The sequence below is a fragment of the Sinorhizobium sp. P24N7 genome (assembly GCF_042436655.1).
Lineage (GTDB): Bacteria > Pseudomonadota > Alphaproteobacteria > Rhizobiales > Rhizobiaceae > Sinorhizobium > Sinorhizobium meliloti_A.
Genome location: NZ_JBHMIW010000028.1, coordinates 1 through 57047 on the forward strand (window position 1 = coordinate 1; position 57047 = coordinate 57047).

General features: G+C 60.1%; 50 protein-coding genes and 9 pseudogenes (1 of these 59 running past the window's edge). 37 read left to right on the plus strand and 22 right to left on the minus strand.

What is annotated here, in order from left to right:
• A pseudogene (locus ACFHWW_RS32370) lies at positions 1-104 on the plus strand (IS5/IS1182 family transposase); the annotation flags it as partial.
• Between the two features lie 553 nt (positions 105-657).
• Positions 658-879 (plus strand): annotated as a pseudogene (locus ACFHWW_RS32375) (type II toxin-antitoxin system VapC family toxin); the annotation flags it as partial.
• 33 nt (positions 880-912) lie between these two features.
• Here ACFHWW_RS32375 and ACFHWW_RS32380 read toward each other — a convergent pair.
• The 4 genes and pseudogenes from ACFHWW_RS32380 to ACFHWW_RS32395 all read right to left on the minus strand — a co-directional run.
• Positions 913-1064, minus strand: a pseudogene (locus ACFHWW_RS32380) (integrase); the annotation flags it as partial.
• 215 nt (positions 1065-1279) lie between these two features.
• Positions 1280-2155, minus strand: coding sequence for a LysR family transcriptional regulator (locus tag ACFHWW_RS32385; RefSeq protein ID WP_379943370.1), 876 nt, complete (start codon positions 2153-2155; stop codon positions 1280-1282).
• Between the two features lie 1015 nt (positions 2156-3170).
• Positions 3171-3545: a hypothetical protein gene (locus tag ACFHWW_RS32390; protein WP_379943372.1), complete on the minus strand. Its 375-nt coding sequence runs from the start codon at positions 3543-3545 to the stop codon at positions 3171-3173.
• An 11-nt stretch (positions 3546-3556) separates the two neighbouring features.
• Positions 3557-4648 carry an alpha/beta fold hydrolase gene (locus ACFHWW_RS32395; protein WP_379943374.1) on the minus strand — a complete coding sequence of 364 codons (1092 nt, stop codon included), beginning with the start codon at positions 4646-4648 and terminating at the stop codon, positions 3557-3559.
• Between the two features lie 95 nt (positions 4649-4743).
• Here ACFHWW_RS32395 and ACFHWW_RS32400 point away from each other — a divergent pair, with 95 nt between their 5' ends.
• Positions 4744-5646, plus strand: a complete 903-nt coding sequence (locus ACFHWW_RS32400; protein WP_379943376.1) for a LysR family transcriptional regulator — start codon at positions 4744-4746, stop codon at positions 5644-5646.
• 84 nt (positions 5647-5730) lie between these two features.
• On the opposite strand, the gene ACFHWW_RS32405 is transcribed toward ACFHWW_RS32400, so the two are convergent.
• The gene (locus ACFHWW_RS32405; protein ID WP_379943378.1) at positions 5731-6471 is read right to left on the minus strand and encodes a DUF2938 domain-containing protein; all 741 of its coding nucleotides are present in this window, start codon (positions 6469-6471) and stop codon (positions 5731-5733) included.
• Between the two features lie 306 nt (positions 6472-6777).
• Between ACFHWW_RS32405 and ACFHWW_RS32410 the strand changes: the two genes are divergently transcribed.
• A complete protein-coding gene (locus ACFHWW_RS32410; RefSeq protein ID WP_379943380.1) occupies positions 6778-6933 on the plus strand; it encodes an adenylate/guanylate cyclase domain-containing protein in 156 nt (51 codons plus the stop codon).
• Between the two features lie 449 nt (positions 6934-7382).
• On the opposite strand, the gene ACFHWW_RS32415 is transcribed toward ACFHWW_RS32410, so the two are convergent.
• Both ACFHWW_RS32415 and ACFHWW_RS32420 read right to left on the minus strand, forming a co-directional pair.
• Positions 7383-8375: a Bug family tripartite tricarboxylate transporter substrate binding protein gene (locus tag ACFHWW_RS32415; protein WP_379943382.1), complete on the minus strand. Its 993-nt coding sequence runs from the start codon at positions 8373-8375 to the stop codon at positions 7383-7385.
• Between the two features lie 408 nt (positions 8376-8783).
• Positions 8784-10238: a TrkH family potassium uptake protein gene (locus ACFHWW_RS32420; protein ID WP_379943384.1), complete on the minus strand. Its 1455-nt coding sequence runs from the start codon at positions 10236-10238 to the stop codon at positions 8784-8786.
• Between the two features lie 338 nt (positions 10239-10576).
• Between ACFHWW_RS32420 and ACFHWW_RS32425 the strand changes: the two are divergent.
• The 6 genes and pseudogenes from ACFHWW_RS32425 to ACFHWW_RS32450 all read left to right on the plus strand — a co-directional run.
• Positions 10577-10751: pseudogene (locus ACFHWW_RS32425) on the plus strand (low temperature requirement protein A); the annotation flags it as partial.
• A 56-nt stretch (positions 10752-10807) separates the two neighbouring features.
• Positions 10808-11290 carry a hypothetical protein gene (locus tag ACFHWW_RS32430; protein ID WP_379943386.1) on the plus strand — a complete coding sequence of 161 codons (483 nt, stop codon included), beginning with the start codon at positions 10808-10810 and terminating at the stop codon, positions 11288-11290.
• A 156-nt stretch (positions 11291-11446) separates the two neighbouring features.
• On the plus strand, positions 11447-12037 hold the full coding sequence (locus ACFHWW_RS32435; protein ID WP_379943388.1) for a helix-turn-helix domain-containing protein: 591 nt from the start codon (positions 11447-11449) through the stop codon (positions 12035-12037).
• Positions 12030-13259, plus strand: a complete 1230-nt coding sequence (locus tag ACFHWW_RS32440; RefSeq protein WP_379943390.1) for a type II toxin-antitoxin system HipA family toxin — start codon at positions 12030-12032, stop codon at positions 13257-13259. The genes ACFHWW_RS32435 and ACFHWW_RS32440 overlap by 8 nt, the downstream gene beginning before the upstream one ends.
• 371 nt (positions 13260-13630) lie before the next feature.
• A pseudogene (locus tag ACFHWW_RS32445) lies at positions 13631-13793 on the plus strand (ATP-dependent DNA ligase); the annotation flags it as partial.
• A gap of 37 nt (positions 13794-13830) precedes the next feature.
• A complete protein-coding gene (locus tag ACFHWW_RS32450) occupies positions 13831-14214 on the plus strand; it encodes a DUF4112 domain-containing protein (protein ID WP_122102871.1) in 384 nt (127 codons plus the stop codon).
• Positions 14215-14441: 227 nt separating this feature from the next.
• Here ACFHWW_RS32450 and ACFHWW_RS32455 read toward each other — a convergent pair whose 3' ends face one another.
• The 3 genes from ACFHWW_RS32455 to tnpA form a co-directional block, all read right to left on the minus strand.
• On the minus strand, positions 14442-14729 hold the full coding sequence (locus ACFHWW_RS32455; protein ID WP_338283403.1) for a hypothetical protein: 288 nt from the start codon (positions 14727-14729) through the stop codon (positions 14442-14444).
• Between the two features lie 68 nt (positions 14730-14797).
• The gene (gene tnpB / locus ACFHWW_RS32460) at positions 14798-15139 is read right to left on the minus strand and encodes an IS66 family insertion sequence element accessory protein TnpB (RefSeq protein ID WP_379943393.1); all 342 of its coding nucleotides are present in this window, start codon (positions 15137-15139) and stop codon (positions 14798-14800) included.
• On the minus strand, positions 15120-15506 hold the full coding sequence (gene tnpA, locus ACFHWW_RS32465) for an IS66-like element accessory protein TnpA (protein WP_338283404.1): 387 nt from the start codon (positions 15504-15506) through the stop codon (positions 15120-15122). The genes tnpB (ACFHWW_RS32460) and tnpA overlap by 20 nt, the downstream gene beginning before the upstream one ends.
• A 104-nt stretch (positions 15507-15610) precedes the next feature.
• On the opposite strand from tnpA, the pseudogene ACFHWW_RS32470 reads away from it, so the two are divergent.
• The 14 genes and pseudogenes from ACFHWW_RS32470 to ACFHWW_RS32535 all read left to right on the plus strand — a co-directional run.
• Positions 15611-15790: pseudogene (locus tag ACFHWW_RS32470) on the plus strand (ISL3 family transposase); the annotation flags it as partial.
• A gap of 146 nt (positions 15791-15936) precedes the next feature.
• The gene (locus tag ACFHWW_RS32475; RefSeq protein WP_379943395.1) at positions 15937-17454 is read left to right on the plus strand and encodes an FAD-dependent oxidoreductase; all 1518 of its coding nucleotides are present in this window, start codon (positions 15937-15939) and stop codon (positions 17452-17454) included.
• Between the two features lie 581 nt (positions 17455-18035).
• Positions 18036-18731 carry a GntR family transcriptional regulator gene (locus ACFHWW_RS32480; RefSeq protein ID WP_379943397.1) on the plus strand — a complete coding sequence of 232 codons (696 nt, stop codon included), beginning with the start codon at positions 18036-18038 and terminating at the stop codon, positions 18729-18731.
• Between the two features lie 413 nt (positions 18732-19144).
• Positions 19145-19747: an amino acid synthesis family protein gene (locus ACFHWW_RS32485; protein WP_102764161.1), complete on the plus strand. Its 603-nt coding sequence runs from the start codon at positions 19145-19147 to the stop codon at positions 19745-19747.
• Positions 19748-19762: 15 nt separating this feature from the next.
• Complete coding sequence (locus ACFHWW_RS32490) at positions 19763-20596, plus strand: alpha/beta fold hydrolase (protein WP_379943399.1); 834 nt, start codon at positions 19763-19765, stop codon at positions 20594-20596.
• Complete coding sequence (locus ACFHWW_RS32495) at positions 20593-21522, plus strand: flavin reductase family protein (RefSeq protein ID WP_379943401.1); 930 nt, start codon at positions 20593-20595, stop codon at positions 21520-21522. The genes ACFHWW_RS32490 and ACFHWW_RS32495 overlap by 4 nt, the downstream gene beginning before the upstream one ends.
• A complete protein-coding gene (locus ACFHWW_RS32500) occupies positions 21519-22559 on the plus strand; it encodes an LLM class flavin-dependent oxidoreductase (protein WP_379943403.1) in 1041 nt (346 codons plus the stop codon). The genes ACFHWW_RS32495 and ACFHWW_RS32500 overlap by 4 nt, the downstream gene beginning before the upstream one ends.
• Positions 22560-22564: 5 nt before the next feature.
• Positions 22565-24028 carry an aldehyde dehydrogenase gene (locus tag ACFHWW_RS32505; RefSeq protein ID WP_379943405.1) on the plus strand — a complete coding sequence of 488 codons (1464 nt, stop codon included), beginning with the start codon at positions 22565-22567 and terminating at the stop codon, positions 24026-24028.
• 5 nt (positions 24029-24033) lie between these two features.
• On the plus strand, positions 24034-24375 hold the full coding sequence (locus ACFHWW_RS32510) for an NIPSNAP family protein (RefSeq protein WP_379943407.1): 342 nt from the start codon (positions 24034-24036) through the stop codon (positions 24373-24375).
• A 26-nt stretch (positions 24376-24401) separates the two neighbouring features.
• The gene (locus ACFHWW_RS32515; RefSeq protein ID WP_379943409.1) at positions 24402-25412 is read left to right on the plus strand and encodes a polyamine ABC transporter substrate-binding protein; all 1011 of its coding nucleotides are present in this window, start codon (positions 24402-24404) and stop codon (positions 25410-25412) included.
• Between the two features lie 115 nt (positions 25413-25527).
• The gene (locus ACFHWW_RS32520) at positions 25528-26403 is read left to right on the plus strand and encodes an ABC transporter permease (RefSeq protein ID WP_338283416.1); all 876 of its coding nucleotides are present in this window, start codon (positions 25528-25530) and stop codon (positions 26401-26403) included.
• 1 nt (position 26404) lies between these two features.
• Positions 26405-27205, plus strand: a complete 801-nt coding sequence (locus tag ACFHWW_RS32525; RefSeq protein WP_379943411.1) for an ABC transporter permease — start codon at positions 26405-26407, stop codon at positions 27203-27205.
• Positions 27202-28281, plus strand: coding sequence for an ABC transporter ATP-binding protein (locus tag ACFHWW_RS32530; RefSeq protein ID WP_379943413.1), 1080 nt, complete (start codon positions 27202-27204; stop codon positions 28279-28281). The genes ACFHWW_RS32525 and ACFHWW_RS32530 overlap by 4 nt, the downstream gene beginning before the upstream one ends.
• A gap of 93 nt (positions 28282-28374) precedes the next feature.
• Complete coding sequence (locus ACFHWW_RS32535; RefSeq protein ID WP_379943415.1) at positions 28375-29847, plus strand: NAD-dependent succinate-semialdehyde dehydrogenase; 1473 nt, start codon at positions 28375-28377, stop codon at positions 29845-29847.
• Between the two features lie 517 nt (positions 29848-30364).
• On the opposite strand, the gene ACFHWW_RS32540 is transcribed toward ACFHWW_RS32535, so the two are convergent.
• Positions 30365-30967, minus strand: a complete 603-nt coding sequence (locus ACFHWW_RS32540; protein ID WP_379943417.1) for an amino acid synthesis family protein — start codon at positions 30965-30967, stop codon at positions 30365-30367.
• A 166-nt stretch (positions 30968-31133) separates the two neighbouring features.
• Between ACFHWW_RS32540 and ACFHWW_RS32545 the strand changes: the two genes are divergently transcribed.
• The 9 genes from ACFHWW_RS32545 to ACFHWW_RS32585 all read left to right on the plus strand — a co-directional run bounded on the left by ACFHWW_RS32545 (position 31134) and on the right by ACFHWW_RS32585 (position 40673).
• A complete protein-coding gene (locus ACFHWW_RS32545) occupies positions 31134-32936 on the plus strand; it encodes a helix-turn-helix domain-containing protein (RefSeq protein WP_379943419.1) in 1803 nt (600 codons plus the stop codon).
• Between the two features lie 164 nt (positions 32937-33100).
• Positions 33101-34099 carry a flavin reductase gene (locus tag ACFHWW_RS32550; protein WP_379943421.1) on the plus strand — a complete coding sequence of 333 codons (999 nt, stop codon included), beginning with the start codon at positions 33101-33103 and terminating at the stop codon, positions 34097-34099.
• Positions 34096-35610, plus strand: a complete 1515-nt coding sequence (locus tag ACFHWW_RS32555) for an aldehyde dehydrogenase (protein ID WP_379943423.1) — start codon at positions 34096-34098, stop codon at positions 35608-35610. Before ACFHWW_RS32550 ends, ACFHWW_RS32555 begins: the two co-directional genes overlap by 4 nt.
• Before the next feature lie 40 nt (positions 35611-35650).
• The gene (locus tag ACFHWW_RS32560) at positions 35651-36727 is read left to right on the plus strand and encodes an LLM class flavin-dependent oxidoreductase (protein ID WP_379943425.1); all 1077 of its coding nucleotides are present in this window, start codon (positions 35651-35653) and stop codon (positions 36725-36727) included.
• Position 36728: 1 nt separating this feature from the next.
• On the plus strand, positions 36729-37538 hold the full coding sequence (locus tag ACFHWW_RS32565) for an alpha/beta fold hydrolase (protein ID WP_379943427.1): 810 nt from the start codon (positions 36729-36731) through the stop codon (positions 37536-37538).
• Positions 37531-37920, plus strand: coding sequence for a carboxymuconolactone decarboxylase family protein (locus ACFHWW_RS32570; RefSeq protein WP_379943429.1), 390 nt, complete (start codon positions 37531-37533; stop codon positions 37918-37920). The genes ACFHWW_RS32565 and ACFHWW_RS32570 overlap by 8 nt, the downstream gene beginning before the upstream one ends.
• 147 nt (positions 37921-38067) lie before the next feature.
• Complete coding sequence (locus tag ACFHWW_RS32575) at positions 38068-38901, plus strand: transporter substrate-binding domain-containing protein (RefSeq protein WP_379943431.1); 834 nt, start codon at positions 38068-38070, stop codon at positions 38899-38901.
• 57 nt (positions 38902-38958) lie between these two features.
• Positions 38959-39933, plus strand: coding sequence for an amino acid ABC transporter permease (locus ACFHWW_RS32580; protein ID WP_379943433.1), 975 nt, complete (start codon positions 38959-38961; stop codon positions 39931-39933).
• A complete protein-coding gene (locus ACFHWW_RS32585; protein WP_379943435.1) occupies positions 39930-40673 on the plus strand; it encodes an amino acid ABC transporter ATP-binding protein in 744 nt (247 codons plus the stop codon). Before ACFHWW_RS32580 ends, ACFHWW_RS32585 begins: the two co-directional genes overlap by 4 nt.
• A gap of 38 nt (positions 40674-40711) precedes the next feature.
• Here ACFHWW_RS32585 and ACFHWW_RS32590 read toward each other — a convergent pair.
• Positions 40712-40900 (minus strand): annotated as a pseudogene (locus ACFHWW_RS32590) (beta-propeller fold lactonase family protein); the annotation flags it as partial.
• 33 nt (positions 40901-40933) lie between these two features.
• Positions 40934-43021, minus strand: coding sequence for a PBP1A family penicillin-binding protein (locus tag ACFHWW_RS32595; protein ID WP_379943437.1), 2088 nt, complete (start codon positions 43019-43021; stop codon positions 40934-40936).
• 588 nt (positions 43022-43609) lie between these two features.
• Between ACFHWW_RS32595 and ACFHWW_RS32600 the strand changes: the two genes are divergently transcribed.
• Positions 43610-44095 carry a BA14K family protein gene (locus ACFHWW_RS32600; protein ID WP_379943439.1) on the plus strand — a complete coding sequence of 162 codons (486 nt, stop codon included), beginning with the start codon at positions 43610-43612 and terminating at the stop codon, positions 44093-44095.
• Positions 44096-44551: 456 nt separating this feature from the next.
• On the opposite strand, the gene ACFHWW_RS32605 is transcribed toward ACFHWW_RS32600, so the two are convergent.
• Positions 44552-45466 (minus strand): DUF6929 family protein, encoded by a 915-nt coding sequence (locus ACFHWW_RS32605; RefSeq protein WP_379943441.1) that lies wholly within the window; start codon positions 45464-45466, stop codon positions 44552-44554.
• 707 nt (positions 45467-46173) lie between these two features.
• Between ACFHWW_RS32605 and tnpB (ACFHWW_RS32610) the strand changes: the two genes are divergently transcribed.
• Positions 46174-46557: an IS66 family insertion sequence element accessory protein TnpB gene (gene tnpB, locus ACFHWW_RS32610; RefSeq protein WP_379943443.1), complete on the plus strand. Its 384-nt coding sequence runs from the start codon at positions 46174-46176 to the stop codon at positions 46555-46557.
• 85 nt (positions 46558-46642) lie between these two features.
• Positions 46643-46966: a transposase gene (locus ACFHWW_RS32615; protein ID WP_379943445.1), complete on the plus strand. Its 324-nt coding sequence runs from the start codon at positions 46643-46645 to the stop codon at positions 46964-46966.
• 27 nt (positions 46967-46993) lie between these two features.
• Here the strand turns inward: ACFHWW_RS32615 and ACFHWW_RS32620 are convergent, their stop codons facing one another.
• From ACFHWW_RS32620 to ACFHWW_RS32640, 5 genes are all read right to left on the minus strand, one after another.
• The gene (locus tag ACFHWW_RS32620; RefSeq protein WP_379943447.1) at positions 46994-48880 is read right to left on the minus strand and encodes an HAD-IIIC family phosphatase; all 1887 of its coding nucleotides are present in this window, start codon (positions 48878-48880) and stop codon (positions 46994-46996) included.
• A gap of 35 nt (positions 48881-48915) precedes the next feature.
• Complete coding sequence (locus ACFHWW_RS32625) at positions 48916-49167, minus strand: acyl carrier protein (protein ID WP_003533148.1); 252 nt, start codon at positions 49165-49167, stop codon at positions 48916-48918.
• Positions 49168-49225: 58 nt separating this feature from the next.
• Entirely contained in the window at positions 49226-50455 is a 1230-nt protein-coding gene (locus tag ACFHWW_RS32630) for a TonB-dependent receptor (protein ID WP_379943450.1), read from the minus strand.
• A 3-nt stretch (positions 50456-50458) separates the two neighbouring features.
• Positions 50459-52027: an MBOAT family O-acyltransferase gene (locus tag ACFHWW_RS32635; RefSeq protein ID WP_379943452.1), complete on the minus strand. Its 1569-nt coding sequence runs from the start codon at positions 52025-52027 to the stop codon at positions 50459-50461.
• A 378-nt stretch (positions 52028-52405) separates the two neighbouring features.
• The gene (locus ACFHWW_RS32640; protein WP_379943454.1) at positions 52406-52873 is read right to left on the minus strand and encodes a VOC family protein; all 468 of its coding nucleotides are present in this window, start codon (positions 52871-52873) and stop codon (positions 52406-52408) included.
• Positions 52874-53090: 217 nt separating this feature from the next.
• Here ACFHWW_RS32640 and ACFHWW_RS32645 point away from each other — a divergent pair.
• Positions 53091-53188, plus strand: a pseudogene (locus tag ACFHWW_RS32645) (type II toxin-antitoxin system ParD family antitoxin); the annotation flags it as partial.
• A gap of 437 nt (positions 53189-53625) precedes the next feature.
• Here ACFHWW_RS32645 and ACFHWW_RS32650 read toward each other — a convergent pair.
• From ACFHWW_RS32650 to ACFHWW_RS32660, 3 genes and pseudogenes are all read right to left on the minus strand, one after another.
• A pseudogene (locus ACFHWW_RS32650) lies at positions 53626-54652 on the minus strand (IS110 family transposase).
• Positions 54653-55002: 350 nt separating this feature from the next.
• Complete coding sequence (locus tag ACFHWW_RS32655; protein ID WP_379943456.1) at positions 55003-56193, minus strand: calcium-binding protein; 1191 nt, start codon at positions 56191-56193, stop codon at positions 55003-55005.
• A 709-nt stretch (positions 56194-56902) separates the two neighbouring features.
• Positions 56903-57047: the 3' portion of a hypothetical protein gene (locus ACFHWW_RS32660; RefSeq protein WP_018099480.1), read on the minus strand. 71 nt of this gene lie beyond the right edge of the window; 145 of the gene's 216 nt are visible here — the last part of the coding sequence; its start codon lies off the right edge, out of view — the gene reads right to left on this strand; the stop codon is at positions 56903-56905.

Below are 57047 nucleotides of genomic sequence, written 5' to 3' on the forward strand. Positions count from 1 at the left end.
TGGCCAAGGATTGGGAGAAAACGATCGCCTCCGCCGAGGCCTGGATCACAATCGCCCACATCCGCATGCTCACGCGGCGGCTTGCAAAATACAGATATTGCTGAGGTCTTTTTGAGTCAGCCTCTCATCGCCAACTCCGCGATCCAGGCGCTTTCAGGTGCGATACTGCTCGTGGTAGCCGTCTGGGAGTATGTCGCGCTGAAGCACTTGCGGCGCAGCGCCGCCTGATTGCCACGGCTTCCGTTTCTGCTGAAAACTGGGACGGTAATCTCGCAAGTAGTCTATGGCCTCCCATCGACGGCGGCGTCGCTGTACGACCATGTCGTTCCCTCGGCGAGCTTTCGCTTGGTCCGATGTGATGGCGCTGCTCAGGACAAATGATGGGAGAGCGGAGGGCGTTATGACTCAGCATTCATCTGCAAGATCCGTTGCTCGCCAATTCCGCAGTGGCTCCGGGGGGGGGGGGGCGAAACGACGACGCGGTCACTGCTTCTAGGAACGACTACGATGTAGTGGCGTTCCGCCGGTCATAGCTCATGACCCCTGTCCAAAACCGGTGGGATTCCCAGCTATCCTTGAAATCGCCTGCACAAAGTAATACCTGCCGTGTATCTGGCATTACCGAGGAACGCAGATGACAACGACAGTTACAGCTAGGAGGTTGGACTGGAGATGACGCCAATTCCTCGAGCCGCGCTTTTCCTCGCAGGAAAGGTGTTCACGCAATATCGGCGGGCAGGAGGATCAAGGACTGGCGTCCTACCCGACTTTTTCATTGGCGCGCATGCTGCAGTTAGCCAGCTTCCGCTTCTGACCCGCAATATCGGACGGTATCGCACCTACTTTCCGACGCTGTCGCTGATCACGCCACACCCATAGCGTCTCTGAATCGGTGTGCCCGTTCCGCACGCCTTAGACAATCAGCCGCGCCGCTCGTCCGTTCTTCCGTTCCGCGGTGTGTATTAACTCGCCGCCTGGCTCACCGACTTATGCAGTGACTGCTGCATCGCTTCGGGCAGGGGAATGCCGCGATTTGCCGCCTCGGTTAGATACCCTGATCTCAACTTCGTATCGGCAGTCCAAGCGCGAAATTCGACTTCGGCAAAAGCAGCGGCTCGGTGAATATCGCGTTGTTCCGCTTCAGTTAACAGTGGGTTTCTTCGCGACGATCGCCTCGAGCAGCTTGCGTAACTCCGTCGACATCCGTCGCGAAAAGGCCGTACCGACTTCGCCGACATAGACGAGCTCACCCCCTTGCGTGCTGCCATCCTGGTTCGGTTCAAAGGGGATCGCGCCCATTCGACCCCAAAAAAAGAGAAGCATTTGCAGCGAGCAGCGCCGAAAGCCGGTCTGCGACCGTGCGCACGGCTTCCCGGCCGCGTTCGTCGTCATGCAGGACCATCCAGAGATCATGGCCGAGCTCATCGATCACCCGCCCCGCCCGGACGAAGCCCGGATCGCTATCACCGATGAAACATGGCATCACGCTGATGCCCGCTCCCGCCTTCACTAGATCGAACATCATCCGCGGTGAGTTTACCCAGTTCGTGATGTGTCGGCCCGGCTGTTCGAATGCCCACCGCTTCCACGGCTGGTTGGCGACGTCCGTACCCAGCGAAACCCAGTTGCAATGGCGCCGGTGGTCAAAACCTTGGGCGCAGTAGGGCGCATAGGCGACGGCGACGGAACGCCGGACCGCGACATTGCCCAACTGCGGCCGCTCCGCGGCGAGTCCAATGTCCACGTCGCGGTGTGTCAGGTCGATCGCGGCCTCAGTTGTCTTGAAACAAACGCGAAAAGTATCGTGCGGTGTCCAAAGGTGCCGAAGGCTTGTTGCCGTGAAGCACGACATCGTGTTGTCGGAAATAAGCCGTACGATCGGCATCGAATGCACCGTCTCTTGCCAATCGACGATGTCCTGCGCTGCCTCCTGCATCGCCCTCACGCGGTCCAGCAATATCTGCCCGTCCGGTGCGAGCTCGTATCCCGTCCGCGCCCTGACGAACAGCGCTCGTCCCGTGGCACGCTCCAGCGCCAGCATCCGTCGCCCAATGGTCGGCGCGCTGATCCCCGTCTTCTCAGCGGCACCCGCAAGCCCACCTTGCTCGGCGACGTGCAAAAAGAGACGAAGATCTTCCCAGTTTTCGACTTTCATCCGGTTCGTCTTTCATCCATGAAAGATGGCTTTCGTTCGTGCCTCTACAGTTGCATGGCCTCTCGAACCATCTTCCGGGTAACGCCAGATGCCCGGAGAAACGAGATGCTACTTGAATGGACGATCCTATATAGGGAGCTGGTAAGCCAACAGCGCAAAAAACGCTGCGACGCGTTCGCCGATCCACTCGACGGCGCCGAATGGGAAGGATTCGGCTGGCTCGTGAAATGGATCGCGAGGTCTGCGGCGCGCGGTTCGCAAGCCGGTGACCACGGAGGGAAGGGCACGCTCGATGAGACGTGCCGTGCGCAACCGTCCGCGGCGCCCTTGGGCTTGCCTGCGCCTAGCCCGCACGGCTCTCGCTGCGCACTGGAGTGAGCCCGTCCTCCTGCCGCGCTCTTACTCGATCGATGCGAACAAGCATCCAAGCAGCAAAAGTTTCCCCGGATCATCTGACATTGGGGACGCTGCAATTATCGCTGCTGTCAGAAGGGTGAGCGCAAGCAATGGCCGCGATCCACACGATTACTTCGGCGCGTTTGAAAGGATGCACAGCTTCTCCTCCCACCGGAAAACGTTGATCTTCACGATCCGGCATATTCCTCGTCTCGAGGAGCTGGAGTCGATGTTCCTGGGGCGCTGAAGGAAATTAGGCGCGTGTTGCGAAAGGACGGGACGCTCTTCATTTCGATCGTTCACCCGCTGGCGGATTTGGAGCTCCTCGCCGTGTCCGGGCCTGGTGCGCCGTCGGAAACTCCCGCGACGTACTTCGATCGGCGCCGTTTCGAGACAAAGGTGGAGAGTAGGGGCTGACAATGCATTTCGCCGGCTGGGCACAGCCGCTCGAAGGCTATGTTAGCGCTCTGGAATCCAGCGGCTTTGCAATCACGTCGCTTCGCGAGCCCACTGCGGACCTAAGACAAGGGCGGGGTCATTTGATACGTTGGAGCAGGTTTCCCTTGTTTCTATGGTTAAAGCTCGACCGCGCCCTAGCCAGGGCGGGAACTCGTTCGCCCTAGAATCGGTGCGAACGCCGCGCGGTCGCATGCAGCAGCGTGATGTTGATGCCCGCCAGCAGGATGAGGCCGAGCTTCCACGGCAGGTAAGGTTCGCGGCATACGCGCGCGCGTTCACGGCGAACATCAGCGGCCCCGCTCCGATTGCGAAGCAGAGGCCGATGGCAGCAATGGGCAGGACGAGGTTGGCGAGGCCGGCGACGGGTAGCTTTTGCAGCGACGCCCAGGAGACGGAGGTCGAGCACCGCTATGCCGCCGAACAGAAGCGCGATCCCTAGCACATGGATGAGGTTGATGATGGGAAAAGGCCATACTCCGGAGCGCATCCACGCGCTGGAAGATAGGCTCTCCAGATAGACGAATACGGCCTCCACGATGGGCGTCCTCAGTGAGCCGCTCGGGTCTTCGGGGGGTGCTCGAGCGTGCGGATTACCTCAGCGACAAAGCTGCGGCGCCCCCGCTCCGGCCTGTCGAGATGAACATAGTGCGTCGCCTCGGGTATTGTGACCATGCGAACGCTTGCCGCCTTTCTCAAATCCTGCGCCAGCGTGGTCACGTCCTCGGGCCGGCTCCAGAAATCATTGGCCGATCGGATGACCAGCACATGCGCGGCGATCGGACCGGCATCCCATAGCTTGTGCCCCGAAGCGAGTTCGAAGGAATCTGCCATCGCTCCCGAAGGCGCTCGGAATGAAGGCGGGTTGCGACTGCGCGAGGACGGATCAGAGGCAAGCGCCGCGGCTTGATAGGCCTCCGCCACCTTCGGGTCGCGCCAGGCAACCTTGTCCTCGATCGGAATCGAGCGGTCCCACGATGGCAGGAGGGAGGCAGCAGTGTTCAACCGATAAGCCCCAAAGCGCTGGATGTTGAACTGGTCGGGGTTGCTTGGGTCCGCCATATCCGAACCAGGTCCCAGGGTCTTGTGACCGGCGTGCACGCCGTAGAGGCTATTATATAGCACGAGATGGCTCACCTCGCTGGGTTTCTGGCTAGCATACATGCCCGCCCAGTGGCCGCCGGTGGCCCAGCCCAGCAGGGCAACTTGCGAGACGCCTGTCCTTGCCTGAACGGCATCGACCACGGCGCCGACGTCACGAACAACCATGTCGGAGCGGACGAGGGGCTGGCCATCCTGGCTGCCGTCCTGCCCGTGCCGACTTGAGCCACCGTAACCGCGCGCATCCATGATGAAGACCCGGTGTCCCGCACGAACCAGGTCCACCGCGAGAGAGCCGCCTTCAACCGGAAGATCAAAGGTGGCAACGCCCGGGACGCGCGCGCCGTGAAGAAGCACGATGGGAGGCTTTCCGGACGGACCCTCGGTATCACTCACCTCCCGGACCGCAAGCTTAACGCCCGGGTCGCTGATGACAGTGAAGTCTCGGCGGGCGATTTCCGCTTGAGCGGCGCCACCCAGAAGAGTGGCCCCAATGAGGACCGGTCCGGTCAGACGTGGAATCATGGACTGCGAACGCATAAGAAACTCCCGCTTTGCTATTCTCGCCTCTTGACTTGGCACCTGCGTTCGATGTCTTCCAATATCAATTGCCGCTTTATTGAGATGATTGCGATATGAGCGTTGATCTGCACCACTTGCGCCACTTCGTGGCAGTCGCCGAGGAACTGCATTTCGGGAGGGCGGCCGCCCGTCTCCACATGGCCCAGCCGCCGCTCTCGCAGTCGATCAGGCGCCTTGAGGAAGCGCTCGGCTTTCCGCTCTTCGTGCGCACACAACGCCGCGTCGAGCTGACCCCTGCAGGCCAAGTGTTTCTAACGGAGGCTCGACGCACGCTGCAGCAAATGGACGAAGGCGTGCGGATGGCGCGACGCGCCGCATCGGAGGATCTGGCCGAGATTTCGATTACCTTCACGAGCGCCGCGCTCTACCGTGTATTGCCCGCTGCGCTCCGCGCCTACCGCGAACGTTTTCCGATGGTTGACGTTCGGCTGGATGAACGGTCGACCGACGCGCAACTCGCAGGATTGCAGGACGGCTCGATCGACGTGGGTTTCGTCACGCCACCGTTGAAGGGAATGTCGGGACTAGAGGTCGAGATGATCGATCGCGACCGTTTCTGCCTCGCAGTTCCGGCATCGAGTTCGCTTTGCAACCAGAGCCCGATCGGCTTGGCCGAACTCTCGGACGAGTCGTTCGTGCTCTTTCCATATGCGCAAGGACCTTCGCTCCACGGTCGGCTGATGAGCGCCTGCCGGCAGGCCGGCTTCGTGCCTCGCGTGCGTCAGGAGGCGCGGCAGATGCACACGATCCTGAGCTTGGTAGCGGCCGGTATGGGCGTAGCTTTCGTGCCCGAGGGAGCGCGTTCGATGCGGGTGGACGGTGTCGCAATGGTTCCGCTGGTGGGGATGCCCGACGACCTCACCTGGGATCTCGCGATGGTATGGAAGCCACGCAGCGCCCGTCGGTCGATCATCGAGTTTCTGCGGACGGTCAGATCCCTATCGCCGTGCGAGTGACCTCTTCGTCGCGCGGCGGGTTCGCCGGCGAGGGGACGGAAGGACGTATTCAAGTCGCTCCTTCCACTTAGACCCCTTCAGCACTTACCCCGGCAGCACGCTGGCGGAGATCAGCGCCGAAGCGTATAAGCCGATGCCGAATGAAATGTGAGCGATAAGGCTCCGCAAACGCGAGACGTTGGGTCGTGGTGTTCTCCTCGCCGCGATCCCCGCACCCATCCCAGGCTGCAGGAGCAGGAACGGCGCGGCGATCGTTGCAACGCCGACAAGCAGCGCCGGACCTGGCGTGGGATCGTGGGCCCACTCTATGCCCCACACCGCCAGCAGAACCGCGGCAAAGACTACCCCGGCCGCATAGTGGGCGAACCAGCCGAGCGCCGCTTCTTCTCGGATTGGCCGCGCAGCGGTAATGTTGTCATGGGTGAACCGGCCCAGGCGGAGATGGCCCATCCAGCGACCAAGAAGTGCGTAGTTCAGCGGCGGCACTCCGAAAAGGTGCTTCTGCACTGCAGCCCACATATCCATGAGAAGAGTGGCTCCGCCTCCGATCAGAAGCGCGGTCAGGGCAAAGGTCAGCACGACGCTCATCGTCTTTCTCCTGTGGCTTGTCGCTGGGGAGGGTGTCCGGCCCCAATGTTGGGGGGCATTGCCGTGTCTATGTCGCCAGATCGCGACCAACAGGGCCGCCACGGCGGCCACGCCCTGGGCTCCAGCCGCCGTTGCGAACGCTCTGGCATAGCTGTCGGTGGTGTCGGCGCCGGTCGCTGCCACCGCCATCAGGAGCGCAAATCCCACCGTCGGACCGACTTCCATTGCGGTGTTCATCACGCCGCCCGCAAGGCACATTTGCCCTTGCGAGACATTGTCCGCAGCCAACACGGCGGCGCCCGAGAAGACGAGGGCGATGCCGCACGAGAAGACGAGGGCGATGCCGCACGAGAACCGTGAGATACGCGATCCATGGCAATAGACCGGCGCTGGCCGCGAGCCCGAGGACGGATACGGCGACCGGAAGGACGAGAGCCCAAGGCCAATTGACGAAGCTCGCCACCATACCGGACAAGATGATACCCAGCGCCGTGACGATTCATCGGCATAGCCAGTGGTCCGGTCGTCGCACTCGGCATAGGAGTGAAGAAGTTCTTCTATGATGTCTGGGGCGATGCGGTGAATGTGGCATCGCGGATGGAAACAACAGGCGTGCCCGGCCGCATTCAAGTTTCTCCTGAGATCTATGCGCAGTTGATCGATCAATTCGAGTTCGAATGTCGGGGACTGTCAATGTGAAGGGCAAAGGCAGATTAACGACATGGCTCCTGGCCCGCCCAAAGACCGGGTGTTCAAACGGTTAGCTGATTTTGCGAGAGAGATTCGCCTTCTGTTAACGCGCCCCCTGGGGCGCGAAGTAGAGAAATGTTCCTGTTTGTGCTTTTAAGATCGGATAATGTATCGAGTTGAATGGCATCGTGAGTGAGCCGCTTGAGATAGTATAAGCCCCACAATAGCCGCGGCAACCAACGCCGCTCTCGGCCACCACGCGGTGAGCGGTTGCCGCTCGACTGCTCGGCGTCAGCGGACATTGTTATGACTGTTCATTCCGTTCCCCCAGGGGGAACAGCTAGAACCTTGTTTCAGCTTTACTGGCCGGACCGAATGGTCGATCTGCAGAAAGCTCGCACTAGCTCGTTTCACGGATCATTGAAACCGTAAGTGGCGGTAGGCGCGACAGCTGCAGATCAATCCATTTGGATGTTGGCGTCGCGGACGACAGGGGTCCATTTGGCAAGCTCGGCTTTGACGTGGGCGGCGAGCTCCTCGGGCGTCGAACCCACGATCTTGGCGCTGAATTCCTCCATGCGTTTCTGCACCGCCGGATCGGCCATGGCCTTCTTCGCAGCTTCGTTGAGGCGGGCGATCACCGGTTGTGGCGTGTTGGCTGGAGCGAAGAGCGCGTTCCAGGTGTAGGTCTCGTAACCGGGAATGCCCGACTCTGCGATGGTCGGAATGTCGGGGAAGGACGATGCGCGTTCTGCCGTCGTGACAGCAAGCGCGCGGAGGGTGCCAGCTTTGATATGACCGGATGAAGAGGGGAGATTGTCGAACATGATTGGCACCTGATTGCCGATCACGTCGTTCAGTGCCGGGCCGGAGCCCTTGTAGGGAATATGCTGCATCTCGACGCCGGCCATCTTTTTGAAGAGCTCGCCGGAGAGATGAAGCGGTGTTCCGTTGCCGGAGGAGGCGTAGGCGTACGTCTCGGGGTCAGCTTTCAAGAGTGCCAGCAATTCCTGAACCGTCTTGGCCGGCAGTTCCGGATTGACCACCAGGACGTTCGGAACCACGACCAGAAGCGAGATCGGTGCGAAATCCTTTTCGGGATCGTAGGGTTTGGTTTTCAGGATGAGCGGGTTCAGCGCATGGGTCGCTACTGTCGCCATCAGGATCGTATAGCCGTCGGGATCGGCGCGGGCAACGTTTGCGGCGCCGAGATTACCGCCAGCGCCAGCAACGTTCTGGACGATCACCTGCTGGCCGAGATCGTCGGACATTTTCTGGGCGATGATCCGCGCAACCACGTCGGTCGAACCTCCGGCAGCAAAGGGAACGACGAGCGTTACCGTCCGATCCGGAAACTCTTGCGCTTGCGCCGCCGAGCCAAGCGCGAGCGCCGAACAGAAAGCAAACCCGGCCGCCATAGCGGCGCGACGGGTCAAGCTTAAAAATGCCATGCGGAAATCCTCCCGATCTTATGGACGATGGATGCAGGCTGAGGCCGGCTGTCCTAACAATACGGCGGAGTTCCGGTGACGCAATGGCCGTCGATACGATTGTCTGTGAATGGCGCAAATATCGCATCCTCACTGTTCTCCGGCCACGACAAACGGCCGGCATAGGCACTCGGTACTCGTGCGGGGGGCAGGCCAGGTGCTTTGCGCCACGCCGCGAGTGCCGCCATTACAGGAAAGGCCGCACCAGCGGCCATGCAACCAATGCGTAGGCGACAACGCTGAGGATGGTCCCTATGAGTCGGCCGACGAGTTCGTATGGATCTCGCTGATGGGCGGTCATCTGGTTCTCCAATAAAACAGTGGTTATCTGCCGTGGTAGCATGCAACCGCTTGCCGGTCACTAATTTGTCACTGCTTCCAGAACACTGGTGTCAGGATGACAAGCACGGTCAGCACCTCAAGTCGGCCCATCATCATCATGAGTGAAAGCAGATAGAGTTCCGGATCTTCCAGCGTCGAGAAGTTTCCGGCTGGGCCAACGATGCTGCCGAGCCCGGGACCGACATTGGAAAGGCAGGTGATGACCGAGGACACGGCGGTGAGAAAGTCGTAGCCCAAGGCAGCCATCGCAAGGCTGCCGAAAATCCAGAGGAGGATATAGGTGACAAAAAACAGGAGGATCGCCCGCAAGGTGTCCAGATCAAGGGAATTTCGGCCGTAGCGGACAGGGTAAACTGCCGCCGGATAAATGAGTTTGCGCAAGCCAGAGTGGATGGCGCTGAAGAGAACGATAAAGCGGTAGGCCTTGATGCCGCCGGCGGTGGATCCGGAACACCCGCCCATGAAGGTCGCGATGAATGCGGCCATCACGACGAATGGTCCCCAAAGCTGGTAGTCCTCGCTCATGTAACCCGCAGTCGAGAGAATCGAGCTGAAGTTGAAGAATGAGTGGGCCAATGCGATGTGAAACTCGACGCCATTCGTCAAACGGTGATAAATCGCCACCGAAAGAGCGAAGACCGTCAGATAGGCGAGAAAAACGAAGATCTGAGGATCACGCAAGGCGTCGAGCCGACCGCGTGCAACGAACACGATGAGGATCGAAAAGGGCAGGCTGCACAAGGTCATGAAGAACGTTGCCGTCCACAGGAGCGGAATGCTGCCGAAATAGGCGAATGATGCATCGTGAGTCGAAAAACCGCCGGTGGCAACCGTCGACATGGCGTGATTGATCGCATCGAACCGGTTCATCCCGGTCAGGTTGTAGCCGATTGCACAAAGGAGCGTAATGCCAACGTAGACGGTGAAAAACGCCCGGCTGAAGGTGGCGAGGCGGGCAAATGGCTTTTCGTTTGTGTCGGAGGATTCCATCTTGAAGAAGGACATTCCCCCGACCCGCAGGTACGGGATGATGAACAATCCCAGGACGACAATTCCGACGCCTCCAAGCCAGCAGATGAGCGATCGCCAGATCAGGATGCCGGGCGGGGCATCGTCCAGTCCGACAATCACCGTCGATCCGGTCGTGGTAATCGCTGACACGGACTCGAAAAGCGCCTGCGCGAAGTCGAGATCGAGTGAGGACAGCCACAGCGGCAAGGCACCGATCAACGCGAAAGCCGACCATAGAACGTTGACGAGGAGAAAGCCGAATTTCTTCGAGAACGGAGGCGGCCCAGCACGGGTTGCCATGAAAGTCGCAGCAGAAAGGCCGCTGGTAACGAAAGCACCGGCCGCGAAGACCTGCCAATCCGGATGGCCATAATAGAGGTCTAGCATCGCTGGAATCAGCATCGCGGCCGAAAGGTAGAGGCCGAGAATTGCGGCAATGTGGATGGCGTGCCGGATCAGGGAAGCGTTCAATCTCGTGGCCTCCCGTAGTTGGCGATGGTGATCAGTTGGCTACGATCCAGAGTTCGGCCAATGGATAGCCAAAGTCAAATGGGAGCGCCGATTTGAAATCAACATTTACACAGAACTTATCGAGCCTCAGCCAGTATGTGGGCAGGGCCAGTTCCTATGATACCGATAGACATAGATTACTCCTTGCTGTGGCTGCGTAGAACAGGTGATGAAGCTGCCATCGCCACGATGTCAGCGCCGAGGGTCTCCATCGGTTATCCCAAGCCAACCCTCGTGCGTTTCTTATTCACGTGCTGAGCGCCCTATATTTCGCTGATTCTCATCCTTACGGGGGTTCCATGGCTCAAAACCACCGCACTGGCTCAGGAAAGAAAATACGGATCAGACGAAGGCGAGCTTTCCTGAACTCTTTTTCGATCTCGTTTTTGTTTTGCCCTGATTCAGCTTTCCGAGAGCCTTTCGGAAGATTTCGGCCTTGGCATCGCCGCTGAAGCAGTGCTCTTCATCTTCGCAGGCGGCGCCGTTGGAAGCTGGCGCCTGCAGGGTTTGCAGTAAATGAAGAAACCCGCATGCGCGACAATCTCGCGATCCGGCTGACGGATTGCCGTATCAGAGCGCGCGATGCTGTCCGGTCTTATCGGCTGCATGGTGATGTGGTGCGCGTCTTCCATGACGTCGGCATTGTCATCCTTGAGCCCCTGCGGATCGCGTCCTGCCTGTTCGGACATCTGGACGGGATGAACGACACCGGTACGCTCTGCGAAGTGGCGCCTGAGCTACCGACCGAGGATCGTGCCTTTGTCACTGCCATTGGCCGGTTGGTGGACCAGCTGCGCACGCTATGGGGCACTCGGGGGAAATGGGAAAGCTACAATGCGCTGGCCGATGTCGGGGCGGTAGGCTTCCGGCTTTTCGAGGAATTCGGCCTGCATGCGCGGCCGCAACCGGACGGGCGAGCCTACATCAATGTCCCCTTTACAGCAGACACTATACCGGCAGGGTCTGCGCAGGTTGATCTGCTGCGCGCACTGATGGGTGGCTATAGGAGCTGATGGATATCTGTGAGTCCCAAGACTGCAATCTGATATATATAATTCTATATATGTCAGCATTTTTGATACGGTTTTGTATATCGAAATTGCGTCGCTCTGAGAATCCTCTTATATATTATCCTGTATGTTTCGCATCGTGCGATACAGGATAATGATATGGCATATAAAACGGAGCATATAAGGCAGCAGCTGCGCGCTGCGCGCGAAGCGCAGAAAATGAGCCAGCGCGAGCTGAGCGCACGATCGGGCCTGACGCAAAGCCATATTTCTCAGATAGAACGGGGCACCATGGAGCCCGGACTTGGCAGCCTAGTGGATGTGGCGCGCGCGCTCGACCTCGAGATCGTCCTTGTCCCGAAAAAACTGATGCCGGCAATGCGCAATATCCTCGATAGTGCATCGGCATCGAGTGATGTCGTGACATCCGACCAGCGCAAACTGGTGGGGCGCCTTGAGCGGTGGTTTGCGCAGCACCGGGGCGGGTTCGGTAGTGCTTCCGAGGCAGATACATTCAAAGATAGCCTCGCGCTCTTACGGCATCTTCCTCTGTCGGCCGAGGAGATGGACACATTCAACGAGGCGACTGCACGCCTCGACCGGTGGCAGGCTGATCCTCCGTCCCGTCAGGAGCTGAGCAGGATCGCACATGTCGTAAGACACCTACGCAATGGCGCGGTGCACCGCGAGCGTGACGACGCGGTCCCTCGCTCGGCCTATGCGCTGGATGAGGACGACGATCATGCCTAAGGTCAGGGTACTCGATGTCAGGCTGTATGGGGAACCGGTTGCGACCCTGATGAATCTGCAGGACGGGCGCACCATCTTCGCGTTCAACGATGCTTATATCGAAGACGAAAAGCGGCCGACGCTTAGCCTGTCCCTGAAAGACCCGTTCGGGGCGCTCATCACGAAGTTCAGGCCGTACAACATGGTAGTCCCGCCCTTCTTCTCGAACCTACTGCCGGAAGGACCGCTGCGCAAATACCTCGCTGATCGTGCGGGTGTGAAGCCGTCGCGGGAATTCATCCTGCTCTGGATGCTCGGCCGCGACCTGCCTGGGGCTGTGACGGTGCATCCCTCCGAAGCGGATGACGCGCCTCTGGATGACGGGCAGGCTATCGTCGAAGCGCGGCCGAACGCGCTGCGCTTTTCGCTGGCGGGTGTGCAGCTGAAGTTCTCGGCCTTTAAGAACGACAAAAAGGGCGGCGGCTTGACCATTCCGGCCGAGGGCACAGGTGGCTCGTGGATCGTGAAGCTGCCGTCTCAGCAATATAGCGGCGTGCCCGAGAATGAGTTCGCGATGATGACCATCGCCCGCATGATGGGTATGGACGTGCCTGAGCTCCAGCTGGTTGATCTCGACGCTGTAAGCGGTCTTCCGCAGGGGGTGGGTGAACTGCACGGGCAGGCGCTGGCGATCAAGCGTTTTGACCGCACGCCGGAGGGAGCGGTGCATATCGAGGACTTTGCGCAAGTCTTCGGCGTCTTTCCCGACCACAAATACGATAAGGGCAATTACCGGGTGATCGGCCGCGTGCTGGGGATCGAAACCAGCACGGCCGACGTGGCGGAGTTCATCCGGCGTCTAGTCTTCAGCACGCTAATCGGCAATGGCGACATGCACCTGAAGAACTGGTCGCTCATCTATCCTGATCGCCGCACCCCTGCGCTCTCGCCAGCGTATGACTTGTTGTCGACTATCCCTTACATCGAGGGGGAAGATACGGCGGCGCTCAATTTCTCCCGCACAAAAAAGATGGCAGCGCTGTCGAAGGACGAGCTGGCGCATCTGGCTGCGAAAGCGGAGCTTTCCGAAAAGCTGGTGATCGACACGGCGCGCGAGACGGTTGAACGTTTTAGGGCGGCATGGGATGCGGAAAAGAAAAACCTGCCGATGGCCGCCAAGGTCGCCGACACGATCGATACGCACGCACCGACGGTCGAGCTGTATCGTGAGTTCGCGAAGTAGTGCCTTGCCGCTTGGCATCAACTTACGAGCCTTGCTGTATATTCAAGGCTTTAGCCCATCCAAACAGGATGACCGTTGGTTCGAATCCCCTCACGTCAGGATTTTTGTCAACGGTCCATTCAGGTGTCATCGAGTTCTTCTTTGTAGCCGGATCCACGGTCTGAGCCCATAGCAACTGCCGGCCCGTCCTCGGTCCTATACAACTCACATCAGGTCGCCGTTCTCAGCGACTGCACTATTCTCCCGCTTTCGGGGCCCGGGCTCAGGAGAACGGGGCCAAACTCAAGATCGGCGGCGCCAACGCGGCGTATTGCCTTCTGACTGCTGCGACCTCGCGCATCAGGACTAAATGCACGTTCTATCGACACCGCACCTGGACGCAGCTCAAAATCCAACCTCGATCCGAAGCGCTTCATCATCCGCACGGTCCCCGCGCTTTTGGCAAAGACGATCGCTTGGGAGGATTACTGCGATGGGCGGCGTCCGCTTGAGCAGGCGATCAAGCGGCTCGGCAAGCAGAAGTCGGCCGCATGACATTTGAACGGCGGCGTGTTGGGACCACATAAGAAGAATGAAAAAGCAGACGATACCGATTGAGCAACTCGCACGCCTCCGGCGTATACGGGGCCTGGCCCGGCTTATGGACACGGCGCTCCGAATTCCCGGCACCCGCGTCTCGCTCGGCGCGGACTCCGTGCTCGGCTTGATCCCCGGCATCGGCGATTTCGGCGCTGCGGCGGTCAGCCTCTTCATCGTCAACGAGGCGCGCCGTCTCGGCGTGCCGAACGACAAGCTTCTCAAGATGCTGGTCAATGTAGGATTCGACACGGTCGCGGGAAGCGTCCCGGTGGTCGGCGACGTCTTCGACGTCTATTTCAAGTCCAACCGCCGCAATCTCCAACTCGTGCTCGACCACTTCGGACTCGATCACGCTGATCTTGATCGATCGCGATGATCAACGGCCGCCGGCCGGAACGGCCATATCGAACACCGCGGCATTGTCCTGAACTTCGCGCAGGCCGTCGCAGGAGGCGTGGCGCTTCTCCACGCAGCAAAAGCCTTTTTCTTCGTTCTATGCAGATCGATGCGGACCAAAGCTGGAGCTGCTCAGCGCATGGAGGCGAGCGAAACCATTAGCAAGTCGGCAGATGATGTTGGCCGTAGCTACTGGGCTTCGGACCGTTACTGTTGTTCTGGCAACTCGTCTGGACGGATCACGGGCGTTCTTCCGACGTCAGGAGCAGGCTCGACCATTTCGGTGTCGCCGACTGTTGGAGGCTTCAGAACTCCGTCGCAATCATCAAGTTTTTCTGTGAGCGTCCCCCGATTGGCGCCCGCACCCGGAGCGACGCGGCAACGCTCATTCTGCGCGCCAGTTCCGGGGTCATTGGAGAGTGCTGACGTTGTGAACAGGGCGGCGATTGCAAGCAATGGGGCGGCGACGAAATCTCTGGTCAGTTTGTACCTCATAGGACTCGTCCTTCAGTTTAGGCGCCGCGGAGTTGCAGCCCTTCCGTGGCGATAGGAAGTTGGGATCTCTAGAAAACCCGAGCTCGCGAGCAATAGTTCCGGTGAGTAGCTGCCAAGCGAACGCCAGTCACAGACAGCCCGTAATGGGTGGAGCGGCCTATCGGAGGAACCATTCGGCGATCGCCATTCGCGACGCGTTGCTGACGCCTTCGCTTAAGGTGGGCCTTCGCACCCTGGCCATCGTGCCAAATCACCATGATCAAGCCGCCGCTCCAGCCCCGGAAGACGAAGAGAGGGCCGCTTATCGGATCGCGCTTCAAGGTCTCCTGTACCATTAGGACAGGCGTATAGCCCGTCGCCAACCAGACCCCACACCGCTCGGGACCGGGATCATCGCCGCTCCAGCACATCAGAAACCCGGCCGAGCGCTTCGGGGTCGACGTCACTCTCGACCCGCAGGCGACGGCCTCGGCCAAGCTCGATCGTGACGATACTTGCCCTTTTGCGCGGCTGGGAGACCGGCGGCTCCGCTGGCGACGACGGCGGCGGCTCGACGATCTCTACCGGAATGAGCTGCGGGACGGACGGCGCGGATATCTGACAGAGTTCCTTGCGCCAGCGAAAAAGCTGGCTCACATGGATACCGGCCGTTCGCGCGATCTCGGAAACGCGCGCCTCCGGCATGAATGTCGCGGCGACGCGCCGTTCCTTCTCCTCGCGAGACCAGCGCCGACGCCGCTCGACCGACGTGATCACCTCAATCTGATGCTTCGTCATAGGACTACTCTTAAATGGGGTATTCAGCTTGCGCTGCATCTGTGGTGGGTGAAGAGAGGTGCTGCGCTTCGAGCTGATGATAAAACGTGGTCTGCGAGACCTTCCTGCACCGCGATCTTGACGCCGTCTACAACGCCATCGAACTGCCGTGGAGCAACGGCCAGGCGGAGGGCCAAATCAACCGCCTGAAGACAATCAAGCGTGCGATGTATGGCAGAGCTGGCCCGGAGCTGCTCAGGGCACGCATGCTGCCGCTCGACCAAAATCGCCACCACACAAAGTGAGGAAGACCCTAATTAAAGGCCAAGCGACACCTTGATCCGCCTCGCCGATGATTGCGGAACCCGAGAGGACGCCGGCTGGGCAGCGTCTCCGCGGAACTTTTGCGCTCGTTTTAAATTGAGCCAATGCTCGTTCCGAAAGGCCCATCATGAACGTAAGCGACGAAAGAACCGTCTCGCTGTGGGCGACGGTCAAAGCTGCGCCTGACGCGGTTCCACTCATGGAAAACGATCAGGCCGACGTCATCGTCATCGGCGCCGGAATTGCCGGTTTGTCGGTAGCCTACGAGTTCGCCGTGTGTGGGCAGAAAGTCGCTGTTATCGATCGCGGCGAAATCGGCAGCGGGATGACCGCGCGGACAACCGCCCACCTTTCATCGATATGCGATGACTATTTCTCCCAGCTGATCGAGCTGCGGGGGCGCGAGCTGGCCCGGCATTTTTATCAAAGTCAGTCAGCCGCAATTGACCGTATCGAAGCGATCCAAAAGAGCGAGGGCATAGCCTGCGACTTCAGACGTGTCGACGGCTTTTTATTTCCGTCATCCGGAGCGGAGGATGCCAGTCTCGAGCGCGAGCTCGCCGCAGCACTCCAAATCGGGGTCGCGGTAGAAAAAATCGTTGGTTTGCCGTTTGTTGAGTTTTCAGCGGCGCCAGCCCTCCGCTATGGCCGTCAGGCGACGTTCCACCCGCTCAAGTATCTACGTGGGCTGGCTACCAGCATTTGCGCGCGTGGCGGCAGGTTATGCTGTGATACAGTTGTCGAAAAGGTCGAGGAAGCCGAAGACGGCGCCCGCGTGTCAACGAGCTCTGGGCTCAGCCTCACCGGAAGATGGGCCGTTGTCGCAACTAATTCGCCGATCAATGACCGTGTCGCCATCCACACCAAACAAGCGCCATATCGGACCTACGCGATGTCGTTCGAAATCGACCCTGGAGCCGTTCCGGATGGGCTCTACTGGGACATGGAAGATCCGTATCACTATGTCCGCCTGCAACCCGGTGAGGGCGCGAGCGACTTTCTCCTGGTAGGCGGCGAGGACCACAAAACGGGTGCGGTTGACGATGCTGAACGGCGGTTCGCCGCTTTGACGGCCTGGATCAAGCGCCTGGTGCCCAATCTCGGCGCTGAAACCCATCGCTGGTCCGGCCAAGTAATGGAAGCCATCGACTACACTGGTTTCATTGGCCGCAATCCGGGGAACGAGCGTGTGTTTGTGATCACCGGCGACTCCGGCGAAGGCATGACGCATGGAGTTGTCGCTTCGCTATTGATCCGGGACCTGATCCTTAAAGGCAGCAGTCCGTGGCGGGACCTTTACGAGCCGTCTCGCAAAACCACGGGAGCGATTGTGGACTATCTCGTGGAGAACGCGACGGCGGTTAAGAATTTCGCAGAGTATGTTGCGCCTGGCGAGGTCGACTCCGTCGATAAGCTCCAGCCAGGACAGGGTGCCATCGTCCGCGAGGGCTTGACCAAGGTTGCCGCCTTCCGCGCCGAGGACGGGACGTTATACAAACGATCCGCGTCCTGCACGCATATTGGCTGCCACGTGCATTGGAATTCCCTTGAACGTTGCTGGGACTGTCCTTGCCACGGCTCGCATTTCGCGGTCGACGGCACGGCCCTGAATGGGCCCGCCGTCTCGCCTTTGGCTGACCTCTGATAGCTACGAGCATTGAAGTCTTGGCCGCAAATTCTACAGGTGAGTAGTTCATCTTGTGACGCCAAGTCGCCCATTTCACAACCTCGATATTTAATCTCTGAATTGCTGTCCGCGACAGTCGCCGGTTATCGTCCCACAAGTCAGTTCGAGCGCCGCTAATGTCCGTGGCGAGTGGTAGGAACCCTCATCCTCTCAATCGATAGGGCAGGGCAGGCGTTGGCACATTCGATGCCGTTCGGGGCCGTCCACCCCAACAGAAGCGGTGCGATCAGAGCTTTAAATGGTCGTTTAGTGCCTCGGCGTTAGGGGTTGACTCTCCCTGATGTTGCGCACTGAGCCAGGCTCGGGAACCTTATCGCCGGGGCGCAAACTAATGCGAATGTTTGCTGCCCGTGTTGTCCTCACGCGCTCAGTCTTGTCGTTGAAGTGATCTCGGAGCCGGGTGGCCCCGCCAGATCTTACGCGCAGGCGGCTGGAGATATCGCTCGGTTGATCGCCATTGAAGAATTTAGGCATACGAGTATTATGGTACACCGTAATATCACTAGCATCGGCAGACGAACCGATATTAAGGTAAGAGGATGAACGCTGATTCGCGGGAGACCGACATCCGAGTAGAGCGTCCGGCCAAGACATTGAGGGAATTAGCACTCGAAAAGGTCCGGGATGCGATTGTAGACGGCTATTTCAAACCTGGCGAACGTCTCGTCGAGCGTGATCTCTGCGGTCAATTGGGCGTGAGCCGCACGGTCGTCCGTGAGGTGCTACGTCATCTCGAATCCGAGGGGCTCGTGGCGAGCTTACCGAACAAGGGACCGATCGTCGCGCTCCTCGACTTGGATGAGGCAAAGCAGATTTATGAAATCCGTGGTGCCCTCGAAGGAATGGCTGCGCGGCTGTGCGCGGAACGACGCGACCCGGCCATCGCGGAGGCTCTTGAAGCGTCGTTGAAGGGCATCCGCGAGAGCTATGCCGCCAAGGACATGCATGGCGTTCTCAACCAGACGTCCGCTTTCTATCAAACATTGTTCACCCGGGTTGATCGGCACGTCGCCTGGGGCGTCGTGAATCTTCTGACCGTCCGGATCAACCATCTGCGCTCCATGACGATCAAGACCAAGAATCGCGACGTCGAAGGACCTGCGCAAATGGAAAAAATCGTGAACGCGATCAGAAGGGGCGACGGCGAAGCGGCCTGCAGAGCCGCCCTTGACCATGTCGCCCGCGCCGCTGCCATCGCGGAAACGCTCATCGCCGCTCAGCAGACGGGCGAGTGAATAGTTACGGTGGAAGGCAGAATGGCCCTGCCTTCCCTGAGACGATGCTGTCGACCTGGCCCAGCCCCGGTTATCCAGGAGTTGGTCACCGATCGCTTCTCCAAAGGCGACGGCATTGTAACTGAGCCCGCGGCACCTCCTTTTCCTGAAATAGCGCCCCACACACATCGGACGCCTGTGCAGCGGCCGCCGGCGACCAGTTTGGCGTTCGCCCTGGGTCCATCTGACAGGCTTCGCGCACCCGCGCCGCGACAGGAGGCTGGCTTCTCTCCCGCCAGTCGCCGACGCAAGGCGATTTTCTTCAATGCCCATCCGTTGCTCCCGACGCTTCTGGTTCGGATTCCAGGGGCGCTTGACACTGCAATATTATGGTATACCATAAGACGTAATAGATATGTTGGGAAGGATTTCCAATGCCCGTTCAGATCCGCAAAACGCTGCTCCAAATCGAAACGACCTTGATCGAAGGAGGCAAGGCCACCCCGCAGCCGTTGAAGCTGTTTTCGGCGCTGGCGGTGGTGAAAAATCCGTGGGCGGGGCGGGGCTTCGTGGAGGACCTCAAGCCGGAGATCCATGCGGCAGCACCTGTGCTTGGGGAGCTCCTGACAAGAATGATTATCGACGCCGTGGGCTCAGGCGAAGCGGTCGAAGGCTACGGCAAGGCCGCCGTTGTGGGGCTTGACGGTGAGATCGAGCATGCCTCGGCACTCATCCATACGCTGCGCTTCGGCAATCACTATCGCCAAGCGGTCGGCGCCAAGTCGTATCTCGCCTTCTGCAATACGCGCGGCCCCGCCAACGCCACCGTCATGATCCCACTGATGGACAAGAACGATGAGGGTCGCCGTTCTCACTACCTGACGATTCAGACGGCGATGCCCGATGCGCCGGCCGCCGATGAAATCGTCGTGGCTCTTGGCGCATCGGTTGGCGGACGCCCGCACCATCGGATCGGCGACCGCTATCAGGATCTGAAGGACCTCGGCCAGGACGTCGCCAACCCGGCCGGCGTGTAAACGGCAGGCACTTCGATGCAGACGGTCACATCAAATACGTCCGGGGAGGGCGGCACGGCGCTGCCGCGCAAGACGACTGTGCGCGGAGCCGCCTACCTCGAAGCCGGTGAGGGCGAGCCGTTGATCCTCATTCACGGCGTCGGCATGCGCCTCGAGGCCTGGGCGCCGCAGATCGAAGCCTTCGCCAAGACCCATCGCGTCATCGCGGTGGACATGCCCGGGCATGGCGGCAGCGAGAAAATCGCGGCGGGCAGCACGGTGCGCGACTTTGTCAACTGGTTCGGCCGCTTTCTGGACGATATCGGTATCGACCGTGCGAATCTCGCGGGGCACTCGATGGGTGCGCTGATTTCCGGCGGCGCGGCGGCAACCTTCGCCAACCGCATCACGCGAGTCGCTTATCTCAACGGCGTTTACCGCCGCGATCCCGCGGCAAAGGCGGCCGTTCTGGCCCGCGCAGCGGCGATCCGAACAACCGGCGTGGACACGGCGGGACCGTTGCTGCGATGGTTCGGCGATGATCCGCAGAGCCAGCGAGCACGGGAATTGACCCGCACGTGGTTAGAGGCGGTCGATCCGGAAGGATACGCGATCGCCTATACCGCCTTTGCAAACGGCGACGAGGCCTATGCCGATTGCTGGCCTTCCGTCACTTGCCCCGCCCTTTTCCTCACGGGTTCGGGAGACCCGAATTCGACGCCGGAAATGGCTGAGCAGATGGCGTCCCTGACGCCGAACGGATGGGCCCGCGTCGTCGATGGTCACAGACATATGGTCAATCTGACCGCGCCGGAAAGTGTCAATGCGCTGATGGCGGAGTGGCTGAATTACCGGGAGGAGCCGGCATGAGTGTGGAAGATCCAAGAGCTTTGCGCGACGCCTTTGGCGCCTTTGCGACCGGAGTGACGGTGGTGACAGCGAACAATCCGGCGGGCCAGCCAATCGGTTTTACAGCCAATTCCTTTACGTCCGTCTCGTTGGATCCGCCCCTGCTGCTCGTGTGTATTGCCAAGACCTCGCGCAATTATGAGACGATGACCGGAGCGGAGCGTTTCGCCGTCAACGTCCTGTCCGAAACACAACAAGACATCTCCAACACCTTCGCCCGGCCGGTGGAGGATCGGTTCGCGTCCGTCGACTGGAGGAAAGGGCCGAATGGTTGCCCGATCTTTTCCCAGGTCGCGGCCTGGTTCGAGTGTTCGAAGCAGAACCTCATCGAGGCTGGCGATCATGTGATAATGGTCGGGCGCGTAACGGCCTTCGAGAACAGCGGACTAAATGGCCTCGGCTATGCCCGCGGCGGCTATTTCACGCCTAGGCTGGCGGGCAAGGCCGTTTCCGCGGCCGTCGGGGGCGAAATTCGTCTCGGCGCAGTGCTCGAGCAGCAGGGCTCAGTATATCTCGTGGGCGATGAAACGCTGTCGATCCCGAGTTGCACCGTCGAAGGCGATGACCCCGCCCGGACCCTGGCGGCGCATCTCGAGCAATTGACCGGACTGAACGTCACCATCGGCTTTCTCTATTCGGTCTATGAAGACAAGAGCGATGGACGGCAGCACATCGTCTATCACGCACTGGCCAGCGACGGTGCCCCGCAAAGAGGCCAGTTCCTGAGGCCGGAGGACGCCGCCCAGGCGAAATTCAGCAGCACCGCGACCGCCGACATCATCAATCGTTTCGTGCTCGAAAGCTCCATCGGCAATTTCGGTATGTACTTCGGCGACGAGACCGGCGGCACGGTTCACCCGATCGCGAAGAAGGACGCACGCTCATGAAATTCTCGCTTTTCGTTCACATGGAGCGCCTGGATGCCTGCCAGGACCACAAGACGCTGTACGAAGAATTCGTCACACTTTGCGAAATCGCCGACCAAGGCGGCATGCACGCGATCTGGACCGGTGAACATCACGGAATGGAGTTCACCATTGCACCGAACCCCTTCGTGACAATTGCCGACCTTGCCCGCCGCACCAGAACCGCGCGGCTTGGAACCGGCACGGTGATCGCCCCGTTCTGGCATCCGATCAAGCTCGCGGGCGAAGCCGCGATGACGGACCTGATCTGCGATGGCCGGCTCGATATCGGGATTGCCCGCGGCGCCTATTCCTTTGAATACGAGCGGCTGTTGCCGGGCCTCGATGCCTGGAGCGCCGGGCAGCGCATGCGCGAGCTCATTCCGGCGGTGAAGGGTATTTGGGCGGGTGACTACAGCCACAATGGCGAGTTCTTCAAGTTTCCTGCCACGACCTCGTCGCCGAAGCCGCTGCAGAAACCCCATCCGCCGATATGGGTTGCTGCGCGCGATCCGAACTCGCACGAATTTGCCGTCGCGAACGGCTGCAATGTGCAGGTGACGCCGCTCTGGCAAGACGACGACGAGGTGCGGAGCCTGATGGGACGGTTCAACGACGCCTGCGCGAAAAGCCCTGAGGTCGAGCGGCCGAAGATCATGCTGCTGCGCCACACCTATGTCGGCTCCGACGAGGTGGACATCGCACAGGCCGCGCATGAGATGAGCGTCTACTACAACTACTTCTTCGCCTGGTTCAAGAACGAGAGGCCGATCACACAGGGCCTCATCGAGCGGATTCCGGATGAGGAGATTGCCGCCAACGCCATGCTCTCGGCCGAGGCGATGCGACGCAACAACGTCGTTGGTGCAGCCGACGAGGTCATCGCTCGCATCAAGAGCTACGAGGCGATGGGTTATGACGAATATTCCTTCTGGATCGACACGGGCATGACCTTCGAGCGCAAGAAGGCGTCGCTAGAACGCTTCATCGCCGAGGTCATGCCGGCATTTGCGGAGTAGGGCACATGCAGCGCTTCCAGTGTTACATCAACGGTGAATTCACGGACGGCGAAGTCCGGTTCGAAAGCATCGACCCTGCCACCGGCCGTGCCTGGGCGGAGATGCCGGAGGCGCGAGAAGCGGACGTCGATCGTGCCGTCGAGGCTGCATGCAAGGCCCTTCATGACGGGCCGTGGCACAAATTTTCCGCCACGCAGAGAGGCAAGCTCCTCTACAAGCTTGCCGATCTCGTTGCAGAAAATGCCGGCAAGCTCGCCGAACTCGAAACGCGCGACACAGGCAAGATCATCCGCGAGACCTCGGCGCAGATCGCCTATGTCGCGGATTATTACCGCTATTACGCCGGGATCGCCGACAAGATCGAGGGCTCCTATCTGCCGATCGACAAGCCGGATATGGATGTCTGGTTGCGGCGCGAACCGATCGGCGTCGTCGCCATGGTCGTGCCCTGGAACAGCCAGCTTTTCCTCTCGGCGGTGAAGATCGGTCCGGCGCTTGCGGCCGGCTGCACCATGGTGGTGAAGGCTTCGGAGGATGGACCGGCACCGCTCCTCGAATTCGCGCGGCTGGTGCATGAGGCGGGCTTTCCCGCCGGCGTCGTCAACATCATCACCGGCTTCGGCCCCTCCTGCGGCGCGGCGCTCAGCCGACATCCTCAAGTGGACCACATCGCCTTCACCGGTGGGCCGGAGACCGCGCGCCATGTGGTGCGGAATTCGGCGGAGAATCTCGCCTCGACCTCGCTTGAGCTCGGTGGCAAGTCGCCCTTCATCGTCTTCGCCGACGCCGACCTCGAAAGCGCTGCCAATGCGCAGGTCGCCGGGATCTTTGCCGCGACGGGACAGAGCTGCGTCGCGGGTTCGCGGCTGATCGTCGAAAGAAGCGTCAAGGATCGCTTCCTGCGGATCCTCAAGGCCAAGGCGGAGGCGATCCGGATCGGAAGCCCTCTCGATATGGCGACGGAGGTCGGCCCGCTCGCGACTGAGCGCCAGCGCGACCATGTACAAGCACTGGTCGCCCGCTCGCTCAGCGCCGGCGCCGGGCTCGTGACCGGCGGCACCGCGCCTGAAGGTGCTGGCTTCTATTTTCGCCCGACCATTCTCGATTGCGACGGTAGCGCCTCGCCGTCGCTCGATAACGAGTTCTTCGGTCCCGTACTCTCGGTCCTGTCCTTCGAAACCGAGGCCGAAGCTCTGCGTCTCGCCAACGACACGCGCTACGGGCTTGCGGCCGGTGTCTTTACGCAGAACCTCACGCGGGCGCACCGGTTGATGAAGGGGATCCGCGCTGGGATCGTCTGGGTCAACACCTACCGGGCGGTGTCCCCGATCGCGCCCTTCGGCGGTTTCGGGCTCTCCGGCCATGGGCGCGAGGGCGGCCTCGAAGCCGCGCTCGACTACACGCGGACGAAGACCGTCTGGCTCAGGACGTCGGACGATCCGATCCCAGACCCGTTCGTGATGCGGTGACGGCGATGTTCTACGAGATCCGCACCTATCGACTGAAGAACGGCGCCATCCCGGCCTACCTGCAGGTGGTGGAGGACGAGGGGATCGCCATCCAGAGGAAGCATCTTGGCGAACTCGTCGCCTATTTCTTCTCCGAGATCGGTCCGATCAACGAGATCGTCCACATTTGGGCCTATGCGAGCCTCGACGACCGTGAGCGGCGCAGGGCGGCACTGATGGACGACCCCGACTGGCGGGCATTCCTCCCCAAGATACGCGACCTCATCGAAGTCGCGGAGAACAAGATCATGAAGGCTACGCGCTTTTCGCCCACCGGCGGCGCATCACCAGAACAACCAATCAAGTAAAACCGGGAACAACGGAGCAAGGGAACATGAAGAGGATATTCGCTTTAACGATCGTCGCCGCCGCCATGGCAACATCCGCGCCGGCATCCGCCGCCGATCTCGTTTTTTCAAGCTGGGGCGGCACGACACAGGACGCGCAGAAGGCTGCCTGGGCTGACAAGTTCGCGGAGAAGACCGGCAGCAACGTGCTGCAGGACGGGCCGACCGACTACGGCAAGCTCAAGGCCATGGTCGAGGCGAATGCCGTCACCTGGGACGTAGTCGACGTCGAGGGCGACTACGCCGCGCAGGCCGGCAAGAAAGGTCTGCTCGAAAAGCTCGACTTCTCAGTTATCGACAAATCGAAACTCGACCCGCGTTTCGTCACCGACTACTCGGTCGGCAGCTTCTATTATTCCTTCGTCATTGGTTGCAACAAGGACGTGGTCGATGCCTGCCCAAAGACGTGGGCGGACCTTTTCGATACGGAAAAGTTCCCCGGCAAGCGCACCTTCTACAAGTGGTCGGCGCCTGGCGTCATTGAAGCAGCGCTTCTGGCGGACGGCGTGCCGGCTGACAAACTCTATCCGCTCGATCTCGACCGCGCCTTCAAAAAGCTCGACACTATCAAGGGCGACATCATCTGGTGGTCCGGCGGCGCACAGTCGCAGCAGCTCCTTGCCTCTGCTGAGGCACCCTTCGGCAGCCTCTGGAACGGTCGCATGACCGCGCTAGCCCAAAGTGGCATCAATACCGAAACCTCCTGGGAGCAGAACATCACGGCCGCCGATTCACTCGTCGTGCCGAAGGGAGCGAAGAATAAGGAAGCGGCGATGAAGTTCATTGCACTTGCAACATCGGCCGAGGCCCAAGCTGAACTCGCCAGTTTAACCGGCTACGCGCCCATCAATTTGGATTCCCCAAAAATGATGGACCCGGAAGTGGCAAAAACGCTGCCGGACGCGCAGACGGCGAGCCAGGTTAACGCAGACATGAACTACTGGGCAGAAAACCGCGATGCGATTGGTGAGCGCTGGTACGCCTGGCAGGCGAAATAACCACCGGGAACCACTGGGAGGACGGCTGTGGCGTTCTTCCGGTGCTCCGGCGGTCAGAGGGCTGCGTGCTGTCCCCTGACGGCGCATTGCCCTCTTGATGGGAGGAAAGACGACGATGGTTACGCAGACCGAAACCGAGAGCGGGAGACCGTTTGCGCCCGTACGCGCCCGGCGGCCGACCGACTTTGATCTGACTTTGCCGGCGCTCGGCCTGCTGATCCTGTTCTTCGTGCTGCCGGTTGCCATCCTGCTGATGCGCAGCGTCACGGAACCAATGCCGGGCCTCGGCAACTACGCCGAACTGCTGGGCTCTTCGACCTATTTGCGCATATTTGTAAACACCTTCATCGTATCCGGCCTGGTCACATTTGTCTCGTTGCTGATCGGTTTTCCGGTCGCCTGGGCGCTTGCCATCCTGCCCACCCGCGTTGCTTCGGTGGTATTCGCCATTCTGCTCCTGTCCATGTGGACCAATCTGCTGGCACGCACCTATGCCTGGATGGTGCTGCTGCAGCGCACCGGTGTCATCAACAAGCTGCTGATCGGGATGGGGCTCATCGACAAGCCGCTTCCGCTCGTCAACAATCTGACCGGTGTGACGATCGGCATGACCTACATCATGCTGCCCTTCATCATCCTGCCGCTCTATGGCGTCATTCGGAAGATCGACCCGGCCATCCTGCAGGCGGCCGCACTTTGTGGCGCCAACCGCTGGCAATCGCTCGTCCGCGTGCTCTTGCCGCTGGCGATGCCGGGCATGGCGGCGGGCGCGCTCATGGTCTTCGTCATGTCGCTCGGCTACTTCGTCACGCCGGCGCTGCTCGGCGGTACCGCGAACATGATGCTCGCCGAACTCATTGCGCAGTTCGTCCAGTCTCTCGTCAATTGGGGCATGGGTGGTGCCGCAGCCCTTGTGCTGCTGGTCGTCACACTGGCGCTCTACGCCGTCCAGCTCCGCTTCTTCGGCACCGATCGGATGGGAGGGCGCTGAGATGCTTTTGAACTTCGATCGCCTCGGCTGGTGGAAGCTCGTTCTCCTCGGCATCACGCTGCTGACGACGGCATTTCTGCTTCTGCCGATCCTGTTCATCGCGGCGCTGTCCTTCGGATCGTCGCAATGGCTGATCTTTCCGCCGCCCGGCTGGACGCTCAAATGGTATCAGGAGCTTCTCGCCGATCCGCGTTGGCTCGAGTCCGCCTGGACGAGCTTCCAGATCGCGATCATTGTCACTGTCCTCTCGGTTCTGCTAGGGCTCGTGACCTCGTTCGGCCTAACCCGCGGGCGTTTCCCGCTCCGAGAAGCGTTGAAGGCGCTGTTCCTGACGCCGATGATCTTGCCGGTCGTGGTACTTGCGGTCGCGCTCTACGCATTTTTCCTGCAGATCGGACTCAACGGGACCCTAACTGGCTTCGTCATCTCGCATCTGGTGCTGGCGCTTCCCTTCTCGATCCTATCGATCACCAATGCGCTCGAAGGCTTCGACAAATCGATCGAGGATGCCGCCGTGTTGTGCGGCGCGTCTCCGCTCGAAGCCAAGCTCCGGGTGACGCTGCCGGCGATCAGCCACGGCATCTTCTCTGCAGCGATCTTTTCCTTTCTCACCTCCTGGGACGAAGTGGTCGTTGCAATCTTCATGTCGAGCCCGACGCTCCAGACGCTCCCCGTGAAAATTTGGGCGACGCTGCGGCAGGATCTGACACCGGTCGTCGCTGCAGCTTCCACGCTTCTCATTCTCTTGACCGTGCTCTTGATGGTGTTCGTCGCCATCATTCGCAAAGGACTGAAATCATGAGCAAACCTTTCCTGCAAATCCGGGGTATTCGCAAAGAGTACGGGCCGGTGACCGCCGTGCAAGACGTCAATCTCGATGTCGCGCAGGGCGAGTTCCTGACATTTCTCGGCCCCTCGGGATCGGGCAAGAGCACTACGCTCTATATTCTCGCCGGCTTTGAGAACCCGACGCGCGGCGACATCCTGCTCAACGGCGAAACGCTGCTCATGACGCCATCGCACAAGCGCAACATCGGTATGGTATTCCAGCGCTATACGTTGTTCCCTCATCTTTCCGTCGGCGAGAACATCGCCTTTCCGTTGACGGTCCGCCGGCGGCCGAAGCCGGAAATTGATGCCAAGGTGCGCCAGATGCTGAAGCTTGTGCGGCTCGAAGGCTTCGAGGACCGCAAGCCCGCGCAGATGTCCGGTGGGCAGCAGCAGCGTGTCGCATTGGCGCGCGCCCTCGCATATGACCCACCTGTGTTGTTGATGGACGAGCCCCTCTCGGCACTCGACAAGAAGCTACGCGAAGAAATCCAGCACGAAATCCGCCGGATTCACCAGCAGACGGAAGTGACCATCCTCTATGTCACGCATGACCAGGAGGAAGCGCTTCGCCTTTCCGATCGGATCGCCGTTTTCTCGAAGGGCGTGATCGACCAGATCGGCACCGGGCCGGAGCTCTATGCCAATCCCGCGACCCGGTTCGTCGCCGAGTTTATCGGCGACAGCGATTTCCTGCCCTGCAATGTCGTCTCTGCGGCGAATGGCCGGGCTGAGATCGCGATCGGCGATAGCATGACCGTTTCCGACGTGCCCCTTCATGGGGCGGCATCCTCCGGCAGCAAGGCGGCGCTGATGCTAAGGCCGGAGCGACTGCTCCTGTCCAAGACACGCTCCGATGCTGGGTTGCCAGTCACGGTCAGCGACATCACCTTCCTCGGCAACAACGTCCACGTCGCCACGAAAACCAGCAAGGGCAACGACCTGTCGGTCCGCCTGCCGTTCGGCCACGAGGCGATCTCCGGGCTCAATCGCGGCGATGCCGTGTGGCTGAGATTCGATGCCGGCTCGGCGCATGTCTTCGGTCAGTGAAAATCACCGCCGTGCCGCGGGCGGCGCGCCCGGCAACGGAATTCTAGCCGCCGGGATACAATCCGATGCGCGGCCGCACGAGGAGCTCTGCGAATGACGATTTCGGAAACACTGCTCGCCAGGCTGCAGGATCCCAGCCTGGCGATCGACAAGGGATTGCTCGGGACGGAGTGGGTCGCGAGTAGCGACAGCGGGAAGAGGTTCGACGTCATCAATCCGGCGACGGGCGAGGTCGTCGCCACCTTGCCCGACATGGGCCGGGCCGAAACCGCGCGTGCCATCGATGCGGCCCACGCAGCGCAAAAGACGTGGGCGAGGAAGACCGGCAAGGAACGCGCCGCGGTGCTGCGCAACCTCTACGACCTCATCGTCGCCAACGCCGATGACCTCGCCACCATCCTGACCATGGAAATGGGCAAGCCGCTCGCGGAGGCGAGGGGCGAGATCTTTTACGGCGCGTCCTACGTCGAATGGTTCGGCGAGGAGGCCAAGCGTGTCTATGGCGATACCATTCCTGGTCACCGGTCGGACAAGCGCATTATCGTTCTCAAGCAGCCGATCGGGGTCGTGGCGGCGATCACGCCATGGAACTTCCCGAATGCAATGCTTGCGCGCAAAATGGCGCCTGCGGTTGCAGCCGGCTGCGCAATGGTCGCGAAGCCTGCGGCGGAGACGCCGCTGTCGGCGCTTGCAATCGCGGTTTTGGCGGAGCGCGCCGGCCTGCCGGCGGGACTCTTCAACGTCGTCCTGTCGACCGACTCGGCCAGTGTCGGCAAGGAAATGTGTGCGAACGACAAGGTGCGCAAGCTGACCTTCACCGGTTCTACCAATGTCGGCAAAATCCTGATGCGCCAGGGCGCCGACCAGATCATGAAGCTGGGTCTGGAACTCGGCGGCAATGCCCCCTTTATCGTCTTCGATGACGCCGATCTCGACGCGGCGGTCGAAGGGGCCATTATCTCCAAATACCGCAATAACGGCCAGACCTGCGTCTGCGCCAATCGGCTGTTCGTGCATGCCGGGGTCTATGACGCCTTTGCCACGAAACTCGCGGCCAAGGTGCGGGAGATGAAGATCGGCGACGGGCTTGAGCCGGGCATCGACGCCGGTCCACTGATCTCGGAAAAGGCGCTCGCCAAGGTCGAGGAACATATAGGCGACGCGGTGGCAAAGGGCGCGGCAGTGGTTCTCGGCGGCAATGCCCGAGGCGGCCTTTTTTTCGAGCCAACCGTGCTGACGGGTGTCACTATCGACATGAAGATCGCTCGCGAGGAAACCTTTGGACCTGTTGCGCCGCTCTTCAAATTCGAGACGGAGGAGGAGGTCATTGAAACGGCCAACAATACCGAGTTTGGCCTGGCGTCCTACTTCTACTCGAAGGATATGAGCAAGATCTTCCGCGTAGCGGAAGCGCTGGAATACGGCATGGTCGGCATCAACACCGGCCTGATCTCCACCGAAGCGGCCCCGTTCGGCGGCATCAAGCAGTCCGGCCAGGGCCGCGAAGGTTCCAAGTATGGCATTGAAGACTATGTGGAGATTAAATACCTCTGCCTAAGCATCTGACCGTAGCGCAGGTTTCGCGCTGACCAATGCAACGGGGGCAAATCTCGACACGGAGTGTGCGCGAAGCTTCGCACTTGGATGGTGAGCCGAAGCGCGAGACAGGAACACGCGCCTCTAGCATAATTTAGCGATCCCGCGCGAGTGGGCTCGCGTGCTGCCCTCGAAAGGTGCCCCGTACGGTTTGTCGGGAAGATGTTCGCATCCTGTGTCGACGGCAACCACTATCCGTGCTCTCCGGAGAGTACGTTGTGAGCTGCCGCCGGAGAAACCGGGGAGATCTTAGATGGTCTCCAGGTGTCGGCGCACTGCTCCCGAGTCCCGATCACATGCCGATCGGCAGAAGCGGTTCGGCTTCTCCAACTTGCGCAGCCGCATCGAGCGGGGCGCGGGAGAAACTCAATCTTTCCGGCGAGCGCTAGTGGATGTCCCTATCTTGCTGGAGGGCGTCAAAAGCGCGCCGATCGTTTGCATTAGATTGTAATAGTAAAATCCGCTATGCAGGCGTGTTCGCCACTCGTTACGCCTCGTGAAGCGATGCCGCCCATTCCGCTTCCATCTCGGCAATATCCTGGAAGCGGTCGGCGATACGGGCATGCGGCCGGCCGCCATCGGCAGCGCCGATCGCCACGACGATCTCGCCCGGTCCGGGCGCATCGGCAATCAGGAAATTGGCGGTCAGGAAGTGCGAGCGCTTGCCGCTTTCGCTCTTGTGCATCATCGGCAGCGACAGAAGCGCGCCGGGGCCGTTGCGGGTATTGGCGAATTCCAGGTAGTTCGTACCGCCGATCGCTTCGCGGAACGGATTACCGAAGCGCAGCGTGTGGATCATCGCCGACGCATGTTCGATTTCGCCGTTAATGCCGACCGCCGCCGCCTTGCCACAAGCTTCGATCTTTTCGGCATCCATCTGGCGCAGCAGGCGCGTCGTCATCTCATGGCTGAGGTCGCCGGCGATGCGGATGATCTCCGGCCGCAGGTTCTCGACGAAGCCGTGCCCGGCCCAGGGATTCTGGATCACTGCCGCCACGACGACCATGGTCACCGGCCGAGGCGCTGCCTTGCCGCCTTCGACATGTGTTTCTTCGAGGAAGGTAGAAATCTTTCTGATGCCGAGTGTCATGCCCTGCGCCCACACGAAATGCTAAAACTCGCTGAAGCCTAGCGGCTAAACGGCGAACGTCTTCCTTCGATCGGCGGAAGAGGGCGGCTCCAGCTTCCATCGAAACGGAGTAGATTTCCATCGAATGCGCGCGCATGATGCGCCCGCTGAAAGGTAGCGAGGCAGTTTGGATCAGAAGTCTCAGATATTGGCGCTCCGCGACGTTGCAAGCCAGATCAACAGCGGCGGCGATCTGCAGACCGTGCTGCAGCATCTGATTGCGGCGGCGTGCCGTCATGCCCATTGGTCGCTCGGCTCGATCATGGGGATCGATGCGGCACATGGCTATGCCTATGTCATCGTCCGCTATGACCCGACGCTGATCGAGCGGCAGCTGCCCGACAGATGGGAGCTGGCGACCAGCCCCTCGCTGATCGCCCTACAGCGCAATGAGCCCGTCTATATCCGCGACGCCCGCGAGTCCGTCGAATTTCCCGGCTACCGCAAGGAAGCTTTCGAGCGCGATTACCGCACCGTTCTCGTCATGCCGATGAACTGCAAGGACGCCGAGGGCCGGCCGATGGTGCTGAGCGTCATCTCGCGCCAGATCACCGAGGTCTCCGAGGACGATCTCGCCTTTCTCGGTGCCATCATTCACATGGGCGCCATTGCCGTCGAGCGCGAACACCGGCTGGAAGCCGAGAAGCGTGCGGCGCAGCGGCTCGAGCGGGCACTGCGGGCGCATACCTCGCTGCTCGAACATGTCCTGAGCGACGGTGCGGTCGCGCCCCTTTCTGCCATGGTCGGCATGATGCTGCCCAATCCGACCGTCGTCGTCGATTTCACCGCCAATCAAGTCATCGCTGGGCGTGCGCCGAACGGGCTCTATGACGAGGCCTCCTGGCAGGAGGCGGCGGCCACCACGGTCGCCCGGCCACTGATGAAGGCGGCGCGTGAGGCGATCGACCGCGGCACGACCGATGCCGCCTACCTGTTCCTCGATGACGGCGCGCAACGCTTCAAGATCTCCGCGCGTATCGAGCCGCTGACGGTCGATGGACAGCTGGTTGGCGCATTGATCATCTTTCCGACCTTGCGTGAGTTCAGCGATCTCGATCTCCTGATGCTCGACAGCGCCAAGTTCGCGCTTAGCGTCCAGATGATGCGCAGCTTCATCCGCTTCCGCTTCGAAACCCGCACCCAGACCGAGCTGTTCTTCGAGATCGTTGAGGCTCGCTGGCGCAATGCCGGCGATGTCGCTCAGCGCGCCCAGCGGCTGGGGCTGAATTTCTCGGTGCCGCAGCAGATGATCGTCGTCGACTTCCCCGACAAGACAAAAGCCTTCGGCGGGGCCTCCGTCGATGTGGAACACACGCTTGCCCGCATCATGCTGCAGGCCTCGCTGCAGGCAAACCTGATCGCCATCGATGGTGGCGTCGTCTGCCTCGTGCCCTATGATGCCAGTAAAAGGCAGGAGCGGACGGTCAAGCTGACGCGCCGTATCGCCGAGGAGCTCGGCCGCTATTTCGACGAGCCGCCTGTTGTCGTTGCGGGAACGCGCTGCGCGGCGCTGTCCGACTATCCGGCTGTCTGGGAACGCTGCAAGCGGATGATCCGCATCGGCCGCTCTTTTGGTTTGACGGGAGCGGTATCGGCGCAAGACTTCGGGCCGCTGCCGATGCTGGTGGCCGCGTCCGAAGCCGGCGAGGTGCGCAGCTTCGTGCAGGAAAGCGTGGGCGCCATTGCCGAGCATGACCGCGAAAACGGCACGCCCTATCTGAAAACGCTCTCCACCTATCTTCAGGAAGCCTGCCGCAGCCAGGCCTGCGCCGATACGATGGGCCTGCATGTGACGACGCTGCGCTACCGCCTGTCGCGCATCCAGGAGCTTTTCGGCGTCGATGTCGAGACGCCTGAGAAGCGCTTCGCCGTCGAGTTGGCAATCCGCCTGCATAGCGTTATCGACAATCGCGTCAGCGCCGAAAAGTAGTCTCTCACAGCCGGCACCCGCGGTTTCGCGGCGCATCCTGCCGGCCGCTTTTTGTCTCCTACCGATCGCAGCAGAAGTTTTCTGCTCACTCCGTCGAAGCCAAGGAAGAACCGCCGGACGGGCAGCGATAGCCTCCTCTCAACAAACGGAGGAGGCACGAACGCATGGCGGAGACAGCGGAAAAGGCGGATGCGCCGATCGACCCGATCGCCCTGCGCCGGGCTTTTGGAACTTTCGTGACGGGCGTCACCGTCATCACCACCCGCGACGAAAACGGAACACCGCGCGGCATGACGGCGAACTCGTTCACATCCGTCTCGCTCGATCCGCCTCTGCTTCTGGTCTGCATCGCAAAATCGGCGTGCAGCTATCAGGCCTTCACTGGTGCCGGGTGCTTCGCCGTGAATATCCTGCACGAGGGACAGGTCGGGGTATCCGCGACCTTCGCCTCCAAGTCGCCGGACAAGTTTCAGTCCGTCACCCACGATCGTATTCATACCGGCGCGCCGGTGCTGACCGACAGCCTCACCTGGTTCGACTGCACGACCTACAACACCGTCGATGCCGGCGACCATGCTGTGTTGATCGGCGAGGTGCGCGCTTTCGGCACCAGCCCGACGGCGCCGCTCGGCTTTTGCCGCGGCCGTTATGCCAACGTCAAGGATCCGCTGCCGGCAGGTTGGCTGGCCTCGCATGGCATGATCATCGGCTATCTCATCGAGGCCGGTGACGGCCTGTTGTTGCGCTCGGACGGCAAGGGCGGGTGGGTGCTTCCCTCGGCGCGCCGCCGCAAGGCTGACAGCCAGCTCGTTGTCGAAGGCGGCGATGCGTTGAGCCTCGTGCCGGAAGAAACCTTTCTCTACTCGGTCTTCGACGTGGCCGACAGCGATCCCGGCTATCTCGTCTATCGCGCTCGGATGGCGGGTGAGGGTGCGGGCATCAATGTGCCTGCGGATCTCCGTTTCTTCGCCATTGACGATCTGCCCTACGAGGCGATCGCCACCCACGAACTGCGTTCCATGCTGCGCCGCTACGTGCGCGAACGGCAGGCCGGCCGGTTCGGTATCTACATGGATTCAGACGACGGCGGCCGAGTCGCAATGATCGACGGCGAAGCCCGCGCCTGGGTCCAAGCCTCCCAAGACCAAGGGCAAATAATATGAAGAGGACCGTTAGCTCAATCGAGGGTTCGCGCCAGGGCCTGTTCATCAACGGCGAATTCGTGGCGCCGAAGAGCGGGAACTATATGGCGAGCTACGATCCGACCACGGGCACGCCCTGGTACGAATTCGCGGAAGCCGATGCCGACGATGTTGCGGCTGCCGTCGCTGCTGCAAATGCCGCCTTCCGCAATCCCACCTGGCGGCGCATGACGCAGACCGATCGCGGCGCACTGGTGCGCAAGCTCGCCGAACTCGTCCGTGCCAATGCTGATACGCTCGCCGAAATCGAGACGCGCGACAACGGTAAGCTGCTCAAGGAAACCCGGGCGCAGATGCGCTCGATGCCGGATAGCTACCACTATTTCGCCGGCATGGCCGACAAGCTGCAGGGCGATACGATCCCGATCAACCGAATGGATACGCTGAACCTCAACCTGCGCGAACCGCTCGGCGCCGTCGGCATGATCACGCCCTGGAATTCGCCGCTGATGCTTCTGACTGGAACGCTGGCGCCCTGTCTGGCGATCGGCAATACCGTCGTCATCAAGCCGTCGGAACACGCCAGCGCCTCGACGCTGGCGCTCGCCGAACTTATCCATGAAGCGGGCTTCCCGGCTGGCGTCGTCAACGTCGTCACCGGCACTGGCAAGAGCGCCGGCGAGGCGCTGACCTGCCATCCCGGCGTCTCCAAATTCGTCTTCACGGGCAGCACCGCGACGGGTCGCCGCATCGCCGGAAACGCCGCGCAGAATCTCGTGCCCTGCTCGATGGAGCTCGGCGGAAAGTCGCCGCATGTCGTCTTTGGCGATGTCGAGATCGAGCATGCCGTCAACGGCGTCGTGTCCGGCGTCTTTGCCGCTGCCGGACAGACCTGCGTTGCCGGATCACGCTGCTTCGTCGAGGCCAGCATCTACGACAAGTTCATCGACGCGCTGATTGCGCGCACCGCCCGCATCCGCGTCGGTCTGCCCACGGTCGACGACACCGATATCGGTCCGTTGGCGCTCGCCGACCAGCTGTCCAAGGTCGAGGGTTATGTCGCTTCGGGCGTCAAGGAGGGCGCCAAGCTCGCGGCCGGTGGCCGCCGTCCGCAGAAGGAGGGCCTCTCGAGCGGCGGCTGGTACTACGAGCCAACAGTGATGGTCGATGCGCAGAACGACATGGGCTTCATGCGCGACGAGATCTTTGGCCCTGTTGTCGGCGTCATGCCTTTCCGGGATGAGGCCGAGATGATCGCACTCGCCAATGACAGCTATTACGGCCTCGCCTCCGGCATCTGGACCAAGGATATCGATCGCGCCCTGCGCTTCGCCAACCAGATCGAAGCCGGCACCGTCTGGGTCAATACCTACCGCTCCGCCTCCTTCATGTCCGCCAATGGCGGCTTCAAGGAGAGCGGCTACGGACGGCGCGGCGGCTTCGAAGTGATGCATGAATTCTCGCGGCTAAAGAACGTCATCATCGATTATTCCGGCGCCATGCAGGACCCCTTCGTCATCCGTCTGAAGTGACGGCACGCACAAAAACTGAACTCGCAAGGGAGGCAAGCAGATGAAATTCGCAGTATCGCTGACCATGGAGCGCTTCTCACCCGACGTTCCGATGTCGAGGGTCAAGAGCAACCTGCTGGAACTGGCCCGCATGGCCGACGAGGGCGGCTTCGAGGCGCTCTGGACGGCGGAGCATCACACGATCGAGTGCACGATCTCTCCCAATCCGTTCCAAACGCTCGTCTGGCTCGCGCAGCATACGCAGCAGATCCGCTTGGGTACCTCGACGCTGGTCGCGCCTTACTGGAGCCCGATCCGTCTCGCCGGCGAATCCGCGCTCTGCGATCACCTGACCAATGGCCGCCTGGAATTCGGCATCGCCCGTGGCTCCTACCAGTACGAGTTCGACCGGATGGCCGGCGGCATGCCGCAGCAGGAAGGTGTCGCCTACATGAAGGAGATCGTCCCGGCGGTGAAGAAGCTCTGGGCCGGTGACTATGCCCATGAAGGGCGCTACTGGAAATTCCCTGTCGCGACGTCGGTGCCGAAGACGCTGCAGCAGCCGCATCCGCCGATCTGGGTCGCGGCTCGCGATCCCGGCTCCTTCGACTGGGCGATCGCGAACGGCGCCAGCATCCTCTCCACGCCGCTTTCGCAGCCGGCAGCCGAGATCCAGGTCCTGGCCGACAAGTTCAACAAGGCCGTTGCCGATCATCCCGAAGTACCGCGCCCGCGCTTCATGATGCAGCGCCGCACCTGCGTCTACGACAAGGCGGATGGCTGGGAACTCGCGGTCAAGCACAGCATGGATTATGGCCGCGCCTTCGAAAACCTGATGCAGAACATCGGCACGGTCCGCGAAGGGTTTCCGGAGGCCGTGCCCTATGGAGCGGTCAAGGGCAAGGACAACTACAATCCAGACAACATCCGCAAGAACCTAATGTTCGGCACACCTGATGAGGCGATCGAAAAGCTCCTGGTTTATGAAGAGGCCGGTGTCGATCAGTACTGCCTCGGCCTGACCTTCAACCTGCCCTTCGAGCTGCAGAAACGGACGATCGAGCTGTTCGTCAAGGAAATCATGCCCTTCTTCGCGCAGCGCGAAAAGGACAAGCAGCGAAAGGCGGCGGCAGGCTGACATGGCAGAGGCACAGCGCCATACCGTCGGAGACGTGACGCTCAACTACCGAATCGACGGCAGCGGCGAACCGCTGGTCTGCATCCACGGCGTCGGCTCCTATCTCGAAGCCTGGTCAGGCGTCGTCGAGCGCCTGAAAGACAGCTTCACGGTCCTAACCTTCGATCTGCGCGGCCACGGGCACTCGAGCCGGGTCAAGGGCCGCTACGAGATCGACGATTTCGTCAACGAGGCGCTGGCGCTCGCTGACAAGGCAGGCTTCTCAACCTTCAATCTCGCCGGCTTCTCGCTCGGTGGGTTGATCGCTCAGCGGTTGGCGCTCACGTGTCTCGGGCGGCTGCGCAAGCTGGTGCTGCTCTCGACGGTAGCCGGGCGGACGCCGGACGAGCGCACACGGGTTCTCGAACGGCTCGCGGCGCTGCGGGCGGGAACACCCGCCGACCACCACAACGCCTCGCTGTCGCGTTGGCTCACGGAAGATTTCCAGGCGCAGAACCCCGCCGTGATCAACCGGCTGCGGCAGCGCGATGCCGAGAATGATCCGGAGTGCTATGCGGCCGCCTATCGCGTGCTGGCGGAAACCGACTTTGGCGGCTTCCTCGACCAGATTCGTTGCCCGACGCTGATTGCGACGGGAGAAGACGATGCCGGATCCAACCCGCGCATGGCCCGCTACATGCACGAGCGCATCCCCGGCTCGACGCTGTCAATCCTGCCGGGCCTGCGCCACTCCATCCTGATCGAGGCGCCGCAGACGGTGGCCGATCTCATGCGCGGTTTCCTGACCAAGGAGGAGGCGAACAATGGATGAAGCGCTCAGAAGGAGCGGCGAGGCCGTTCGCCGCAAGGTGCTGGGTGACGATTATGTCAACTGCGCCATGGACGGCGCCGACAGTTTCTCAGCTCCGTTTCAGGATGTGCTCAACGAATATTGCTGGGGCACCGCCTGGGCCGATGGCGGCCTGGACCTCAAGCAGCGCAGTCTCCTGAACCTTGGCATGCTGGCGGCGCTGAACCGCATGCATGAATTCGGCATCCACTTCCGGGGCGCGATCCGGAACGGTCTGACCGAGGATGAACTGCGCGCCGCCCTCGTCCAGATCGCCGTCTATTGCGGCATTCCGGCCGGTGTCGAAGCCTTCCGCGTTGCCCGCTCCGTGCGTGACGAGATGCGGCAGACAGGGGAGCTCTAACTTCCACCGAACCGAGGAATGGCGCGGCCCGCCGCTGCTTCGCATTGCCGGAAGACTGAGAGGGCTCTCCACTCCCAAGATCGCTTCAGGGTTCAGGAATAATTCTGCACCCGGAATACCAAGAATGACAATAAAGGGAACCATCGTATGAACAGACTGAGAAAGATTTCCGCAGCTGCAGCATCGCTTGCCGTTGCGTTCGCCGCCCTCCCGGCCAATGCAGGGGCCGTCCTCGACCGCGTCATGGCGGCTAAGGACCTGAAGGTCGCGACCGACGCCAACTGGGCGCCACAATCCTTCATGAACGAGAAGAACGAACTCGACGGTTTCGACGTCGATGTCGCCAAGGATATTGGCAAGCGTCTCGGCGTGAAGGTCGAGTTCGTGACGCCGGGCTGGGACATCATCACCGCCGGCAATTGGGCAGGCCGCTGGGACATGCATGTCGGCTCGATGACGCCGACCAAGAAGCGCGCCGAGATCTTCGACTTTTCGGCCGTCTACTACTACACCCCGGCAGCCGTCGCCGTTCACAAGGACAGCAAGGCAAGCAAGTTGTCAGACCTCGACGGCAAGGTGGTCGGCACCACCGCGACCTCGACTTTCGAATCCTATGCTAAGGGCGACCTGACGCTCGATGCTGCGGGCGCGCCTCCCTTCAAGTACGAGTTCAAGCCGAAGGAAGTGAAGTCCTACGCCAACTCGACCACCGCCTTCGACGATCTGCGTCTCGGTGACGGCGCCCGCCTCGATGCCGTTGTATCATCGCTTCCGAGCATTCTCGACGCGGTGAAGGCCGGCTATCCGATCAAGCAGCTCGGCGACCCCGTCTTCTACGAGCCGCTCGCCGTTGCGATCGAGCATGGCGACAAGGAATTCAACGACAAGATCGCCGAAGCCGTGAAGGCGATGCAGGCTGACGGCACGCTGAGCAAGCTCTCCGTCAAGTGGTACGGCGTAGACTACACGGTTGTAAAATAAGCGATGAAGACGGCGGTCCGGGAAACCGGACCGTCCTTCCGCCGGAAGGGACAAGAGATGCTTTATCCCGATACAGTCGAGTCAGAAGTGCTCGTACATAAGCCCTGGTTCGTCGCGACGCTGTTCGCGGCCGTGCTGGCGGTTTTCCTGATGTTCAACCTGACTGGAACGACGATGGGTGAGCTGATGCGCCCTGTCATCGGCGATCCCGCCGCAAGCGGTCTCTACGGACGCTTCGCCATCGCGCTCGTCATTGCCGTGATGTTTGCGCTGAATGTCGTGTTGATCGGTTTTGCGCCATTGAGGGCGCAAATCGCCATCGTCTGGCTTGAGCTTCTGATCCTGTTCCTGGCCTTCTTCGAGACCTTCCATCTCAGCCTGCCCTTCATCGAGCAGAAGCTGCCTTTTCTCATCACACAGGGTCTGGTCACGACAATCTATGTTTCCGCGATCTCGATAATTATCGCCTCGGCGATCGCCATACTCGGCGCTGTCGCCAAGCTCTCGACCAATGGCTTCGCATTTGCGATCGCCAGCTTCTACACCTCCTTCTTCCGGGGCCTGCCGCTCCTGATGCAGGTCTACTTGATCTATCTCGGCCTGCCGCAGTTAGGTTTTGTGATCGATGCGGTACCGGCCGGCATTCTCGCGCTGTCACTTTGCTACGGTGCCTACATGACGGAGATCTTCCGCTCGGGCATCCAGAGCATCGACCGCGGCCAGTGGGAGGCGTCACGTTCGATCGGCTTCGGCTTCGGCATTACCATGCGCAAGATCATCCTGCCGCAGGCGCTGCCCGTCATCATCCCACCGACCGGCAACCAGTTCATCTCCATGCTGAAGGACAGCTCGCTGGTTTCGGTCATCGGCGTTTGGGAGCTGATGTTTCTCGCCCGCACGCTCGGCCAGAAGACCTTCCAGCACATGGAAATGCTGATCTCCGCCGCCATGCTCTACTGGATCATGTCGATCTGCCTGGAGGTCATCCAATCCCGCATCGAGCGTCATTACGCCAGGAGCAAAGTCCGATGAACGGCGACAAGATCATCGAAGCGAAGAACGTTTCCAAGTGGTACGGCACCTTCCAGGTGCTGAAGGATATCAACCTGACAGTCAGCAAGGGCGAGCGCATCGTCGTCTGCGGCCCCTCGGGCTCCGGCAAGTCGACGCTGATCCGCTGCTTCAATCGGCTGGAAGCGCATCAGGAGGGCGAAATATCAGTCAACGGCATCAAGCTGCACAACAAGATGCGTGATGTCGGCGAGGTCCGCAAGAATGTCGGCATGGTGTTCCAGCACTTCAATCTCTTCCCGCATATGACGGTGCTGATGAACTGCATGGTCGGGCCGATGTGGATCAAGGGCGTGCCGGAGGCGGAAGCCAGGAAGACGGCGCTGCAATTCCTGGAGCGCGTGTGCATTCCCGAACAGGCCAACAAGTATCCGATCCAGCTTTCGGGTGGTCAGCAGCAGCGCGTCGCCATCGCCCGCTCGCTCTGCATGCAGCCGGCCGTGATGCTCTTCGACGAGCCGACCTCGGCGCTCGACCCGGAAATGGTTTCGGAAGTTCTGGAGACGATGACTGGCCTTGCCAAGGACGGCATGACGATGGTCTGCGTGACCCATGAAATGGGCTTTGCCCGCGCCGTCGCCGACCGGGTGGTCTTCATGAACTCAGGCCAGATCGTCGAAGAGGGCAAACCGCACGACTTCTTCACTAATCCGCAGCACGAGCGGACCAAGCTGTTCCTCAGCCAGATCCTCAAACACTGAGCGGCCTCAGGCCCGGGCGAAATGAGGTACATCGGCGTGCCGATACGGATCGTCTGGCCGCTATCGCTGAGCGCACCGGTTTCTAAATCGCGTGTGAAGATGCTCACGACGTCGCTGTCCTGATTGGTGCAGAGAAGGTGGCTGCCCTGCAAGGTAATCACGAGATTGCGCGATGTCCGGCCGCCGCAGGAAGTCTGGCCCATTGGAGATAGCGTCCGGATTTTGGCATCTAAGCGGAATGGCGATCTGCGTTGAGTACATCATTTTTCGCACAGCCGCCGTCCTCCAAAATAAGGCTGATAGCTGCAGTCGGATGGCCGGAAGGAACGATAGCTGCGGGAGCAGGCTGTGATGTTGCAACTATGAGGTGAGGTTGCCTCGTCCTCCAGCGTTCCTGTCGCAGGTGCCGTCATCGCTTCGCGCATGAAATCCCGCCAGATATGCGCTGGCAAGGCGCCACCGGTGACGCCCTTCATCGGCGTGTCATCGTCATTGCCGACCCAGACCCCTGCAACGAGTGGCTCCGTAAAGCCGACGAACCAGGCGTCGCGATTGTTTTGGCTGGTACCGGTCTTGCCGGCCGCGAAGACGCCGGGGTTGGCCTCGCGTCCCGTTCCACGTTGGACCACCAGCTGCAGAAGGGCAAGGAGGTCTGGCCGATAGGCGGAAAGATCAACGCTCGGGGGGGAGTGCGAGCCGACCCGAAATGCCTTTGCTTGACCAGCCGCCCGAAATTCAACGATCCCCCAAGGCTCGACGGGCGCCTTGCCCAAATGCACAGACGCGTAGGCGCTTGTCAGGTCAAGCAAGCTGACCTCGGAAGTACCGAGGGCCAAGGATGGGGTGTCGGTAAGCGGTGCGTCGATTCCGAGTTCGCGCGCAGCGGCGATCACATTTTCGAGGCCGACCTCTTGGGCGAGAGCTACGGTCGGCGCATTCAGCGACCGGGCGAAGGCCTCCGCGAGCGTGACCCAGCCGCGATAACGACCGCTGGAATTCTCCGGCGACCAGCCGTGGACGTCGACCGGCGCGTCCAGGACCTGATCAGATAGGGAGAGCCCGGCTTTAAGGGCCGCATAGTAAACGAACAGTTTGAAGGTAGAGCCCGGCTGCCGCTTCGCGGTGACTGCGCGGTTGAATTGGCTCTTTTTATAGTCGCGACCGCCGACCATGGCGACAACCGCCCCATCCGACGTCATCGCGACCAATGCCACCTGGGATGCTCCGACGACTTTTCCCTCGGTGTCTATGGCGTTCCTAGTGACCTTTTCGGCAATCCTTTGTAGCCGTGGGTCTAGCGTCGTGCGGACCGTCGTCGAGCCCGGCGACGCGCCGGCGATCTCGCCAGCCTTAGGGGAAATCCAGTCCGCGAACCAGCTCCCGGAGCGTGGTGTCGGCGTCGTCGGGTGGAGCGTGGCAAAGCCAGCCTTGAGCTGCGCGGCCCGGGGCGCTGTGATCTTGCCGTTAGCCACCATGGCATCGAGGACGACCGACGTGCGCTGTCGGGCACCTTCAAAATTATCGATCGGGTTCCACTGGCTCGGCGCCCGCAACAATCCCGCCAGCAGGGCCGATTCCGAAAGGTTGAGTGCACCAATGTCCTTGTTGAAATAGATACGTGCGGCCGCCGGCATGCCCGTCGCGCCGGCGCCAAGATAGGCGCTGTTGAGATACCGTGTCAGAATTTCCTGCTTGCCCAGCTTCCACTCCAGCCACAAGGAGATCACGAACTCCTGGATCTTTCGCTTTATCGTGCGATTACTGTCGAGGTACTGCAGCTTGATGAGCTGCTGGGTGATCGTGCTGCCTCCCTCTACCACTGACCCGGCGTCGAAGTTTCGAATGAGCGCTCTTGCGATGCCTCTGACATCGATCCCGAAGTGGTCCATGAACCGCCGGTCCTCAACGGATAGCACCGCATCGATCAGCTGTGGAGGGAATTGGCTAAACTCCGCATAAGGCCCTTGAAAAGGGCCTTGTCTGACTAGCGGCCCACCGGCCGCGGTCTCCAACACTACGACAGGCTTTAGCGTCCCGTCCCGAATTTCGCTCCAGGGAATGTCCTTCAGCGCCCACACCAGGACGGTTGCGGCAAGCAAAATACAGCCAACGGCGGTCAGCCGAACGGTCGATTTCCACCGGCTGTCGCTTTGCCACGCCCGCTGCCTTGTCTTTCCAACAATTTTTCCGAACCGGCGGATAGCTCGTCTTGCCTTTGCGGGAGGGTTGGCGAGCGACCGGCCGAGATTCCGAGCCAGGGACGAAAGAGTTGGCGTGTCCGAACCCTGGATCTTCATCGTAAAGGAGGAAGCTGCCGCGCGAGCATTGACGGTTGCAGCAGTGGACATTGCCCGCAAATCGTGGCCCAGCGCGCGAAGGAGTGCGCGAGCTGCGCGTCTGCTTCGTTTAAAAGGTATCGGCGGGAGCTCCGTCTGTTCAGCTTGGGTTGAGGGCCCAGCTTCTTCTCCGCAGTCCGATACCTTTGTCCTTACCTCGACGCCCTCTGCAGGTGCTTCTGGCTTGCCATGGTTGTCGGAACCCGTGGCACTTCGTAGCGAGAGTTTGGGAGGGCGCGGCATTTGTTAACGTTCAAACTCACTCAGAACCTAAAGCACCGTGTCGGGTTTCCAGTCGTGCGGTAAGAACGCTTGCCCCGGCCTTTGGTTGGGTTTCTGTCTGCACATTTCGTTGAAACCATGTCTGTTGGTTAGTCGCGTGACCCCATTTTAATGTGTTCTGTGGACAAAGGTGGCCGGTCCGATCGGCTAGGACCTTTGAGGGACGGTGGTAGGACGAAGGTCCTATGGCCAAACGATCGACGGCAACTAACTGAGTTTCTCTCGTTCTGTTCACGATGAAACGCTGCTCAATGCATGCATATCGCGTCCTCTAGAAAACGTAGCGCAGTCACTGTACACACTTGGTAGGAGACTTTGATGAAAAGAATAGGTGCAGTACTCGCAGCCGCCGCTACGGCACTGTCGGCGGTGTCGGCGCAGGCCGTGCCTTTGTCTCCCATTTCGGTGGGTACGTCAGCTTCCCAGCCAGTCGAACTGGTCCACCACAAACCAGGACATTACGGTGGGCCGCCGCACAAGCGTGGCTACAACGACTACCGCTACAACGGGAACCGCTACAATGCAGGCCCACGGTACGGCTACTACAATGGCTACGAGGGATACCGCTACCGTCGCGACGGGTACCGTCGGCACAGTGACGGGTGGTGGTATCCTCTGGCCGCATTCGGGACCGGAGTAATAATCGGTGGCGCGATCGCGTCGCCACCTCGCAGGGATTATTCCAGCGCCCCGTCGGCACATGTCGAATGGTGCTATGATCGCTATCGCTCGTACCGGGTCTACGACAACTCTTTCCAGCCCTATTACGGGCCACGCCAGGAATGTGTGTCGCCATACTACTGATTAGTGCGCCTCTGCGGTTCGGCAAACGAGGCAGACCGCTTAAGTGCCTCCCGACACCCCGTCGGATCATCGTGCAGCTCTGGGATGTCGGCCGCGGTGAGACGAATTTTCCCGCACCGCTGGAGCTTTCCGGCGATCATCCGCAAAGTCTCGGATCGCGTGCGGCCTAGTCCCACAGTCAAGCTGACATTCGCGATTAGCGACAGTGCGAGGCGATGGCATACTACGGTTCGTCCGTTCCGCGACTGAACGAGGGGATGCTCGAGGTGACGTTCACCGCCGCACCCACGTGGTCGCTGGCTTGCGGAGAAAGCGCGCCTGCCTCAGTTCGACGACACACGCGCGGCGCTCAGCTTCAGATTCTTCGCTCGTGCTAGGCCCCAGACCTACTTAACTCTACCCGCGGGAGCTTGGCGGAGGTGGTGACGCCGCCGCACGGGGTGTCGGCGACGCACGCTAGCGGACGATACGGGCCGAGAACAGGCCGGCGGCGATATCGGGGTTGTCGGCATCGGTCACCAGGAGAAGCTCAAGGACCTCGCCTTTTTCGTACGCGTGGATTCCTTCGATCTTGTGCGGATATTCGAGGCAATCAAAAGAGGCGACATTGCCACGGCCATCAATAATACCGAGGCCAGCACCGAGACACGGACCGTCGACATATGCATCCTCTGTATTCTCGGCGACGGCGCTGAAAATCATGTCTCCATTGGGCAGCGCGGCGGCATCGGTGAAGCCGAACGGAGTGCCCTGGATGGCGCCGAGGTCGAAACGCTCGATAGCGAGTGGCTTCAGCGGGTCAACGCACTCTTTCTCCAGCGCGTCCAGGACCGGGGACAGCGGGTACCGGATGATGGCATTGTCGTTGTGGCGCCTATTGCCCCGTTGAAACAAACGAAGCTCATCCGCGGCTATGACCAGACCTTCGATGTTGAGCTGACCAAATTCTGTCGCGATCGGATCAAGTAGGAACGATAGGTCGACGCTAGTGGGGGGAGTGGTGATCGTGCCTTTCGCATCGAACCCCAGCACCACACCCTTCTTGCGGTTGGGCCGCGAACCTGAGCCGATAGCAAAAAGCGCTCCAAATGCAAAACCATTGCACGGAGGGATACGGGCCAGTGCCTCTAAGTCAGGTTTCGTTGCTTTTCTATCGCTAGTCCCTTCCGGCAAGATCTCCGCAAATAACCGAACTAAGCGCCCTGGTCCTAATCGGTCGACAGGAAAGACGCCAAGGTGCACATCATCATCCGCGATCACGTAGAGTGCAGGGCCCACGCATACGAGTCCGCTTGCGGCGCTCAAGTGTGAAGGGCGTGAATGGTCACACGTGTAAATGTCGAGGTCGCGTAACTTCTCGAGTTTGACCATGGGCGTCGCTCCGCTCCGTCAGACGTCCTCGTTGATGAAGCAAAATCCGGCGGATGAAAAGCAGCTCCTGGCGTCCGCGCTAAAAGGGGTTCAAGAAACGTTCTCTCTTTGTGCGTTGCGGACCGCATAATGTATGTAAGCGTGGCGTGATGACCGCCTACCGGCACTGCCGCGGAGTGGGATAGTGTCCACCAAGTGCTAAGTGGACACTATGGCGGTATTTGATGTCGGGAATGAGCGAAGCGGCGAAGCGCGGTCGACGAAACTGGTCGCTGGAAGACAAATGGCGAATTGTTGAAGAAGCGCAGCTTCCCGGCAACTCGGTAGCGGAGGTGGCGCGCCGGCGCGGGTCAACAGCAACCTGCTTTTCCGCTGGATACGGGCAGCCGAGGTCGGACAGCTCGGTCACAGGCCGGATTCCCTTGTGCTTCTGCCGCAACCCGCCTTGGTCTTCATTCCGATCGGTGTGTTTGGACGAGGCGATGACGAAGGGCCTGCGATGACGATACCGGTCGCCCCCTCTGCGGCGGCTCCTCCGGTGGCGAGTTCGGTGGGCCCAAATCGGTGTTGCCGGCCAAAGGGCCGACATTGGACGAGCGCCCCGGCGTTATCGAAATCGATCTTGCTAATGGTGTTCGCGTTCGCGTTGACGCCTTCGTCAACGCGAAGGCTTTGCGGCGTGTTCTTGCGGCACTGAGTGAGGCGTCGTGATCCAGATTGCCGCGGGGACGAAAGTGTACCTGGCCTGCCGGCCGGTCGATATGCGCCGTGGATTCGATGGTCTGTCGGCGGAGGTCGTCAACACGTTGAATGTCGATCCCTATAGTGGCCATCTCTTCCTCTTTCGGGGGAAAAGAGGCGGCTATTTGAAAGCTCTTTATTGGGACGGAACCGGGATGTGCCTTTTTGCCAAGCGACTGGAGCCTGGCAAGTTCGTCTGGCCGTCGATCGTCGATGGTGTTCTGCAGCCCAACTTGCTCTCCTCGTGGAAGGGATGGACTGGCGGCGAACGCGGATGCCTGACCCTCTGCCGAAGCTGGCGATGGCGTATTAACGCATTGTTTTTGCGACTGAAAACCGTAGCGGGATAAAACCTCTTGTGCTACAGAGACGGATGTCTCTTGTTGCTTCCGATCCGCTTGCCGAACTGGAGGAATTGCGTGCTTGACCGCGTAGTTGCAGGCGGAGCTTTATGCCAAGAACCTCTATATCGAGAAGCTGAAGGCCCAGCTTGCGACCTTAAAGCAGGCCCGTTTTGGTCGCTCATCAGAGAAACTCGATCGTCTGATCGAGCAACTCGAATTGACGATCACCGACCTGGAGGAAGGCGAGGCGCAGGCGGACATCGAACAGACACAGGACCGTTCATCGGTCACGCCGCCCGCCATTGCCGCAAAGACGAAGACAGTCCCGCCGCAGTTCGGGCAGGCAGACCATCGCGCGGCTCTCCAGCGCAAGCCAGAGAACCGCCAACATGGTGCTGGCGGTGTCATTGCTTGAGCAGGCCGCCAAGGAAGTGGCTGACAGCTAAACACGCAACGTGATATTCATGGATACGGGACGGGGTTCATACTGCGATATGGCACACACGAAATCCAGTGACCCGTTGCCATTCGTCCCCGCGAGGCCGAAGCCAAGCCGCGGATAGAAATCCGATACCAGTGCGTTGCGCTCTGTTGGTATATAGCGCCCTCGAATGGTGACCACACCGGCTGACGCAGCCTGCTCGATCAGGCTGTTCATCAAGCACTGTTCAACGCCCCGCTCAAGGACGCGGCACGATTGCAGCCAGGTGTCGATCTCCCATTCGGCCCCCTTCTTGAGGACAATGACGACCCCGATCGTGCCGTGCTGCGCAAACTTATCGTCGAGCCTTATCTGCCATCCGATAAAGTTTGGGTCTTCCTGCATGCGCCGAACGTCTTCGTTGTTGTATCGGCGGGTGGTGAGGTTGAACTGGTTAGACTTGTTGATGAGTTGAACGATGCGCGGACGACCTATCTCGTCGAAGGGTGAGATGGTCATCCGCATCTCTAGGGACTTCAGATACTCCTCATAATTGCCTACCCGCTCGCGGATCTCCGCAACTGCCGCACGCCCCCCGTAGCTGTTTGCCCGCGCCAGATCGTCGGAGTTCAGCGGCAGATGGTCGAAAAGGCCTGACTCCGCGACGCGATCGATGAAGAAGGACGGATCCTCGCCTACCTCAACTGTGGAAACGAGCGGAAGCTCCCGTCGGACGCGTTCGCGTTCGGCAGGATTGTCGTCAACATAGGCAAGTGACTCATGACCCAGACCGAGTTTTTCGGCGATCGCACGAATATTGGTGGCCTTGTCGTCCCAATTGGCCTGAAAGACGGCAATGTGCTCTTCTTTTAATAGCATATCAGGATGCCGCCGGAACGGCTCACGCGCAACAGCATCGCTATTCTTCGAACAGACGGCGAGGACTACGCCGCGTTCCCGGAGCCTCAGAACGAAATCTTGAAATCCGAGGAAGGCCTCTCCCTCTGCCGAATTCTGGCCGATCCGGATACCAGCAAGACCGTCGTCGCCAATGACGCCGCCCCAAAGCGTATTGTCGAGATCGAGCACGAGGGCGCGGGCGCTCTTGCCGGTCATGGCCGCGAGGAGAGAAGCAATGTTGTCGGCCGCCAGGGGGCAGAGTTCAACATTGAAGGGCACCTTCGCTGAGTGATAGGCGATCGGGTCGAACCAACGATCAATGCCGATCCGTGAAGCAAGGGCGGCTTGATCCCACATCAGCCACCGTCCCTCAGTAGCGCCATCGCCAAGCATTATGTTGACCCGCAGTCGGAACCGGGCGATCGAACCTGGCGTTGCGATGTCTGCGGAGGTCAGTTGTATGCATGGCGGCAGCGTCGCAATGATTGCCGGGCATCCGGTCTTTGATCGCGCCGCCTCGGCGATCGCGGAAGCGATCCTTTCGACCTCGTGCACAGCCTCATCCTCGGCAGCCCTGTCCAGCAGTGGCCGTTCTCCTTGGAGGGCGCTCTCATCGAGAACGGCAAGCACGGCATCGAGTCCCCGCTCGAAACAATTTTTGGCGGAGAATGCGAAGCTAGCTACCGCGTCATACGGCGCTTCGTGCGCCGAGACGAGGAGACCGCGCGCCAAACCTGCCGCACCCAAGGGATCGCATAGATAGCTCAGCGTGCGATTTCCGAGGAGGCCGAGCTCGATGGGGGTGAAGCCTTTTCCCTTAATTCTTCCCAGGCGCTTGGCAAGGCGCTCGATCCTGAGCTGTTGGCGTGGGCCCAACTGCTGGTTTGCAACCGATCTGGTGGCGGCGTAGTCGGGCATTTCGCCACCGGCCGCAATCGCCTCGAGCTCAGCCACGCGCGCGGCCCAGTTCTCCTCAAGCGGCGGTCTCCACGAAAACATGGTGTTCATAAGGATGTGCCTCCGCGCGCGGGGGTGCTGATGATCTATTGGTTCTGCTTGCGCTTGACTACGGCATCGATAAGGCTGCCGAGGTTCTTGAAACCTTGCACCTCCGCCGTGCTGAAGCGGACTGCGAGCTCCTGCTCGATCAGAACCATCAGTCGGACATTGGACAGGCTGTCCCATTGCGGAACGTCGCGGGCCGTAGTCTCCAGGGTAATCGGGCCGTCGTATTCATCGAACAGCTCACGGATCACGTCTGCGACTTGGGATAGATAAAGTTGATGGTCAGACATTGGTGCAACCTTGATTTGGCGGCAGTAAGGCCGTCGACAGCCCTATGCGGTGCGCGATTCATTTCCTTGTAGTTCGTTCGAGATAACTGTTTCGAAGCCGATAACTCTTCACCTCGGTCCGGATACGGCGCTCATAGGCCTCGACGTCCGCCGCCGTAAGCCTGTTTTCGCCCGTCGAAAGTGACGCAAGCGTTCGCCTGAGTAGCCCCTGGTTATAGACGTGCCCAGGATCACGAAAGTTGCCGAGGTCACCGGCGATCCTCGGGTCATCATCCCATGCAAACACGCGCACATTGGGCAGGGTGTCTATCGACTTGACAAAGCACCGGCGCGACAGCAGAACCTCGTCCAGCAACGTCGCGCTTATGTCGCTCATGCGAAAATAGTAATTGGCGTAGGAGAGGATGGGTATGATGACATCGACCTGTACGCCCTTCTCGACAAATTTCCGAATTCTCGGCACGAGCTGCTCATTCACGGCATTGAAGCTCGCACATGTCCTGCCGCTCGGGGCGTCAACAACCGACCGATACTCTTCGACGAGGGCGTGCAGTTCAGCCATTTTGGCGGGCATCTGAAAGGAGCGGTATTGCTTCTCTGTGAACTTGGCATATCCTGCGTCGTCTTGCGCTTCGTAGCTCGTTTCACCCAACAGGACCTTCCATGTACGCCGCAAGGATTTCAGGTCGACCATTCGGATGTCGTCGCTGATTTCCTCGTCATAGAGATACTCTGGAAAACCCTGGCGCATCTTTTCCGGGTCGAGAATGTACATCCAGTCGAACGTGATGATGATCCGTTTGGCTTGCGCGTTGATGGCGAGTTGATCGAGAACGATGTCCCTGTCCATCGGGCGCGGCCCGCCATAGCTGAGATTGTAGGCTACGACATTTCCGCCCAGCGCTGCTGATATGTCATCGGGGGAATACATGGCCGTGGTCGAGCCGCCGACAAGAAACGTGTTGAGCCCCGATTGCTTCGAGACGACGTCTACCCACCGCACGACGATATCGCGCGGGACGTCGTTGCGCGTCAGTTTGAGCCTCGCTCCCCAGCGGTAGATGTCGTATGGATCCGTCGCAATGACGATCGTTACGATCGAAAGATACCCCAGCCAGACAAGAAAAAAGGTCACGATCATTGGAAGGGCGGCGCGCCAGCGTGGCGAGAAGCTCGGTTTCTTGCGCAGCGTGCCGCTCCGTCCATGCACATGCTCCGCTCCGATCCACCCATCTGCGGCCGACGGTAAATCTGGATTTGTCGACACGACAAGCATCCTTCCGATCATGGCTTAAAATCCCTGATAGAGGAAAGGCGGCTGCCGCGAGACATAGTGCAGCGACGAAATGGTGAGGACAGCGGCAAAAGCAGCCCAACCCCAGGAAGGTCGCCAGATGCTGCGCAGGAACGCGAAGCCGTAGCTCTCGTTTTCATAGGTCATCAAGGCCGGGCGATAACGGCGCATCAGTTCCACGCCGTTTGGCAGTAGATAGATGATTGAAAATGCACAGAACAGCATGAGCACGGGCTCACGCATTTCGAAGGCCGATGGGGCATCGAGTGATGCGCCGAACATCTGCGCATAAAGATGAAACGCAGCGCCAACGCTTTCGGAGCGGAACATCGCCAGGCTGAGGCAGATCAGCATAAAAAATATGGCCCGTTCCACAAGCAATCGGAAGAACGGCGATGTAGCCTTGCACATGCGCTTGTATTTCTTACTGCCCCTTATCTGGGCCTCGGCCGCAGACCAAACACCTTGCATCAGGCCGAAGGCCACGAAGGTCCAGGCGGCGCCATGCCATAGGCTGAGAACCTGAAAGTTGATTAGCATCGGCAGCCAGAGGCCGAGGATGTGTGTCGGCAGCGGCGAAAGGCGATGCACCGCGCAGTAGCGCGTCCCCGCGATCGAAAGCGGCGTATATAGGAAGCGCGCGATCACGCGCGTCAGCGTCATGTTCCAGCGCCGGTAGTAATCGAGGATACCAATAGCTTTGAACGGCGAATAGAAGTTGAGCGGGTATCGCAGACCAAACATGCGCGCGAGGCCGAGCGCCATGTCGGAATAGCCTGAAAAGTCAAAATAGAGTTGCGCCATGTAGGAGAGAGCGCCGATCCAGGCATGTGCGGGATCCATCACCGCTCCGGCGCCGGCAGCGCCAAAGACAAGATCAACGGTTGGGGCAATATTGTCGGCGATGACTACCTTCTTGAACATGCCGATCGAGATAAAGGCGAGTCCCACGGCGATATTGATGGGGTCAAAACTGATGAACTTTCTGGATTTTACCTGGGGATGGAATTCGTGCAGATAGGTAATTGGGCCGATGATCAACTGCGGAAAGAAGCTGACGAAAGCGCCATAACGGCAAAACGCCCAAAAACCGGACCTCAACGAACGAGTCCCTTCGAAAAATTCGACCACGCTCTTTTCGCGAACATAGGCATCCGCCAGAAAGGCCGCCTGGTGGAACGTGTAGAACGAAATACCAGCCGGTATCGCCACGCCGGCAATATCGGTCAGGAAGTCATTATTTTCGCCAAGAAGAACTGTAACGATCTTGTATTTGAAGTAGCACAGAGAGGCTATGTTGTATCCTTGACCGCATCCATACAACACTCTTCGATGTGGATTACTGTCGTCCATAGCAAGAAGTGCGTTGGAGACTCCGAAATTGACAAGCAGGGCAATCAGCAGCAGAAATACCGACGATAGGCCGTAAGGAGCATAAAAAATAATTGACGCCGTAAAGATGACGAGTAGTGCTTCATTCCTGCCTCGCGTCAAAAGCGCAAGATAAAACGCAATAAGTGTAACCGGCAGAAAGAGAAACAGGAAGAGTGGATCGATAAAGATCATATCAAACCCAACCAGAATAACAAATTTGCTCCGAGCCACTTATCTCAGGCTGCGAATCTTACATATGATGTAATTTGTCTTTGTCTTGCGCTACCAACGCAGCTCGCTAGGGAGCCTGAATAGCAATAAATTTTTGACAGCCTTACGAGGCCGCCGAACAATAAAGAGACAACTATAGGTTTCGCAACGAAACACGGGGATTTCGGCAGAGTTTTCTATCGCCGTTAAATTCAGGGGTAAAAAAGCACGCATTTAACGGGATGTAAATAGGATAGTAATGCCTTCGGCCTATGTGACTGCGATTTAAAATCAAAATTAAAACCTGCGGCGTGTTGACAAAAATGCGTCGGTACCGCTCTCCTGTAGCCGGTGCTCTTTTCACGCGGGGCCGTTGAGCTGTGCGAGCGGATCTCCCTCGGCACCCTCCACGGTCGCCCTTGTCATGAGCTCGACAACCAAGCCCGCCCGAGTGACTACGAAAGCAAGACGCCTCTTGAAAACCGCGCCATAGCAGGGGGCAACCACCACCATCCCGCCATCTGCCTTGAGTTTCGCAACGTCTTGCTCCAGACTGTCTGAGAACAGGCAGACGTGATCGAGGCCGCCGCCCTTGGCCAGCCGACTCGCGACGGGATTCGGCCCGTCACGCAACGGAGCCACCAATTCAATCGGAACACTGCCGAGATAAATTAGGAGCGCGCAGGACACATTCTGGACCGGATCAATTGCAGGCGGCACAACCAGCTTGGCTCCCTGCTGCGTCCACGTTTTCAGCGCGCGATCCATGTTCGGCACGACGAACCCGTAGTGAAACACTTTATGGGGATCGAAAGTGATATCTGCCATAGCCGGAGGCCCTGCTTGGGTTTAATGGCTTAATCATTTGCACGAAACGTTAGCCGACCCGGCGCAGCTATGCGAGCAATTTCATGCGGAAGCCTCCGCAGGGTTCGGTAGCGGAGGCAGGAGCGGCAAACGCCGCTGCGTTTGTTGAGTAGTACCTCATTGATGAAATCGAGCTGCCCAGGGTAGCAAATTTGGCTCAAAAAAAGGAGATACACCGATGAGTGTCAAATCGGCGATTTCGCTGACCGACCAGCAGGATGCGTTTGCCCGTTCGCTGGTCGAGAGCGCCGGTATTCCAGCATGAGTTCCGTACTTTAGCAGGGCCTGGAGCTGGCGCGATGTTCACGCCCTGTTCATGGGTATCTCAGGCAGCGCCCTTACTGAACGCAAAGGCCAGTCAATGAACTCGGAGAGAGGGAGCAACTTGCCGGGCGCAGTCGGTACCGGCTTCCGCCTTTCGGGCGGCGCTTCTCTAATCGGCGGGTCGAGGTCAAGCGCTTTTCGAGCTTACCACTTGGTGCGGCATTCAACGTTTCTCCGCGGCCCACGCTTCTCTCCGGGATCGGCCTTAGCCCTCCCACCATGGGGTTCAGTAGATGCTGTGGTCCAATCTATGCTGCATCCTGGTGACGTATTATCATCGGTATAAGCGCCGCGCACGAACTCACATCACCATCGTCCGCGAAGGACGTCTTCCGCCGCGAGGCGGAACTTTGAATATGCTTTCCCTGATTTCATGAGACCCAACTTTCTTACACGGGCATGGGGCCGGCCGCCTTCCGCGTCCACCGGAATTCTGTGCCGTCTACCCACATTCGATGCATCACCACCGCAAGCCTGCGCGCCAATGCAACGTTGGCTTTTTTTCTGCCATGCCGCCTGGCAATGTTCATTGCCCATGCTTTAAGCCAGCACCATTTCACCAAACGTGTCAGCATCGTCTGCGCCGCCTCATAGAGAAGCGATCGCATCATCGCATCCCCGCATAGCGAGATATGGCCGATCCGTTTGCTTTCGCCGGACTGGTTGAGCACCGGGGTGAGCCCTAGGACGGCTCCCACCGCCCGCGAATGGCGGAATCGGCTGGGAATGTCGATCGTCGAAACATAGGCGAGCGAGACAACCGGCCCGACCCCGGGCACCGTCATCAACCGCTTGCAAACTTGATCACGCTTCGCCTCGTGGATTTGGCGAATTCTTCGCGCAGCTTACGCCGTCCAGCGAGCAACGGCTCCATGATGTCCGCCAGGTCGGGGTCCGCCTCAATGAGTTCGCGTATCTTCGCCTCAAAGGTACCCCGGCAGACTACGCCGACCTTAAGCCCGAATTTGCGCAGCAGCCCGCGCATATCGTTCTCAAGCGCGATCGCTTGTTCCTGTAACAGCGAGCGAGCCGTCAACAGAGCACGGCGTTTCTGGCTGGTGAGCGTCTTCACGTGCACGTTCTTGAAAAGACCGACCCGCATCATCTGCGCAATGCCGCGCGCGTCGTTGCGGTCACTCTTGTTCGTTTGCGAAGCCTTCAGGAGGGCCTCCGTGTGGCGCGTCTCGATGCAGAATACCGGAAGCCCGGCCTTGGCCAGTCCTTCGAACAGCCATTGCGACATTGGCCCGGCCTCGAGCCCACCCGTTCCGAGTTGAGCGCGGGATCACTCAAAATGGCAACCAAGTCCTCCGGGTGAGACACTACCTTTTTCTCCCAGCAGATCTCGCCGCTCGCATCGGCAATACAAACGCTGGTTTCTTTGACAGAGACGTCGAGGCCGGCGTAATGTTTCATGGCTGCGCTTCCTCTTTCTGATGCTTGTGGCTGTTTCACACAGACCACGTTCTATCATCAGCTTGGAGCGCAGCACCTCCCTTCCGGTCGGCGAAGGTGGGGCACGAAGCCGATTACCTCATCTATGCTAAGCCTCCTGCGGCTGCCCTGTTACCCGGTCAAGTTGCGCGCGAACTGGCTTCGACGCTGAAGCGTCTGCGCCTGGTACGCTCATTTCACTTGCCATGGCCCTGGCGACGGCTGGGCGAGGGTCAACGGCTCGGACTTCGCTAAGGGTGACGTAGCCATGTGTAGCGGAACGTGAATTGCCGCGCTATGCGCGGCGGCAGTCGAACTTTCATCCGCTTCGATCAGGCGAAGAGAAAATCGGCGCTGCTGAAGTGGGAGGCGGCGAGGGTATTCGTCGGATCGTCGACATGGATCGACAGCGCATTGCCCGTCGAATCGTAGCCTTTCAACATCACGTCTCCGCTGGCGTCATCATACGCGAAAATCGTACCGGCCGTGCCGGAGCTCGAATATTGCTTGATTCCGAGGTTCTCCAGGACAAGCAGATCGGTGCCGTCCTGAAAGTCCATCACGGAGTCCCGTCCGACGAGCGAACCCGCGCCCTTGAAGACGAAGCGGTCGGCATCGGCGCCACCCCACAGGATGTCGCTTCCCGCGTCGCCAAGCAGGGTATCTCTGCCCGCGTCGCCGCGAAGCGTGTCGTTTCCGTCTCCGGCAATGACAAGGTCGTTGCCGAGGCCGCCAGCAAGCACGTCGTCGCCAGCTTCGCCCGTCAGGATATCGTCTCCGGCATCTCCGAATGCCCGATCGTTGCCGGCGCCTGCGGCAATCCGATCGTTACCGTTACCGCCGTGGGCTTCGTCGATGCCGCCCTCGGAGTCGAGCACGTCATTCCCATCACCGCCATCGAGGTAGTTGTTCCCGTCGCCGCCATCGACGATGTCGTCGCCGATGCCGCCATAGACCCGGTCGTTTCCGGATTGGCCCTTCAGGGCGTCGTTGCCCTCTTCGCCGTAGATCGTATCGTTGCCGGCACCACCACCGACCGCCTGCTGCGTCAGCTTGCCCGTCGCGGGATCAATGCGGTTGTTGAAGCCGTCGTTTCCAGAGCCGGCATAGATGATGTCGTCTCCCACTCCGCCGTCGATGTATTCCTCGCCGGCGCCCCCATAGATCTGGTCGTTGCCGGCGTCTCCGAGGATATGGTCATGGCCATCGCCGCCGTTGATGATGTCATTGCCGTCTTCGCCGGAAAAGATATCGTTGCCGAGCCCGCCGATCAGCGTGTCGGCGCCCGCGCCGCCGTCGAAGCTGTCATTGCCGTCGCCGCCTTCCGCGTAGTCATCGCCCGCTCCGGCCTTGAAAAAGTCGTTGCCAAGCCCACCATAGAGCCAGTCGTTGCCAAGCCCGCCATCGAGATAGTCGTCACCGGCATTACCCCAGAGGTAATCGTTCCCATCATAGCCACGAAGCGCGTCCGCAAGATTTGTCCCCATGAGCCTGTTGGCGACATTGGTTCCATTGATGTTCATTCGTTTATCCCCTGCTATTCTGCCGTGGGTTGCGAAGGTCGAATGAGGCAACGGTGACATGCCTTCCGCGAATTGCGCATTTGCAAGCAAGCCATTGCTTCTACATGATGAAATTCGATCCTAGTTGGTCGGGAAACGGACGTGTGGTCCTTGATCGCCCATTTCCGGTCGCCAAGGAGACCGTCGATATAGGCGTTACCAGTCGTTGCATAGGTCGCCGTGGCAGGCATTGTTTTTCCAGGCTCGCGGGGTTGAAAGTCAGTTCAGTACCCCGAGCTCGATGCCCCGAGATCTGAAACGCAGCTACCTTATAGCTCAGCTGCATTAACATCTTAATTCGGCCTGATGGGGGGGAAGGCAGACCAGACGGCTTAGACCTGATGGATAGTGCCCGCCCCTGTATGTGGGCCGGTACGATCCAACTCACGGTGCGACCAAGCGAGCGCCCAACGCAATTGGCCGTATGCGCCGCCTAGACCCATTGATTGCGCGTATTTCGGAGTATTGAGGTTTTCGGAGGAGCTGGAGATTTGGCAACGCGAATGGCTAAGAACTTGTTGGGCGATGCGAAATTGTCGAACCTCGTCGTGGAGACCGTGATGGACCAACGATCAGAAGGCACGGATCGTAACGGAGAGCCTTCACCCGGTGCGCGGGTTGTTGATGTTCCGCTTCGTTGTGATTTCATCATCCGGGGACGGATTGCCGCTTAGTCGCCGTCAGGGGCTGCCCATTGGAGCTGGAATAGGATGCTGTCGTCGCGTGACGGGAACCAGCAGTGAGCATCGAGGCCAGCTGTTTTTGCCTCGCCGCTTGGGTCCTTTAGAACGTAGCACCCCGCATACGTCTTCACG

Coding starts and splice junctions, on each gene's coding strand:
- ACFHWW_RS32385 (WP_379943370.1), bottom strand. CDS start 2,155: ATGAAAGTCGAAAACTGGGAAGATCTTCGTCTCTTTTTGCACGTCGCC.
- ACFHWW_RS32490 (WP_379943399.1), top strand. CDS start 19,763: ATGCAGACGGTCACATCAAATACGTCCGGGGAGGGCGGCACGGCGCTG.
- ACFHWW_RS32395 (WP_379943374.1), bottom strand. CDS start 4,648: ATGCGTTCGCAGTCCATGATTCCACGTCTGACCGGACCGGTCCTCATT.
- ACFHWW_RS32540 (WP_379943417.1), bottom strand. CDS start 30,967: ATGACACTCGGCATCAGAAAGATTTCTACCTTCCTCGAAGAAACACAT.
- ACFHWW_RS32635 (WP_379943452.1), bottom strand. CDS start 52,027: ATGATCTTTATCGATCCACTCTTCCTGTTTCTCTTTCTGCCGGTTACA.
- ACFHWW_RS32435 (WP_379943388.1), top strand. CDS start 11,447: ATGGCATATAAAACGGAGCATATAAGGCAGCAGCTGCGCGCTGCGCGC.
- ACFHWW_RS32585 (WP_379943435.1), top strand. CDS start 39,930: ATGAACGGCGACAAGATCATCGAAGCGAAGAACGTTTCCAAGTGGTAC.
- ACFHWW_RS32595 (WP_379943437.1), bottom strand. CDS start 43,021: ATGTCCACTGCTGCAACCGTCAATGCTCGCGCGGCAGCTTCCTCCTTT.
- ACFHWW_RS32475 (WP_379943395.1), top strand. CDS start 15,937: ATGAACGTAAGCGACGAAAGAACCGTCTCGCTGTGGGCGACGGTCAAA.
- ACFHWW_RS32565 (WP_379943427.1), top strand. CDS start 36,729: ATGGCAGAGGCACAGCGCCATACCGTCGGAGACGTGACGCTCAACTAC.
- ACFHWW_RS32415 (WP_379943382.1), bottom strand. CDS start 8,375: ATGGCATTTTTAAGCTTGACCCGTCGCGCCGCTATGGCGGCCGGGTTT.
- ACFHWW_RS32405 (WP_379943378.1), bottom strand. CDS start 6,471: ATGAACACCGCAATGGAAGTCGGTCCGACGGTGGGATTTGCGCTCCTG.
- ACFHWW_RS32560 (WP_379943425.1), top strand. CDS start 35,651: ATGAAATTCGCAGTATCGCTGACCATGGAGCGCTTCTCACCCGACGTT.
- ACFHWW_RS32605 (WP_379943441.1), bottom strand. CDS start 45,466: ATGGTCAAACTCGAGAAGTTACGCGACCTCGACATTTACACGTGTGAC.
- ACFHWW_RS32455 (WP_338283403.1), bottom strand. CDS start 14,729: ATGAGGTACAAACTGACCAGAGATTTCGTCGCCGCCCCATTGCTTGCA.
- ACFHWW_RS32400 (WP_379943376.1), top strand. CDS start 4,744: ATGAGCGTTGATCTGCACCACTTGCGCCACTTCGTGGCAGTCGCCGAG.
- ACFHWW_RS32620 (WP_379943447.1), bottom strand. CDS start 48,880: ATGAACACCATGTTTTCGTGGAGACCGCCGCTTGAGGAGAACTGGGCC.
- ACFHWW_RS32440 (WP_379943390.1), top strand. CDS start 12,030: ATGCCTAAGGTCAGGGTACTCGATGTCAGGCTGTATGGGGAACCGGTT.
- ACFHWW_RS32500 (WP_379943403.1), top strand. CDS start 21,519: ATGAAATTCTCGCTTTTCGTTCACATGGAGCGCCTGGATGCCTGCCAG.
- ACFHWW_RS32575 (WP_379943431.1), top strand. CDS start 38,068: ATGAACAGACTGAGAAAGATTTCCGCAGCTGCAGCATCGCTTGCCGTT.
- ACFHWW_RS32520 (WP_338283416.1), top strand. CDS start 25,528: ATGGTTACGCAGACCGAAACCGAGAGCGGGAGACCGTTTGCGCCCGTA.
- ACFHWW_RS32510 (WP_379943407.1), top strand. CDS start 24,034: ATGTTCTACGAGATCCGCACCTATCGACTGAAGAACGGCGCCATCCCG.
- ACFHWW_RS32515 (WP_379943409.1), top strand. CDS start 24,402: ATGAAGAGGATATTCGCTTTAACGATCGTCGCCGCCGCCATGGCAACA.
- ACFHWW_RS32625 (WP_003533148.1), bottom strand. CDS start 49,167: ATGTCTGACCATCAACTTTATCTATCCCAAGTCGCAGACGTGATCCGT.
- tnpA (WP_338283404.1), bottom strand. CDS start 15,506: ATGACGAAGCATCAGATTGAGGTGATCACGTCGGTCGAGCGGCGTCGG.
- ACFHWW_RS32480 (WP_379943397.1), top strand. CDS start 18,036: ATGAACGCTGATTCGCGGGAGACCGACATCCGAGTAGAGCGTCCGGCC.
- ACFHWW_RS32640 (WP_379943454.1), bottom strand. CDS start 52,873: ATGGCAGATATCACTTTCGATCCCCATAAAGTGTTTCACTACGGGTTC.
- ACFHWW_RS32525 (WP_379943411.1), top strand. CDS start 26,405: ATGCTTTTGAACTTCGATCGCCTCGGCTGGTGGAAGCTCGTTCTCCTC.
- ACFHWW_RS32600 (WP_379943439.1), top strand. CDS start 43,610: ATGAAAAGAATAGGTGCAGTACTCGCAGCCGCCGCTACGGCACTGTCG.
- ACFHWW_RS32535 (WP_379943415.1), top strand. CDS start 28,375: ATGACGATTTCGGAAACACTGCTCGCCAGGCTGCAGGATCCCAGCCTG.
- tnpB (WP_379943393.1), bottom strand. CDS start 15,139: ATGTGCTGGAGCGGCGATGATCCCGGTCCCGAGCGGTGTGGGGTCTGG.
- ACFHWW_RS32505 (WP_379943405.1), top strand. CDS start 22,565: ATGCAGCGCTTCCAGTGTTACATCAACGGTGAATTCACGGACGGCGAA.
- ACFHWW_RS32485 (WP_102764161.1), top strand. CDS start 19,145: ATGCCCGTTCAGATCCGCAAAACGCTGCTCCAAATCGAAACGACCTTG.
- ACFHWW_RS32450 (WP_122102871.1), top strand. CDS start 13,831: ATGAAAAAGCAGACGATACCGATTGAGCAACTCGCACGCCTCCGGCGT.
- ACFHWW_RS32495 (WP_379943401.1), top strand. CDS start 20,593: ATGAGTGTGGAAGATCCAAGAGCTTTGCGCGACGCCTTTGGCGCCTTT.
- ACFHWW_RS32430 (WP_379943386.1), top strand. CDS start 10,808: ATGCGCGACAATCTCGCGATCCGGCTGACGGATTGCCGTATCAGAGCG.
- ACFHWW_RS32530 (WP_379943413.1), top strand. CDS start 27,202: ATGAGCAAACCTTTCCTGCAAATCCGGGGTATTCGCAAAGAGTACGGG.
- ACFHWW_RS32630 (WP_379943450.1), bottom strand. CDS start 50,455: ATGATCGGAAGGATGCTTGTCGTGTCGACAAATCCAGATTTACCGTCG.
- ACFHWW_RS32550 (WP_379943421.1), top strand. CDS start 33,101: ATGGCGGAGACAGCGGAAAAGGCGGATGCGCCGATCGACCCGATCGCC.
- ACFHWW_RS32555 (WP_379943423.1), top strand. CDS start 34,096: ATGAAGAGGACCGTTAGCTCAATCGAGGGTTCGCGCCAGGGCCTGTTC.
- ACFHWW_RS32580 (WP_379943433.1), top strand. CDS start 38,959: ATGCTTTATCCCGATACAGTCGAGTCAGAAGTGCTCGTACATAAGCCC.
- ACFHWW_RS32655 (WP_379943456.1), bottom strand. CDS start 56,193: ATGAACATCAATGGAACCAATGTCGCCAACAGGCTCATGGGGACAAAT.
- ACFHWW_RS32570 (WP_379943429.1), top strand. CDS start 37,531: ATGGATGAAGCGCTCAGAAGGAGCGGCGAGGCCGTTCGCCGCAAGGTG.